The following is a 57671-nucleotide window of genomic DNA, read 5'->3' on the forward strand; positions in this document are numbered from 1 at the left end:
TATTATTGATAGAATTTTGAATATCCCCGAACACGGTAGTCGCGCCGATCAAAAGAGTCACCACACTGATGATAAGCGCCATATTCGACTTTCCCGAAAGAGAGAGGTTTTTGATAATATCCTGCACCTGCAATGCTACACTGCTCCCGATCAAACCTCTTAACTCGGTAAATACTTTCCCCTGGATAGCCTCTTCACCCAGAAACATTCCTGCTAACGATATCATCAAAACAAGAATAGGTCCTACCGAAAAAACCGTATAATAAGCCAGTGAGGCGCTGTATTTTAAAGCCGATTCGTTCATAAATCCCAACACTGTATTCTTTAATATCGTAAAATGTGTTTTAAATATCTGTTTTCTTTTGCTCATAGTTTTCACAGTTGTCGTATCTCCATAACCATTCATACGGCCAAATAGTTCATACCAATAACCAAAATATCATCTATTGCATAGTGACAGGAGAACTTTTCCCGCGCTGAGCTGTTAAAAGTTGTGAAAACAATAAAAAGAGATAATACCATCGATGTTTACATCGTTATATTATAAACAATAAATAAACTTAAACTCATAACATTTGGATACTACGACAATAGGAAATACACCGCTACAACTATGCCCTTACCTCTCCGAAAAATATGCCTGTAGTATATTTATAAAGAAAGAATTTTATAACGCTAATAAGACTTCGAAGGACCGTCCTGCCTGGCATATGATACAAGAGGCTATTAGGCTTGGTCTGCTTCGCAAAGGTGATACGATCGTCGAAGCCAGCAGTGGCAATACAGGAATCGGACTTGCACAATTTGCACTTCAACTTGGTTACGGATGCCGCATCTATCTAACCAAGGATTGTGCTCGCGAAAAGCTTAGCCTACTACGTCAGCTGGGGGCTACTGTTGTCGCCTGTGCCAATTCAAATGGCATATCCGACAAGGAGTCAACGCAATACCAAGCCGCAGTATATGCCCAGAATACCCCTAACTGTTTTTTTACAGATCAGTACAACAATCCGCAGAACCCCTTATCCCATTACCAGACTACGGGTCCCGAAATATGGGAACAGACGAGCGGTAGGATTACCCATTTTTTCGCCGGCATAGGTACAGGCGGTACTATATCCGGAGCAGGCAAGTATCTAAAATTCAAAAATAACAACATACAGATCTGTGGAGTAGAACCTAACGGTTCAATTCTATCCCATTTAAAAAAGCATGGTACCCTACCCGACGAGCTACCTGCAATGGACAAAATAGATGGCATAGGTCGAAAATTTGCCCCGGCCGTATTTGACCCCGAGGTAATTGATGATATCCTTCAGGTGAGTCGAATCGATACCATGAACTGGGCTAACACGTATTATCAGGAAGAAGAAGAATTACTTGGCTTTTCCAGTGCAGCCGTGCTGGCGGGACTAGAAAAATATGCAGATACACGCCCCGTACGAGCAGACGACCATATGGTCTTATTATTTGCAGACTATGGCGATCGCTATCTAAATAGTTTATATCCAACATTGAAAAAAGAAATAGCACAATACGATGAGAAGTTTTAACGACTTTGCTATACCATTGGCATGGCCAGACCAGACGGCTTTTGGAGACGAACGCTGGATGGCCTTCTTAAAAAAATGCGGCATTGTCAAAAACTTAAATTTTAAAGTCGGGCACGCTGCTATCCTTCTCGTCTCCCACGGTACCGGAACCGTTGATTATTATGATTTTGGTCGCTATGTCAGCCTACGTGGCGATGGTCGTGCGCGTTCCAGTTACTTCGATCCGAGACTTCACATAGAGACTGCTGCATTATTTGATCGGGCACACCAAACGATCACAAATTTAGAGGAGATATTGGCAGAGTTAAGCGATATGGAAGAGGCCACGCATGGAGGCGGTCGACTCTTTTATTCTCTGGTACAAGACATCTGTTATGCTAGCGCCAAGAAATTTGCTGACCAGCTGGTTAGCAATGGTCCAATTCCCTATGGCGCCATCGCCAAGGGTAACAACAGTTGTTCACGCTTTGTCGCCCAGGTCCTCATCGCTGGCATGCATCCCAAAGATAGGCGCGTCAGAAAGATTAAATTCCCAGAAACAGTAAAACCAAGCCCCATGAGCAACATCATCAATACCAGAGACAACGGCATCATTTACTGTTACCACGAAGGCGTGATCAACCCACAAAGAGTGAGCAGAGTCGGTTCTTTAAACTTCCATTGGCAATTGCTCAAAGAAAATTTATCCAACAAGCATGCATCAGCACTGGGCTGCGACACCAGCAATGGGCAATTAGATCGTCCCACCATCCCTGTTAACCTCATTGAAAATGCCCAATGGCTCGGTGGTATAGGCGAAGGGATGTGGTTTCAGATCCTTAACGATGAGACACGAGAGTCCCATTACTGGGTCGAAAGCTATACCTCTTCCGGTTTATTGATCAACCGGGTACCGACTCTATGCCCGCAACAAAGCTTCGACATCCAGAAACCTTTTGAAATCACCACACAGATGGATGGTCAACACTTCACCATCGTCCAGGGCGATATTAAGTATTTATTAAAAAAGACAGAAAACACACAAAACAAAACTTCATTAAAAGTAATATAACATGGAACTGACCCTATTAAAAGCTAAAATCCACACCGTCAAAGTAACCGAGGCCAATGTAGCCTATAACGGTTCGATCACGATCGATGCAGATCTGCTGGACGCCGCTGGCATAAAAAAATACGAACAGGTATATATCAATAATGCGGTAAATGGCAGCCGGATTATGACCTATGTGCTACCTGGCCAAAGAGGCAGCGGAGAGGTCTGTATGAATGGAGGGGCAGCGCTACATGCCAAGGTGGGAGACACTGTCCACATCCTATCATTTATCAATATGTCGCCCCAGGAAGCCGAAAACTACCAGCCTACGCTGGTATTTACAGAAGGGAATAATCAAATTAAATCCATAGAAAAGTACGAGTACTAGCTAAACATAAAGCGAGGTGGCATTTCACTAAGAAATACCACCTCGCTGTATTCTACTCACCAATACTAGCGATCGATTATTTTAATTTTATAATAATCGTATTCATTACCATCTTCCTTGTACTGCGTCACCAATCCAAGATAGAGTGTAACATCATCTGTCCAGAATTCCTTGCCTGTCACACAAAGCCATTTATTCGTTTTCTTTTCAAATGCCTCGCTCAAATCAAGTACTTTCCGAAATTTGTTCCGTTCTTTTTTTTGAATGAAATGAAAAAAGCATTCCTGTCCTTCAAAAACTTTATTCAATCTATACTTCCCATTTGGAGATATTGTGGCTAGGTCCGGGTTTCCTACTTCATAAGTCTCTTGACCTGTACCTAGATCAAAGCTGATATCTGTAGTATGCCCCCCCTCACACAACAGGATGTCCTCATCAGGAAAATACGCTACGAAGGCATACTCCTCAAACTCCTCCTTATCCCCACTGTTGGTTCCATTCCTGAAATTGATACGTTTAATTCCTAAATAACCATCTTCGACCCTAAAATCAACAATTCCTGATAATTTCTTCTGTACAACTTCAAAGTCCGTAATCTTTACAATAGGTTGCTTCGGCTTGGCATATGCCATGGCCGAGTCAAGCTGTGCCGCCGTTATTTTTTCGATTTCTACCTTGAACGAGTGGGAATCTGATTGCACTAAATCTTTAATTTCTGCCGTAACTGTTGTCCCTGTCGTATCAGGTATAGTCGATGGAAGCGATTTCTTAGAAGTTCCTTGGCATGAAAACAGTAAGATGGCAATAGAAAAGGCTACTAGTTTTGACATATATTCCGTGTTAAGATATCTACCACCTCCTAAAGGTGACATCCAAGTCTATACTAAAGGTATGCCAAAATTATGGTACTTGAATCAAATACCCTACAGAAATATAGCACACCCCTTCCGAACCAATCCTAAACGTATTTTTTTCACACCTATAGGATACATTCTCCTAAAAACCTTATATTTAAGCATGTATTATAACCTAACCACTATAATCCGATTCACGCTATTCATTTTACTCGGATATTGTCATATGTCGACTCCAGTCTTAGCACAGCAGTCTACCACCAGCAAAAAGATCTATATTTCCCTATCGGGTAGTGACCGTAACCCCGGCACCAGGACAAAACCCTATGCCAGTCCCCAAGCCGGTCTAGATGCAGCATCAAAGCTAAACAAAGAGGGCTTCAAGGGACAAATCGAACTTATCCTTATGCCTGGGAAATACTATCTGGATAAACCTATTCAAATAGATCCCAGCTTATCGGGAACAGCGGCTTCACCCTTTACTATCCGCGCTCACATAGCGCAAGATGTTACGTTAAGTGGTGCCAAACTATTAAAGCTACACTGGGAGAAGACCGAGAATGGTCTCTGGAAAGCGACGGTCCCGAAGCAACTTAGTTTTCAGGAACTATTTGCAGATGGCAATAGACTCGTACGTGCTCGGTACCCTAATTTTGACGCGCATACAGCACCCTTCAACGGCTATGCCGCCGATGCAATCTCACCCGAACGAACTTCGGCATGGAAAGATCCCAAGGGAGCCATCGTGCACGCGCTACACGTGGGCAGATGGGGCGGTTTTCACTATCGTGTCCTTTCCAAAGATGCCAATGGGAAATTAACCTTGGAAGGTGGATCCCAAAATAATAGACCCAGCAAGATGCATGATACCTATCGTTATGTCGAAAACGTATTTGAAGAACTAGATAGCGACCTTGAGTGGTACCTAGACGAGTCTGCAGCCACCCTCTACTACCGCCCAAAAGCCGGTAAGGATCCCAATCAACAAATATTCGAAGCACCTATATTGGAAAATATAATCACAATTACGGGCACAGAATCCAAACCTGTACATGACATAAACATCGAAGGCATACGTTATATCCATACTGCTCCCACCTTTATGAAAACAGCAGAACCACTACTCCGCAGTGACTGGACTATATATCGTCAAGGGGCTATCAAACTGGAAGGTGCGGTTAGGTGTACTATTTCCAATTCAGACTTTTCTGATTTGGGAGGCAATGCGGTATTCATTAGTAATTATAATCGAGCTGTTGTCATCCGGGACAATCTTATCGAACGGATAGGTGCTGGAGCCATCAACTTTGTTGGCGGAGCAGACGCTGTACGTTCCCCCTCTTTCCGGTATGAAAATTTTGTTGCAGAGCAAGATATGGACACCATAAGAGGCCCTAAAACAAACAATTACCCTACCCAATGTGAAGCCAGCGGAAATCTGATCCGTCACATTGGTCTCATCGAAAAGCAGGTAGCTGGCGTCCAGATCGCTATGGCCTCAGCGATACGCGTCTACCACAATACGATCTACCAGGTACCTAGAGCAGGAATAAACATCGGCGATGGCACTTGGGGCGGCCATGATATCGCCTTTAACGATGTCTTCCATACCGTATTGGAGACCAGTGACCATGGCGCATTTAATTCCTGGGGCAGAGATCGCTTTTGGCATCCCAATAGAGGCCAGATGGATGCATTGGTCGCTAAGCATCCTGAATGGATCTTACTCGATGCAGTAGAGACCACCTTGATCCATGATAATAGATTTCAATGCGATCACGGTTGGGACATCGATCTAGACGACGGATCGTCCAACTACCGCATCTTCAACAACCTCTGCCTTAGTGGAGGGTTAAAACTCAGAGAAGGTTTTTACCGAACGGTGTACAATAATATCATGATCAATAATGGTTTTCACCCACATGTGTGGTTTAAGGATAGTCACGATACATTTCGCCATAATATCGTGATGCAACCCCATCAAGATATACAGGTTAAATACTGGGGAGATACCGTAGATTACAATTTCTATACACTACAGAAAGATCTAGAGAAGGATCAGGCTAAAGGAATAGAAAAACATGCCGTAGTTGTAGAAGATATACAATTCAAGAATGCTTCCGTCGGCGACTTTAGTCTTGATGGCACCAAATTAAATGGATATACTGACTTTGATATGTCCCATTTTGGCGTTAATGCCCAACGACTCCGTGTGCTAGCCGACCAACCTGAAATACCAAAAATAACTTTAGGCAAAAAAAATAAAGAAAGTGAACAATTTGATTGGAAAGAAGGCCGGTTCAAATCCGTTGAAACCTTAGGTGAGCAGTCTGCAGCCGGCTTACCGACTATAGCCGGTGTACTCGTGGTAAAACTAGCAGAGAGCTCCATTTTATACAAAGGCGGTTTGCGAATCGGCGATGTTATCGTGGGCTGTCAAGACGAAGCAATACAGGCGATCAAAGATTTTCAGACCATTACAAAACGGGATGAATATCATGCGCAGATAACCATAGATTTCTATCGCAATCAAGTCAAACAAACCTTAGTGATCAAGAAATGATTAGATTGACTAAGGAATTCTTTAAGATAGATCGTATTGATGTTATTTCGTTGTTTTATTCATCCAGATAATAAACCCTGTAATAGGTAGCGAAGCGCAGATTAGAGAAACCACAAAAGCCAAAATTTTAGTCCAGAGTCCGCCGATACTCCCCACATGGAGGTCGTAATTCATACTGGCTAGTTTATCCCCTGCTTTTACATTTTCTGAGGTTAATGCTTTTGTGATCTGACCGTCCGATCGTGCAAAATAATACCAGACAAAGTTGCTTGTTTTATCTTTGCTCAGTCGAATCTGTACATCATCCATCTCAGCGTCTACGCCACGAAGTCGTATAGACATCATATCTGCTTCTGGGTGTTGCCCTAGACTATACAGTAGTGCATTATCAATATTATTGTTGTATACCTGAGGTACAGGTCGGGGCTTAACAGTCAACGCCTCAGCGCTGGAGTCGCTAATAGACATACCATTAAAGAAAGAAATGTAGGCTGTCTTGAACCCTGGATATGCAAACAAAAGTCCTGTAATACATAAAATCAAAGCCAGCAGAGATGTATGAAAGCCTAAAACATTGTGCAGATCGTAGTTGAACCTCTTCTTCTTTGCTTTAAGGCTTAAAAACAAACTCCGCTTAAGCGCCTTTCCTTTCCACTTTTTAGGCCACCATAACGGTATGCCGCTAATGATCAAAACGATGAAAATTATGGTCGACCAGGCAACAAGAGGCTTTCCTATTGCTTTTCCAAGGAGAAGATTCATGTGGGTCTGTAGCACCAATTGAAAGAATTCATTTTTTGAGTCTTCAATTTCCTGCACCTTTCCCGTATAAGGGTTTATAAATACCCGGTCATAATAGGTATAGTAATTCCAGAAAACATTTTTGGATTCGTCAACCTCCATAGCCCTAAATACCCAAGTTCTATCAGCAGCAGGGTACAGATCCACACGAGACACCTTTTTTCCCTCCCCTAAAGCTTCTTCAGCCTTAGCCACCAACATACTGAGCGGCAGTGGTTTCACTGCGTCATCTTTACTTACATCCGTAAGATAATATTTTACCGGGTAGATCCAGGTCTTCAGATCATCGTGAAATACATAGATACAGCCTGTTATACTCACGATGACGATAACGATACCGCTGAGTAGACCTAACCACTTATGGAGCCACAGAATCCAGCTCTTGACCATGACTAAAATTTATACGACAGATTCAAACTCGTCTGCATTCCAGGACCACGTACGTAGTCTTCGTTAAGCCCTCTATACTGACTTACCGTAGGATGATAAGTTTTATTCAATAGATTCTCTACCCCGAAACCTATATTCCACTGTTTATTAACCCTGTACGACGATGAAAGATTAAACAAATCCACAGATTTCACAGGTCCTTCACTGTTATTATACTTGGACGTCTTCGGATTCACTTCAAAGCGATCACGTGACCCGGTGTGTACCCAGAATAGCTGTACATTAAGCTTGCTATTGGGTCTATAATACAAATATCCTGTTGCTTTAGGCGGTGCTATGCGTGATCCATTGAGATACACTTTACTCCCATCGTCAAATTTAGCTTCACCTTCTACATAAGCATAGCTTCCCCCTACAGTCCATTGCGGAGATAGGCGCGCATCCAGAGCAACTTCATACCCACGCACATCTTCAGGCTCACGCTGTGGCGTCAGATAGCCACCTACATCGACCAGATTGACACCTAGTTTCGACGTACTGATATAGTAGGCCGCAGAAAGGTTAAAGATCCCGATACTGCTAGAAAACCCCGCTTCATAATTATTTGTAATAATAGGATCTGTCTCTAGATTATCGATTGTATTTTCGGTAGCCCGTCTCAGAATCCTTCCCAATTCATTGATTGCAAATCCCTGTGAAAAGCTAACAAAGGGATTGAAGAAATTATACTTATTGTACCTTAGCCCAGCATTAAACATCGTCGCATTATAAGGTATCTTTCCACCTGCTACAAAGATACTGCCACTCCCATCCGCGCCAGTGGCTATCGTATTAAAATCTTTAACACGAACTGTCGCATTTTCATAACGCAGCCCACCTTTAAAGATTAAATTCTCCAATAGATCAGCCTTTACCTGCACATAAGGAGCGATGTTTGACATATTCATCTTCGGTATATACACCCTGCCATCTGTCAGGTCCTGATAGGTGACATCATTCAATAGATCTATTCCATAGGTGATCGCTGTAGAGATACCTCCCAACTGTACAGGTGTATTCATGTTTAGACGCAAACCTTTCTTTCTCGAATTGATCATCGTCTGTCCCGGACCATACCACGAACTTGATTTGGCGACATATCTATTCATCGATTGGAAGGAGTTTATATAGGCTGTCACGTCCAGCTGAGAGTTTCCAAACACATTGTCTTTAGAATAACTCAACATTGCGTTGTGATTGAATGGCGTTCCCGCTGGTTCCCCCGGTTCTTCACCACGAACTCCTATCGTCGGAGATTCGCCATACACTCCAGTCTCGCTCACATATTTGGCATGTTGTGTACTATTGAAATAATTGTAGAATCCGCTAAGAGAAGAATGCGAATCCAGTTGGTAGCCCACCTTTGTAAAAGCATTATACTGATACGAATTAGATAACCCATCGGTCTGTCCTAGCGGCAGCCCCTCACCATCCCGCTGTAATCCTGTATAATCAATAGTACCGCCGACATTAAAACTCAATTTTCGGCTTGCATTACCCGAAAAATACTGGGATACACGATAGCCCATGGTGCCATCGCTATGTATAGGATTTAATGTAGTACCAATATTCGTCTGTCCAGCTATTTTTTGATTTACGCTAGCGTTTTTAGTAATGTAATTTATAATACCTCCACCCGATCCATTGCCATAGATCGAGGTAGCCCCTTTGATCACTTCAATACGCTCCACCACGTTAGGATCGATTGTCCTCAAGTCCCGCACCCCGTTCATCAACGGAGTAGACTGAGGTATACCATCAATCAAAACCAATATTGCCCGTCCACGCAGCGTCTGCCCAGCATTGGTAGCCTTATTGGTCGCAGTTCCTAGTCCAGGTATTGTATTACCCAAAATACTGGATAGATTGGTATTAATGTTCATTTGAGATTCAATATCCTGTCGGTTCAGGATACTCACAGACGACGGCACCTGCGATATGAACTCAGGCCGTCTCCCTGCTGTCACGACAACCTCCTCCAATTGCTGATCGCCCTGCTCCAATACGATCTGAAGCGGTGATCTTACGGTATCTAGATTTACTTTTTTCTCAAAGGGTTTAAAACCTATTCCCCGTACGCCGATACGTTGCACCGTGTTACCTGTTACCGTTACTGCAATCTGACCATTTTTATCCGTACTTCCCACTGCTTCTTTACCTAGATATAGGGTAGCATCCTGAACCGGCTGTTGCTTACTACTATCCACATAAACCTGTACTACCTGCGCATAACCTTGTCCCGATGTCAGTACCAACAGCAAAGCACAGCTAAAAATATACCGATTAGCCCTTCGTTTCGTCACACTATTGAGGTATAAACCCTTAAGCATTTTATTTAGATTTAGTTTAAATAATGCGCAAATATAAAAACTTATTTTTTACCACAAACTAAGTGTAGAAAAAAACCATAGGATTGGATTTAGGTATTATACGAATTCGTTCAAGACGATGTTAAGAAAGCAGCCCTGATGGCAGCATTTGACAAGTATCTGGGTACTCGATAAAATTATTAAAGGTAGCCTCCGAGAATATCACGGAGGCTACCTTTAAATATATTTCCACTACTCCTCTTTCAAGCTGTTGACGGGATTAAGCCGGCTCACCCGTATAGCATGGTAGAATACTGTAAGAAATGCAATCAACAAGCTTACTGTCCCCGCTAGAATGAATACCCACACCTCCATATTAATTCTATAATTAAAATCCTGAAGCCAGTTATTCATTCCCCACCATCCTATGGGTACAGCGATAAGGATAGCAATCAAAATCAGCTTCATAAAGCCCAAAGACAACAGCTGAATAATGCTGGGCAAGCTTGCCCCCAACACCTTACGTATCCCGATTTCCTTGGTGCGTTGCTGGGTCACAAAAGATGCTAAGCCGAATAATCCCAAACAAGCAATAAAAACGGCTACACCAGCAAAGGAAGAGACAATAACCTGAGTCCGTTCCACATCTTGGTATACCTGCGCAAATCCCTCGTCCAAGAAGGTATAGTCTATCTTTTGGTTCGGCGAAAAACGGTTCCAGATCGTAGTGATATCTGCTATGCTCTGCTCCATATTTGTCGAGTTCAGCTTAATCGAGATCATATTAGGACTCCCCCCAATAATCATGGCCAGTGGTTTTACACCTTCACTACGCATGTTGTCAAATATAAAGTCTTCAACAACCCCTATTATCGTGTACGTCATAGAATTAGTGATTTTTGCACCGATAGGATTTGCAAGATGAAGATCCTTTACCATTTTTTGGTTGACCACGACAGCAGCCGAATCTGATGGTATGTTCATATTAAAATTACGTCCCTCCACCAGTTCAATACCAAATGTGGCCAGGTAGTCGTTATCGACAATCCAATGTTGCCCACTGAGCCCAGTCTCTTCCTTCTCTTTTCCATCGATCCAGTAGGAATTTCCATTCCTCTTTGCACCATCCATCATTACCGGCAAGTAGTCTCCGATCGAGACAGAAGTCACATTCGCCAGTTCTTTTAGTTCATTCTTCAATGTCCGCTGCCTACCGTCCAAAGTACCCGTGCCTCGCAATACCAACACCTGCTCCTTATTAAAACCAAGGTCCTTTTTCAAAATATATCGTACCTGCTGGTTAATCACCAAAGTACCTATGATGAGCGTTATTGAGGTAGCAAATTGGAATATGACCAATCCATTCCGAAACCAGTTATTACCAGTTTTCGCGCTATGGATACCTTTTAACACCGATATAGGTTTAAATTGAGAAAGATACATGGCAGGATATACCCCCGCTATCAACCCCACCAACAAACTAAAAGCCAATATCCCCGGAATAAAATACCATTCCAACCATGGAACTGTCAAATTCTTTCCGGATACCTCATTGAAAGCAGGCATTAATGCCGCGGCGACAACCAATGCCAGCAATACAGAGATCCCACTATACAATACCGCTTCGGTAATAAATTGGACGATCAATGTCCTTCGGTCCGAGCCTATCGTCTTTCTGATACCGACTTCCTTCGCACGGGTTGCTGCATTTGCTGTCGAAAGATTAATAAAATTGATAATGGCTATAACCAGAATAAAAAGGGCTATACCACCAAAAATATAGACCAGCCGAATATCTCCTCCATACTGGCCCTCGAACTTATTGGTACGAATATCTTTAGAATATAAGTGGATATCCTTGATCGGTTGCAGCGTCATTTTCGCTGTCTTCCACATGTCGTCATTCACGACCATACCAGCTTGCACCATCGCCGGTTTATAATGGTCTTGAATGTACGACTGCGTTATTTTCTCTCCGAGAGCTGCTACATCACTACCTTTTCGAACTTTGAAATACGTCGTATAGTTAGATGCTAGCCAATTGAGCTTTTCTCCCGGATAGGGTTCATGCCCACTTAACGTCATAAAAAAGTCTAGACCATAAAGACTTGAATTGCTCGGGATATCATCGATCACCGCTTTGATTGTATAGCTATTTGCTTTATCGTTGTTCAGATAGATACTCTTACCAATAGGATCACCGTCAAAGAGTTTCTCTGCTTTACGCTTGGTGATGACCATGGTCTTAGGCTCGTCCAATGCATGTGGCAATGCACCATAGATCGTCCGGGTAGGAAAGAGTTCTAAAAGAGCCTGATCGGCATAACAAAAGCCCTCCTCTCTATACAGTTCGGGACTATTAGCTACGGTCAATTGATTGCTGCCTGCGCCAAATAAAGGATTGGCCAGCAGTCTTGCCGAAAGCTCTATTTCGGGAAACTCTTCTTTAAGCACAGGTCCTACCGGTGCTGGCATAGACAATCCTCGCAAAACGGTATTATCCTTAGTAATCGTACCCACTACCCTAAAAATCTGATCCGCGTTCGGGTAGAAACGATCGTAACTGACCTCATGATGGATGTATAACATGATCATAAGAAATATAGACATACTAAAAGCGAAGCCGCCTATCTTTATGAAGGAAAAGAAACGTTGTTTCTTTAGGCTTCTCCATGCGTTTTTTATATTATTTCTTAACATGCGTTTTTCCAGTTATTGATCAGCAAAATGTACGACCAAACAGTGAACAAACAATTGTCTTGCCAACAAAACAAACACCTCATTTACAATCGATTAAAAACAAAACACCAAACAACATCCTGTCCGCATACGAACAAAAAAGTGTTCATATACGGACAGTAGTTAGAATAGGCTAAAACAGACACAGGCCCCGATTATCTCGAGGCCTGTGATTTTCTGTGCCTATTAGCTTAGCAGATCCGTTATTTAGAAGGCATACGATAGTCCCAGTTTTCCCAGAAACCAATCCTTCCCAGGTTGGTATGCCGACGACAGTTCCAGACTCGGTAGATCACCACGTCTCAGATAATCCGCCTGTACAGTAACCGACCAGTTTCGACGATTATCAGACATCACCCATCGCGTATTCCACTCGTGCAGGCTAGCTGATTGATACCGGTAATCGTGATGAATTATCCGTTTAGCCACGTCCCCCTCATTAATGACTGGCATGAGTAGGTTATGATTCAACGTATACTGAAATCCATAGTTTAGTTCGGCACGTAAAGCCAATGTCTGGGCTAGCGCAAAATTATAACCGTACCCTAGACCAGAGGCCAGCTGCGTATAGCTCAACTTGTTACCTTTTTTTCCATCTTCGCGATTCAAATCATTGAACCCAACATGTGCCATCAAAAGATTCTTCCCAAAGCTATAGTAACCTTTGGTCGATATCCTATCACGTTGACACACATAGTTATTTTGTCCAGTACTTGTACCGAGCGAATAAAGCTCATCGGCTCCACGTTCCATTTTTCCGGAAAGTGACATCGTTAGTCTACGTCCGTTTTGTAGCGGTCTAGACCATAATAGCTCCCCCTCTACAACGTCTTTGTTGTAGTCAAGCAAAATTTTGTAACCAGTCACCGAAACATCGGTCTCTTTGAAGGACTGATTTTCTCGAATATACTTTGCATTGAAGTAAATATACTGTTCCGGTTCTATCTCGTACCGGAGATTCATGCCTGCACCTCTTCTGTTTATGAAATCTTCATAACGAATATTGGTCGCCTTGCTATCCATGGTTCCATAGCCTTGCATCACCCAATTCGTATATATCACATTTTCTGATCCGGCAGCATTCTTATCATTTTTATAGCCCACCCCGACCCTTTCGGATCCATAGCCCATGATACCATTCACATGGTAGGTCCACTTCGCAATGCTATAGCCTATCCCCAAGTCAAATTGCAGGTTCATATCAGCGATATTACCTCGAGGATCATTATTCGAATAATGGGAGCCTATCCTATAATCGACTCCAAGTGTGACTGGAAGCCGTCCGTCCATAAACTGTTGCTGTACGGCCGCGTCTAGCTTATAAGTCTCCCGGTTATATTTATTCTTACGAATAGAAGCGTAATAAAAAGGTGCATCCTCGTTCCATCTAGTCTGATGTCTTAGCGCCGTACTATCCTCACTCGTGCGTTCATAAGCAAACTTGCCCCAGAAATCCGTTTTGTTCCATCGGGTCTTACCCTCTGTATCAAAACGGAACTGTTTGATACCATCGGCTCCCTGTGAGGGCTGCAACTGTCCCTGCCCCCATGATTGGGATACAGCCAATAACGATGCGCCATTTTTAAACCCATCCCGTATCCATACCCTATTTTTCAGGGTCATCTCGTGTAAAGGCTGATAAGCCCTATCCTGCCAATAGGCTATCGGCGTGACCGAGTCTAACTTGTTATTATTGTCGTACTGAGCCTGTGCTGGCAACAGAAAAAAAACTAACAATACAACTAACACAAAAGGCTTTAAAGGCAACATTTATAGACAATTAAAAATTAATTAGAAAATCCCCAAGGATTAGCTTTTATGACTACAAAGTCCTCTGTAGAATTGTTAGAGTCCTTCAGCTTTACAACACCATTTTCCGTTTTTTCAGTCTTACGTATAATCGATTGTGAAGAATACCTACCCGCCGTCGCAAAGCTGAAACCCGCATCCACACTAGCATGTAGCTTCTTTGGTATACGATCGGCTGCCAAGGTAGGCTGCACCTCTACACCATCCGTAATCCAACTAATTGGCAATTGCTTATAGACAACAGCACCAGTACCTGGAGCTACCGACTGCGGCGCATAATAACCTTTAAGCGCATCTACCTCAGTTCTACTACTTCTCCGGAATACCACATAGCTATCTCGTCCGTTATTATCCAATACCCAATCGCTACCCTCATAAGCCAGAATCTCCAGATTAGGTACGTCTAAGTTGTCAATATCGGAAGCCAACAGCTTCTTCCCTGGTATTTCGCCATAGTGCACCTCAAAATTCGCCTTGCTCAGATCTACCGTTAGATCGGGGTTACGCACGCTAACCTCTTTTCCATTGTTTCCGACAAAAGGCACCTTATGATTCAAAGCATTCTGTGCGATCACAATACTTTTTCCAGGCTGCACTGGATGTGACTTCCCTGTACCAGGCACCATAAGCAAGTCGCTAAGGTATACATAATCCGTGTTAGCCGCTTCGCCTATGCTATTACTAACAGACCTAGACCAATCCATCTGTCCGTTGCTTTGATAATAATATTTTTCTGTATCAGTGGTACTTTGTTTCCCCCAAGCGCGTGCGATGTAGAGACTATCGGCATACAATACACGATCCGTATTATTGTGAATCTCTATAAACTGATCTCTGAATACAGCACCTTCCTTTGTATCTGATCCGGCGTAATAGATCTGCTTGATCACAAAATCACCAATCAGCCCGGTCACCAGCTCCATATCGATAGTCGCTGAAAAATCCAGGTTATAGTTTTTCAACGAAGCATTAAATACCACGTCATCCGCTTTCTCAATCCCGGTCAGATTCTTATAATTTTCTTTCGTGATGGTCACCGAGGCATCGATATCATATTTCCCAGGAGCCAATCCATCCATGGTCACTATACCATCCGAAGGCTTGAACAGGGCGCTGTTTCCGGTAGAGAGATTGGTCAATTTAAGTTCCACCTTAGTAAGGTCCAATTTTGTATTCAGCTGCTCATCCGCATAGCTCAATTTGACCTGCACATCTATCGGTTGAATAGTAGGCCCATCCTTTTTACAAGCCGCAAAAGGTAATAATAAGAAAGGTATTAAATAACGTGTTTTCATTATAATAACGTGTTTTTATATGCTTTAGTAATTGTTTGTTATCGATATTAAAAAGTTAAAACTTATAGGTCATCTGTGCTCCATAATTAGGCGTTCCGTTTGGTGCTCGCACAGTTCCAGCGGCCTCTTTATAAATTCTTGGCTGATAATCAAGAAAATTATAGACGTTAAAAGACAGGTACAGATTCTTACCGATTTCCTTAGCCATACTCAGGCTAAAATTCCAGTATGTCAGATTATCCATCGCTCTTCGTTTCATAACGTCTTCTTTTCGCTTATTGAACAGCTCCTCATGATGTGCGTTGTTGGGATCAAACTGATCGACAACGTAGTGGGTGAGATCTTTGGTGTAATACTCTCTTGGATAAAAATCCTTAAGACTAGACTTGGTATAATTCAAGAGTTCGACGTCGGCACTCAACTCGATAATAAGCCGCAACCTCGGCACATGCGTCGAACTACGTATAGACCCGCGACTGAGATAGTTGCGTCTTTGGGTCGATGGGAATAAACCGATATGTACAATATTATCCGCTGTCTCCTTATCATTGAATGATGCGGACTCCAGATTAGGATCTTTATTGACCGAAGAAGTCAATGCCGCTGTGGCCGAGAATGAGGTCATAATCGCGCTAATCCGTGGGGTACTATACATGACCTCAACCCCAAGGTTATCATTAGATCGATCGTTAGTAAAATAATTATCACTGATCAAGTACCGCCTATAACCTGTGATGTCGAGCATCGGCTTCTGTCCTGGAACAGGAGTTGCTTTATATTCAGGTAGCAGCAATGTCTGCCGTTGCCCTACAGTGGATACCACACGATCATTCCGTTTATAGAATAGGTTGGCCCGTAGCGAATGTCCTACCTTATTCCATGTTAATGAAGTTTCGAGTGTCTGCCCTACACTACTTTTAAGCCCCTTGCTATCTACATCATTACGATGTACATAAAATATTACCATGCTCTCCGCTACCTTTCCATTGTATGCATTCAGCAATAAGATATCCTCGAATGACGGTCCAGGGTAAAGGTGCGCCAATCCTGGAGATTTGAAAGAAATACCATAAGCCACCCCCAGCCTAAGATTGTCGCTAAGCTTATAATTAATATTCGTCCTCGGTGAAAGAGAGGAATATCCATTCATGATATCCCATCGTACACCTGCCTGCATGTTAAGTTCACGTCCCATCAGCTCCATTCTAACGGCGTCATCTAGGTAAATCCCTATATTCTGTAGGTTATGCGCCAGTGAAAAATCGTAGTACCTATCCGATGCATTACCGCCCAGATCTTTTTTAGGACGAGATGGGTCCACAATACGTCCTCTGCCTAGATTCGTGTCAAAGCTATAGTTGGCACCAAGACTAAACCGGTGCTGCACTTCCCCTGTATAGTACCTTCCATTCATCTCTAGACGACCATTTAGATTGAACGGTCTATTCTCCACATGATCTACAGCATCATATTGCCCCGGAGCATATTCGGCTTCTACTATCCCAGAGTACAACGTGTCTGTATAAAATACGGGATCTCCGTTATAGTAATATTCCCGATAAGTTGTTTGTAAAGAAGAGCTCGCCCCTAGATTAAAACCGATACGATCGATAATACTATTCTTTACCGTAATCGATGTACGACTAGATGCATTCCAGTTGGATCCCCCGAACGACACCGCATTAGACAAAGGATCGTCTGGATCTTTATTAACCCCATCAAGTACCCTGTTGTATGTTGCCGACAGGGTCTGTTTCACCTGCCCATAAGTATTGGTCCATATCGCGCTACCATTGATTCTTCGGTACTGTTTCAGTTTATCCCTATTATCCGCATATGAGTTGACATAACCTGCATCGAGGTTCATCATTCCCCATTTTTTGCCCAGCGCAAAACCCTTTGAAAGACCATATGAAGTTGCATTGCTACGAACTTGTAACCTGAAAAAAGCTGGAGTCCGACCAGCCTGCCTCTCGACGATGACCGCTCCATTAGAAATATCACCATAGCGCACGGGAGCTACACCTGATATCACCTCCACACTTTCAATATTCTCCACTGGGATCTGTCTTAAATCGATACCACCAAACACATTTTCACCCGAATAAGAAGTACTAGAAATGGGTCTTCCTTTGGTACCATAGTCCGATGGACGGATCGCATTAGTCGCATTAGACATGCCGGTGATACCGGGATTACGTCCTCCCATATTTCCATTATTGCTCATCGCTATATCATCAACGATAATCGCCACACCAAAAGCATTTCCCAGTTCATGTACATCTCGAGCACGTCCTGTAGTCTGTGAAAAAGCCCCACGCAAAGTCAAATTCTGCATCTCCTGTACCGAAGGACCTGTATTCATTCGATTAGGCAAGCGGTTCAATAAATCATTAAGACTTAATGCCGGAAACCGCTCGATCATCTCCCTATCAAATACCAGCGATGAGTTACTCCGCTGCCCCTGCGAAGCCACGACCGGCACTTCTTCCAGGGCTAAGCTATTGTCCAGCAGCGTAACCGTAGACACCTCGCCCTCAGTATTTAATACCAGTGAAATATTCTTGGTCTTCTTCCCTATAAAACCGATCTGAAGGGTGTTCTTCGCATTTGCCGTTTGCTTGGGTATATGCAAGTGATACATTCCATTTGCATCTGTAGAGACGGTCTGCTCTAATTCGACCAAGGTTACTTTAGCCCCCACCAATGGTTTGTTATCTACACCTACAACCTTTCCTTTGATAGATCTGTCCTGAGCGAGCAATGTCGTACAGATCAACAATTGCATCACTACAACAACAGAAAACCGAACAAAACAGGCAAAATAATGCATCCTAAAGCGCGTTAATAATTTTAAATAAGTCTAAATAACACCGCAAATGTAACAAACCTATTGCTTTATTCGAAACAATTTTTAATCAATCTAAATAATAATGTTATTTTTGCAGGATAGAGACGAGAAATGAAGAAGATTTTAATTCTATCGGTACTAGGCGCTGTGATTGTTTTTGCGTCATTCACAGACAATATTGGAAGACAAGGCACACTACTCTTGGATAGTAGTATTACAGCGCTATACAAGCGCCCACTGAACCTATGGCCATCACCCACTATCGATAGTGGGGTACAGTGGACCGAATTCAGTTCGCTGCCCCGGGTAGACAGCAGTTACTTTACCTTGATGGAACAGCCCGATGTGGTACTGGGCAAAAACCTCTTCTTCGACCCTATCCTTTCGGGTTCCAACCAGATTTCGTGCAGCAGCTGCCACAACCCACAGACTTCCTGGGCTGACAAGCTTACGGTGCCGATAGGGCACGACCACCGCGAAGGTAGTCGCAATACCCCTTCTCTATTGAATGTATATGCCCGTAAAACCTTTTTCTGGGATGGTCGCGCGAGTTCGCTCGAATCACAGGCATTAGGGCCTATCGAAGCTCATCACGAGATGAATATGGATCTCACCAAGCTGATCCCCAAACTGAAAGCCATTACAGCCTACAATGAACTTTTCATGGCAGCTTATAACGACGAGGACTATTCGATGCCCGAGGTACTCCGTGCGCTGGCTGCTTTTCAGCGCACCTTGACCAGCCGTCGCAGCCGGTTTGATGAATTTATCGACGGAAATTATAAAGCGCTGAATGAACAGGAGATACGTGGGTTACATCTATTCCGTAATAAGGCGAGATGCATGAATTGCCACAGTGGCAAATTCTTTACCGACGAGTCCTTTCACAACATAGGGTTAACTTATTACAAGCGCAAGTACCAGGATCTCGGCCGCTATGATGTCACTAAAAATCCGGACGACGTCGGTAAGTTTCGCACCCCCTCACTGCGGGATGTCATGAATACCGATCCTTGGATGCACAATGGACTATTTTGGGATATGACAGGCTTATTGAATATGTACAACAGTGGCATGCAGATGAACTCGCCCAAACCCGGTCAAAAAGAAAATGACCCGATGTACCCGGTCACCGACCCTTTGATGAAAAAACTAGAGCTCAGCAAGGATGAGATCCAAGATATCAAAGCGTTCTTAGAGTCGATCACAGCAACGAAGTACCGGATGCACCGACCTGAGAAACTACCGCGCTAAAGATCTATTTCAAAGAGCAACTATTAGACCCAGAAGAGGTTCTTCTAAAACGGATGAGCGTACAGTCAAACAGTAAAGAGATTAAGATACAATAAGACACGAATTATAAATATAGCCGATAATAGGGATTGCCTTTGTCTTCAATTGTTCTTAATATTGAAATCTATTTGGACAACTATGTACGTAAAATATTTACCGATCTGCTTATCTGTACTTTTGATAAGCGCATGCAATCAAAAAAGCAACGATTCAGATCGAAAAACAGCCGCTTCTGCAAATGTAGCAGCTCAGAACGATGTATCCGACTCTACAGCTACTCAAACAGAAACCACGAAACAGTCTAGTGATCAGGGAGAAGAATGGCTAAAAAATATCTTTAAAAATAACAACTCTGACAAATATTTCCCGGAATACAACGTGGAAGAAAAGCTGTGCACCAAGCAGTTTCAGGAATTCATAACCGAATCGGGTGAATTGTACGGCCCTTCAAACCTTACTGATGAAGAATATCCTGCAGCCGAAAAAAAGTATAAAGAAAAATGGTCCAAAATATATCCCATCGAAGAGCGTGAGATGTGGCTATTTGGAAGAGGCAACGGCGACATCGGAGAGCTGAAGCAATTAGACATCAACAAGATCAAAGATGGGCTGTACCGTGTATTTATTGATTATGGCGGTGGCTTTAAAACAGAAAATGAGGTAACCCTAGTCCGCGATAATGGCAATTACAAAATTGATTACTGCAAGACAGTATTTGTTGATTAATTACAGTGCGGTGCTATACTTTAGATTGCTTCATTCTTCGCAATGACGTATTACGGTGAACTCGCAAGCTCGGTTGGGGAACCATCTCGTCATCCCGATTGAAGCGTAGCGGAATAGAGGGATCTAGAAGCTATAATATTAATCCTATACAGTTTGTAGACCTTCCGATACTCGGAACAAGTACTCCACAAGGTTCCCGAGGTACACTCGGGACTCCGCGAGAGCCTGTCCCGATTTATCGGGATGACGTTAGTTTTACTGTCATTAAAACTCCTCTGTGTTTGTTAAAAAACTTATCTCTCGCAATGACGTGTGTTATGGATCGTCGCTCCTACTAAAACCAATTTTCCTTCACTTGGATTTTTAAGAAAGCCATCTTTTGTACTTTTCCCTTTGCCGGGGCCGAATTGAGCGGATACACTGCTGCATAGAAAGTATTCTTATCTGCCCAGAACGCTTTTTTATCATCGGCTATTTTGAAGTTGGTAAAGTTTACGTACAAGAGGCCTTCCTGGCCTTTTTCCTGCGGCACGTATTTGCTGATCACAAAATCACTTCCTACGCTAGAATTGGATGTAACCCAGGATATGCAGTTTCTGACAGGAAGAACCTGAGGATAACCTACGGCATACATATTAAATTTGACTGCAGAGATCGGCTCGAAAAAAGTGTAATAATCCTCATTAGCGGCGTCCGAGCTTTCGTGAAACACCTCCAAGTTTAAAAACTTCGATTGGCCGATATACGCACTGTAAAATGTCCCATCCTCCTCGGAGGTATTTTCATATGGGGTAATATTGTACTCTTTATCCTTATCGACCAAGGTCCAATTGTTATTCTTTAATTTAACGTCTGGATTCTTCAGCAATACTTCATCGATTCTATTTTTTGAAGCTTTCAAAAATTCCTGTTCCGATACTTCGGCAATCGTTCCATATTTATCGAAAGACTTATTATCGAAATCATCTACCGCTTTATACGTGCTGCTTCTGATCTCATCGAGCTTCGCCCCTTTTAGGGTCAAATCAAATGAAGCTGTAAATTCAGATTTCAACACATAAGCTTCAATGCTATTCGAAATATTGTTTTCAATACTAAAATGTATCGCATAAAAATCACCAGACTCCTCAAAACCATAGTAATTATCCAGCTTATGGCGCTGCACTTTGAGGTAAGCCGAGTCATTGCTAGGCGCTACAAAAAAATGCACAGAGTCTAGCTTCGTAAATAAATGAAAGGGCACTTCTTGCACATTATCTACACCTTTTATCTTCTTAAAGTCGGCAAAGGTAATTGCTTTTCGTGTAGCCTGCGCTTCGACTTTGTCCGCTTCCGATTTTTTATCCTGTGAATTACAAGCCGTCGTCATACCTATGACTGCAGCGACGATGACCATCTTATTTAGAACCCTCATGTATAAATACACTATTTTCCGCGAAGATACCAGTAATCATACAATCCAACAACCAAACGGCCCAATATACCCGATAATTGGCTGAAAACAGGGATACATAAAAGATAAAATCTTAATCAACTTGGATTCCATTTATTAATGATAAAAAAAAGAAGAGATTCACCAGGCGGGAATCTCTTACATAACCAATTATAAACCTATTGCTATTTTGAGAATAGTAAAATTAATAAAAACTGAAATAAAATCAGTATTTATAATCAAATATACTATTTAAATTCATAAAACATAAAAATAAAACAACAAAACAAACTATTTATAGATAAAACAACAAAATAAATACCATAAAATTATCAAAACAACAACAAACAAAGACAAAACACCAATAAAAAACAAAGACTAATAAACAAAAAAAATGCATTATTCTTAAAAACACCAAAAACAAACGAAAAATCAAAGCAACTATATAGCATATTTTCAAATCACCCCTTTTCCAACAAAAGCAAGAAAGGATGATCACCCATCAATAGCTACATTATCGAAGTTAATAGTACTACATTGCTCGTACAGTTATTCCTTTTGCCGAAAAAAGCACCCACCTTTATTATCGCAACGACAATTACAGTAACCAAGGTCGCGATAATTATAAAGCCCCGATCACCTCGAGGCCCATTTGTTATGCTATTATCACCTAGCTAGCGCAATGACTTTAGCACCTGTTGACATCCAACTATTTAATCAAACAGCACATCCCTAGAAGTGGTATACACCATTCCGTGTAGCTCATCCTCTTTCATATTGTCTAGCGCATATTGTATGCGTACGATCACAGGATGGCCCAATGCTAGTTTATAGCCCCTATCATTGAGGTTATAGCGATATTTCGCTATACTGATGATCTGCTCGGGGTACCAGTAGATTTCGGGATCTGTAAGTCGGTTATTTGATGTCAGTACGTTATAGCCCTTATCCTTTAGGACACGTAATATCTCGTGCGTAATCTTTTCAAACTGTATCATAAGATCCCATACTATTTTTTCTTTTTATCAAAGAAATTAAATGTCGTTTCTTTAGAATTGGAATCCTTTTCCTTTTGGTAAGATGATTGCTTTTTCTCGGTTGTACTCTTTGGCTTTTTCTGATCTTTACTCATGATATTATGGATTAATTATTTTATTAAAAAAAATTGTAATAATACAGAGGGTAGTCGACGTTTCTAGACGATAATTCACTGTTTGGGGACCAGGCGTATAAAACGATTCGTCTGACATAAGGAACAAATCTGCTCGTGGGGGGTTAAGTTTATGCGCAGTTTGCTATTGGTAAATATACCATTAAATATTTGGTAATCAAAACAAAATGCGACAGACTTTCGCCTGCCGCATCGAAGGTAAAAAAAATGAAATGAACAAATTATCTTGCTACGCGAACATTCGTTGCGTTGATTCCTTTTTTCCCGTTTTCTACATCAAATGTTACGGTATCATTTTCACGTATATGACTTACTAAACCTGTCGAGTGTACGAAAACATCAGCACCACCGTTTGATGGTGTAATAAAACCGAAACCTTTTGTCTCGTTAAAGAACTTTACTATTCCTTCTTGCATTGTATTAACTATTATTGATAAAAAATTATTTGACTATTTACTTATCGGCATTTAAAAACCGATTTAAAATCTATTATTTCTTGTTTCAGCAATCTTAACCCCAGGCTGGTATGCCCTCGACTAAGCTTGAATAAACGGAAGTACACGGCTATACCAAAAAATTGCTGGTATACACAATGTGTCACATGTTAGCAGAAATATATGGGGGAATTAAAAATATTGATTCAATACCACTCAGCAAATGCTGTACATATCATTGATAACCTTAAAATGGCATCTGAGAAAGCTGGACTGAAAGAAGTGAAGAGTTAACTTAACGAAGTCAGAAAGAGCGTAGGCAGGGCCTTATAATAACACAAAGGTAGGATTAACTTTTTGTAAAAACAAGTAAATCAATATATTTCGTACAACCGCAGCAAAGCCACCATCGGTATTTTATACAAATAGATCCGTAGCATTTCCGATTCTCCGTGATAATGCGGGGTAAACTGGGACGGGGTTTAGGATTAAAAATAATATTCATTTTGAAAAATGGGATTCAAACAGAATAAAGTCTATATTTGCAGTATACTATTTCTAACCTTATGGCTATCTCTCCCCTTTCTAATGAGAGCGAATTACTAACACAGATTGCAACCGGAAGCCCGAAGGCGTTCAGGGATATATTTGACCATTATCACGGCTATGTATATACGTTTGCCAAAAAGATAACCCGTTCGGAGACAGAAGCAGAAGAGATCGTACAGGATATATTTCTCAAAATATGGTTTACCCGCAATAATCTTCTAGAGATAAATAATTTCGGAGCTTACCTCAGCCGTTTGGTTCGCAATAAAGCGTTAAATCAACTACGATCCGAATCTATACGGCACAAAGGTAAAGACGAGGTCCTTTCCAATAGTGCCCCCTACGATCTTAGCACCCAGCAAGTATTGGACTACAAGGAAGTCAGAAATATCCTCGATCAGGCTTTAGCACTACTTCCCGAAAAGCAACGGGAAATATACCTCATGTGTCACGAACAGGGGCTCAAATACGACGAAGTAGCCGCGCAGCTAGACATTTCCAGTCACACCGTACATTACCATATGAAACAGGCTTTGCAGTTTATCAGAGAGCACTTCAATAAGTATTCTTTAGTCTATCCTGCCCTTCTGATTTTATTTTTTTAAACTATTTTCACTTTTCGACTACCTGATTATTTCGCTGAGGTGTCATAAGATTACAAAGGCCATAAAAGCCTTAAACTAACTGGAATTTTATGCATACAGAAAATAAGAGGTTAACCACGCTCTTCACCCAATATATAGATAATACACTCAACGAAGAGGAGTACCGGGAATTTACGAGCTATCTTGACAATCCTCTTTTTCAGGATCAATTAGGGCAACTCATCTCTCATACCTATGAGAATCCCACTACGCTATCTCAGATGACGCCGCCACAGCGAGAGGCTATAGTACAACGTATTACACAGGCCGACACCTCCAGATCGGTTTCCATTTTCAGAACCCGAAAAATATGGACCGTAGCGGCAGCTATCCTATTCATCCTGGGGCTGGGCTATATCTTCTTCCCGTATCAGAATACCACGCATACCGTAGACATGATGGCGCTAGACACGGTCATCAGTCCTGGTCGCTCGGGAGGCCGCCTAGTTTATGCTGACGGTACGACCTTAAATCTTGACGAAAGCAAGGCCGGATTACAGATTACAGATCAGTCTGTCCGTTATGCTGATGGCACTCCCCTAAATGCAGGGACCTCAAAGTCCAAGGCCATCGAAGCCATGGTATCCACCGATTATGGACAGACCTACCGCATCGCACTACCGGATGGTTCTCAGGTATGGCTCAATGCGGGCTCTCAACTACATTTCAGAACCGACCTGCACGAAGCCCCGATACGTCGGGTAAAACTTATAGGTGAAGGTTATTTCAAGGTATCGAAAGACCTACAAAGACCATTTGTAGTCGAGGCAGATAACCAAAAGATCGAAGTCTTAGGCACCGAGTTCAATATCAGCAACTACCCACAGGAGCACACCGCAACAACCCTTCTCGGAGGGTCCATCAAGCTATCGCTGCGTTCTTCGGATGGGCGGGTATCCAGGATCTTAAAGCCCAACGAGCAAGCCACCGATCAGGGGCAGCAGTTGTTGGTACAAACTGTAGATGCCCGTACGTCTATCTCCTGGATGAATGGAGATTTCAACTTTAATGACGAGACCGTGCAACAGATTATGAACAAAGTCGCACGTTGGTATAATGTAGAAATTATTTACCAACCGGGATTTAAAGACCAAAAACTAATGGGTACGATCTCCAAATTTGAAAATATAGACAAGGTACTGAAGATGCTGGAATACACCGGCACTGTCAAGTTTAAAATAGAAGGAAGGAGGATATTTGTGATGAATTAAAGCTATACTTAACCGAGGTAATCACAAAAAATAACCAAAGGTGTTGGAAGCACCCTTGGTCGAAATAAGGATTTACCTCTTAACATACGAATTGACCTTAATTAATACATTAAAACTAACCCCTAATTAAACAAAGATATGATAATTTATGATTTCTTTGGGAGTATTAACACGCTTATTCCTAATCAAATAAACAGAATCGTGAAACTAACCACCTTCCTTCTGACGGCTTTTATTATCCAGGTCAGTGCGCATGTAAACGCACAAAAGGTCAGCCTGAATGTCAAAAATAAAACACTGGGCACTGTATTAGAGTCCATAAAAAAACAGACGAATTATAACGTACTGTACCCCAGCAAGATCAACCAGACAGGCAAATTGGTCAGCATACAGGCTGATCAGCGCGAACTGGTAGAGGTGCTGAATAACTGCTTCACCGGCCAGCCCTTCTCTTATATCATCGAGGAGAAGACGATCATTGTTAAAGAAGTACCGCTGCGTTTACAGACGGACAACAAGCGGTCCCTCTTACATACGACCGACATCCAACAAGAACGGTCTATTCGAGGCCGTATTACCGACAGCCAAGGTAAACCTTTGGTGCGGGCGACCATCACGGTCAAAGGTACTAACCTCAAGACCAGCACCGATGAAAAAGGAGAGTTTGAATTCAAGGATGCTTCTATAGGCGCCAAGCTCAGTGTCCAATACTTAGGCTATCAGACCAAAGAACTTACAGCAACTAAAAGCTACGTCGACATCCAACTTCAGGAGCTCATTGCCGAGATCGAAGAGATCGACGTTGTCAATACCGGTTATCAGACACTGCACAAAGAGCGCAGTGCCGGAGCTATTGCAAAAGTCAATATGGACGTGGTTGCTAACCGTACGACTTCGATGAATATCCTCCAAAGCTTGGATGGACAAGTACCTGGTCTGGTGGTCAATAACGTACCTAACCGCAACCAGCTATTAATTCGAGGGCTTTCTACCACAGGAGGCTCTACCGGGACGGGCACCACAGCCCAACCGCTATACGTAGTGGATGGACTAGTCCTGCCCCCTACGAGCAACGACAATTTGCCAGATATTATCTTAAACCTGAATCCACAAGACGTTCAGAATATTGAAGTGCTCAAGGATGCTACCGCAGCATCGATCTGGGGAGCCCGTGCAGCCAACGGTGTGATCGTCATCACCACCAAATCCGGTCAGTTCAACAGTAAGACCCGAATTAACTACAATGCATTTGTCAACTTTCAGGGCAAACCACAGCTGGACTATGTCCCTATGCTCAATTCCCAACAATTCGTACAGACCGGCATCGAACAATTCAATGTAGGTCACAACAGTTGGAACACGGTATCCGCGCTTAATGGTGGTGGGATCCAACCCTTGCAAATGATCCTATATAACCTCGAGCGCGGTATTATCAGCCAAGAGCAGGCCAATGTCAGCTTAGACAGTTTATCGCGTATTGACAATAGCAAGCAGATCAAAGACCTGTTTTACCGGAATGCTATGCTGAGCAATCAGACCGTATCTATTTCCGGTGGTGGCGACAAGTATTCTTACTATGGATCGGCCAGTTATACCAACACCGTAGACAACGTACCTGGCAATAAAAACAAAAATTACAAGGTCAATTTACGTCAGGATTACCAGGTAAATAACTTCCTACGTTTTCATTTGATAACCGACCTGACGACCGGCAAAGGAAGCTCAAAGCGCAATCTAAATGTAACCAGCGATTTCACCCCTTACCAACTCTTTAGGGATATGGATGGCAACAACCTATCCATTCCATTCCTGACTTATCAATCCGATTCTGTATTACGTTCCTCCGAAGCGAGAAGCAGGATCAGCCTGGACTACAATCCGCTGGATGAATTTGAAAGAGGAAATACCCAAACCGACAATCTCCTGGCTAGAATCAACGGGGGATTCAAATTAAATCTTTTCAAAGGTTTAAAATTTGAAGGAACCTATGGTTATATCAAAGGAAAAAACAAAATCCGTGATTTTGAAAGCCTTCAGAGCTATACTGTCCGCAAAGAGATCGTACAGTTTACCGTTGCGGCCAATCCGACCGTAGCCCCAAAATATTACCTTCCTACCAATGGCGGACGGCTCACCACGATCAATGGAGATCAGCACAAATGGGATATCCGTAATCAGTTGTTGTACGACAACCGCTTTGGCAAACATGAGGTGATGGCACTCTTAGGGCAAGAGGCGCAGGAAAATTTCAATACGACCACGCAGAGCCGTGTACGTGGATTTGACGAAACCTTACTCACCTCCGGTTCGGTTGACTTTGCCACCATAGCTGCCCCTGTAATGAATACCGTATTGCCTACTATCAGTACATTGGCAAGTTCTATGATCAATGATAGCTTTTTAACCAATGAAACCACAACCCGGTTTACGTCCTATTATGCCAATGGTTCTTATACGTATGACCGCCGCTATACGATCAATGCCAGCTGGAGAAACGACCAGAGCAATCTTTTTGGAAAAGATAAATCTGCCCAGAACAAACCGATATGGAGTGTAGGTGGTAAATGGAATATCAGCAATGAATCCTTTATGCGCTCCGTACCTAGCGTACAACAACTATCCTTGAGACTTACATACGGTATTACCGGCAATTCGCCTAATGTCGGCGTAGCCTCATCGCGGGATATCACAGGACCTACCGGAAGTGCATTCTTTCCCGGAAGTATAGGTATGCGTGTCATCACACCTGGCAATCCCAATCTTTCCTGGGAGCGTACGGCTACTACCAATATAGGTATAGACTTCAGTATATTGAACAATAGGCTTTCGGCCAATATCGATATGTACCAAAAGAAAACAACCGATCTTCTGGGCTTGGTATACCCCAATTCGCTAACCGGATTTACTTCCGTCGTGGGCAATCAGGGCGATATCACCAATAAAGGAATCGAAGCCAATATTTTATCACAAAACATTGTGGGCCGAGAGTTTAGCTGGTCTACCAATTGGATCTTTGCATACAATAAAAATACGGTAGACAAGATCTCCATGACCACTCCTATCACCACGGGAGCACAGCGCTTGCTTTCTTCGGTGGCAGAGGGCTTTCCTGCCTACACCCTATTCGCTTATAAATACGGCGGGCTAGACAATACAGGAGCCCCTTTGGTTACATTAGCCGATGGTAGTACGACCAGCGCCCGTAACATCACCAAACCCGAAGATATCGTCTATACAGGTACGATGCAGCCTGTCTGGAATGGTGGATTGACCAACAACTTTCAATACAAAGATTTCCGACTTTCAGCCAATATGGTGTACAATATGGGCCATAAGATGCGCCGTCAGCGTTTTCTCAACTATGGGCAGCTATTGACTACAAATGTGCATGTCGATTATATGAATAGGTGGAAGCAAGCCGGTGATGAAGCGTATACCGACATTCCGGGACAGATCAATTCGTCGGCCAATGAGGTAAACTATTTTATCTATGGAGACAATAATGTGCTATCCTCTTCCTTCTTAAAATTGCGGGATATCACCCTATTCTACAATTTGCCAAAAGAAGTAGCCAGCAAGATCAGGGCACAAGGTATAACACTACGTGCGCAGGTATCCAATGTACTCTTATGGGCTGATAACAAATACGGCATCGATCCCGAATTTCAGGATCTGATAGCTCCGGCCAATCAGAACACCATTTCATTCGGCATCAATCTATCACTTTAAACAAGGTATAACCATGATAAAGAAACAGTATAAAACATATATAGGTGGATTATTGATCTTAGCAAGTACTGCCTTTACAGTCAGTTCCTGCAAAAAATCCTTTTTAGAAATCCTGCCAAAAGGACGTGTCATCGCTACCAAGACTACCGATTACGATCTTTTGCTCAACAATTTGGATCTGATCAACTCGACGTCCAACAACCAGGTATTGATGGGAGACGAAGTCGTGGCCTTTGAGCCCCAGTGGAACCTGATAACCTACAAAGACAAACAGGTATTCAAATGGGAGGGCGATCTTTACAATGCAGATGAAGACGCTAATGAGACCCTCTCGCCGGTAAAGGCCCTCTATATTTATAACAAGGTGATCAATGAAGTTTTAAATTCTACCGAAGGTACTGATGCCGCCAAGAAGTCACTACAGGCCGAAGCCCTTACTGGGAGAGCTTGGACAAACTTTCTGTTGATCAATTATTATGGTAAGCCCTACCAAGCAAGTACGGCTGCAACCGACCTCGGCTTTCCCCTTATCCTAGAGGCCGATATCAACGGTCAGAACTATACCAGAGCCACCGTGCAGCAGGTATACGACCAGATTGTACAGGATCTTAATACCGCCATCCCTAACCTCACGCACGAGGGGGTGCAGCACCGTATCCGTGTGTCCAAAGCCACTGCTCAAGCCATTCTGGCCAAAGTATATGTATTTATGGGGCGCTACGAAGAGGCCAAACCACTCTTGATCGAGTCTATCGGTAATTTGAGCAAATCTCTTATTACCACCGCTTTGCTGGATTATAACACGGCCAATCTAACGAGTCTTCCGACGATAGTCAACGATACGGAAAATGTTTATGCCAAGAACATGACCAACATCCACATCTCCCTTAATCAAAAGCTATTATGGCTTACGGAAGAGGCGGCAGCGCTATTCCAGCCTAATGATGCCCGCTTTAAGAAGTTGTATGTGTCTCAGGTAATCGACGGCAAGACCTGGTATAAACGTACCGGCACCACCACCAATAATATCGGTATGCGTGTACCGGAGCTATATCTTTTGCTGGCCGAGACAAAAGCACAATTAGGTGATTTCGGCGGTGCAAAAGAAGACCTACTATACCTACGCAAGCACCGAATGCCGGCGGCAGAAGCCCCTGTACCGACAAGTGTGGCCGATGACAAACTACAGCTCCTGCAATTTATCATGCAAGAGCGTATCCGGGAGTTTGCCATGTGCGGTTACCGTTGGTTCGATATGCGTCGTACATCTATAGACCCTATCTACCCTGCGGTACCGTACACCCATAGGGTATACGGTGCAGACGGTTTGGAAAAAGAAACGTATCAACTTCGTCCTGAGCGCATGGTATTCAAGTTTTCACCCAAAGTACGCAGCGAAAATCCCACTATTCAAGACAATCCTTAATCAGTAATGCTATGAACAAGATAATAACACTATTACTCCTATGCCCGGTATTGGTATTGGGACAAGAAAAATACCAAATTCAGGGACGCATAAATGATATTCCTGACGGATCAAAAATATACTTAGCTACCGTTGTCGATGGCAAATATCAAAATACAGATTCTGCCTTGGTAAAAGGTGGAAAGTTCCAACTGAATGGAAAGGTGGAGCACCCACAGTCTGCTTTGCTGGTACTGAACCGTCAGGATGCACCCTCCGCAAATAACCGAGACAGCTACACTTTTTATTTAGAAAACAGTAAAATGAAGTTAGAAGCCAACGGTTCGATTAAAAATGCGAGTTTAACAGGTTCAGCTTCTGATGCTGCGATGCGTCAATTGGAGCGTGAGCTTCGACCTTTAACCAACAATATTATTGCCATACAAAATAGGTACACCAAAGATGATCCTTTAGAAATCCGCCAACGGGCTGGCGACACCGTTCGTCAGACCGTTGCCCAAATCAAACAACTACGCTGGGACTTTGCCGAGCAGCATCTTAATGATTACATCGGGCTAGAAACCTATTATCTCCACGTATTGGACAGCAAATTTGATCCAGTAGTAGCCGAGCCTTTATACCATAGGTTTTCGAAATCATTAAAAGAATCGGCTTTGGGACAACAGGCATATGCCAAAATAGAAGCTGCAAAACGCAGACAGACGGGGGTAGCAGCGACAGACTTTACGCAGACCAAACTCGAAGGCGGAACATTTAAACTCAGTGATTTAAAGGGCAAATATGTACTGGTCGATTTTTGGGCTTCCTGGTGTGGTCCTTGCCGTGCCGAAAACCCACATCTCGTACAAGCCTATGCTACCCTCAAAGACAAGAACTTTGAAATCGTGGGCGTTTCTTTGGATCAGAACAAAGAAGCCTGGGCTCATGCTGTAGAAACGGACAAGCTTCCCTGGATCCATGTGAGCGATCTCAAAGGCTGGAAAAGCGATCTGGTCTCTCTGTATGACATACAGTCCGTACCGCAGAATTTTTTAGTTAATCCACAAGGCGTTATCGTAGCCAAAAATCTTCGGGGCGAACAGCTCACCGAACTTATTTCTTCCCACTTAAAATAGCAACAGTATGTTACCCATCACAAAACACATAAGCGCAGCGACGCTAGCCCTGACCTTACTCGGTGTAGGTCAGCAGAGTCTCGCACAAGATAAATTTATCCTTCAGGGCCAATGGGACAAAAAAGTGAACAATAAGGCCGTTGTACTCCGTTATAAAGATCAAAATGGGAAAGAACGCCAAGACACGCTAGCCCTAAAGAAAGGCCGGTTAAACTATCAAGGCACCACGGCGTATGGCAATAGAGCTTATATCTCTTTTATACCCACCGCTAAAGGGCAGCCCGCAATCAATGACTACCAGCAGTTTTACCTGGAGAAAGGAAAGTACACGATCCAAGGTGATACCAGCATGGCCACCGCCCAGATAAAGGGTACGCAGGCACAATCGGACCATCTTCAATATGAGGAAATGGTAGGCAAGCCCCACAAAGTATACCAAAAGCTGGCCCGTGAATTTATGGATGCCCGGTCAAAAAAAGACAGTACGGGCATGGCCGATATACAGAAAAAAATTGCACCTGTATACCAGGAGATCGAAAGCCAGCTGGATGCTTTTATCTTCGGCCACCCCGACTCCTGGGTAGCTTTAGATGCAGTCAATGACAATAAGACCATGGTTATCGATCCTGTTGTGTTTGATCCGTACTATAAGGCACTCAGTCCACGCGTTCTTGCCAGCTACACCGGGCAGCTCCTGACCCAAAAGTACGACAAAGCCAAGCAACTGTCCATTGGAAAAAGCATGGACTTTACCCTGCCCGATCAGCATGGCAACCCATTCAGCCTTTCTTCCTTAAAAGGAAAATATGTATTGGTCGATTTTTGGGCATCTTGGTGTGTGCCTTGTCGTGCCGAGAATCCGCATTTATTAAAAGCTTATAATAAACTAAAGGATCGGGGATTCGATATTGTCGGCATCTCCCTGGACGACACGAAAGAAAACTGGCTCCATGCAGTCAAAGCAGACGGCATGCCTTGGATTCAGGTAGGCGATCTTAAAGGATTCAAGAGCGAAATTGCTGTCCGTTACGGCATTACGGCCATTCCTCAAAATGTGCTGGTCGATCGTCAAGGCGTCATCATTGCCAAAAACCTTAGAGGAGAGAAGGTCGATGAAGAAATCGAAAAACTAATAAAATAGATAATTACTTTACGAACCAAAACAGCCCTGATTCTCTCGGGGCTGTTTTTATTTTAAAGAATAGCGCAATCCGCATTACTGTAACCACGGTTGCGATAAAATAAAAGTAAAGCCCAACATACCCCGAGTTCGCCAAAGTATGCTACCTCTTCCGCCAGCACTGCCTGTATATTAACAATGCTAGAGGAATGATTATCAATAGCCATACGCTCCGCGGAAATGGCGTACTGGAAGTCTTGCTGCTCGTCATACTCTCTGTCTTGTTATTTTCCATACCGATACTGTCGTAGCTATGATCTACTGTTGAAGCTTGTCGCTTTAACGCGCGCTGTTCGCCATAGGCTATCTGGCCCGAGCGGCTCCAAAGACCGAGATCGGGATGAAAGAAGAAGCTGCTATCTCCCTTGTAGTGCCAATAGCGGTAGCTGCTGTCCTGACTATTGAGCTGCCCCCATGAGGTACTGGTCTCCAGTCTGCTTTGAGACTGACGAGCAGTATGCCGCAGTTCGCTTTTTTCCTTGTTTACTTTGCATCCGAACTGTATTATGAGGAGCAAAAAGCTTATCATCTTGTTCATTTTCAAATTCTTTTAGTGTGTATTTTTGTATAGTACATAGACCCGTTCGACTTCGATGCGCTACGCTACCAATGACAGATTACCTAAGGTGAGCTCGCAAGCTCGGTTTACAAACTACGTCGTCCTCTCGACCGAAGTGGAGAGATCTAGAAGCTATATATTAACCCTATACAGTTTGTAGATTATCTACGATGAGCCCTTCGGGGTTCCTCTGTTCCGCTACGCTTCAATCGGAATGACGTTAACTTCTATCCACCCACTCCGCATAGCTATACACCGTCCGCTGATGTCTTCTGCGGGATTCTACCCTATCATTGCTATTGCCTTCGATAGTCCGTATGTACGATCCCTGCTTTTCTTTGATCAGCCCGACGTGATGGATCCGCTTTAGCTTGGCGCTGTAGATGCCGAAGAGATCGGCTGGCTTTATCTTATCGGTATCGTTGTAGCTCCTCGCCTTAGGGAATAGAGCCGGGCTCCAAGGGTTACGGGGTTGTAAAAGGCCGGCCTGTCCATAGCACCACGAGAGAAATGCAGCACACCATTCATAGCCAGGGCCTAGGTTTGTATAGCGGAGGTATTGTTCAACGCGAGCACCGTCGTTATGGCCAGTGGCTTCTTTTACGCCTAACTCATTTGAAGCAATAGCTATAACTAAGCTTCTTTTGTCTTCCATGCCAGACGGGCGTGACACTTGGTATCGGCCAAGTGTCCAAGCCTTGTCGCTCGAACATTCTGACTGTACGTTAGTGCCTCCCATTGCTATTGTCAGAATCTTCACAGGCGACATTAATCCCGATTGTAAGGGGCTACTAGGATTATCTAAATACGCTGACCTACTAGCACTATCCCGATAAAACGACCTAGGGCCATACAGCGTTAAGAATACTTCTTGCAGGTCGTTAAAAACAGATCGATGAAGTGTAGCGAAGCGTAACGGCTCCGAGATGTTTAGATCTGTCAAAAAGTATTTAGCGTCGTATTGCCCAAGTCTTGATTTTTTTTGCTTCGTTTTTTTCATCAAGGAAAAAAATGAAGTCCTCGTCATGGAAAATGACGGATGGGTATTGGAAGAGATAAAAACATCTTGAAAAACAGGCTTTACAACACTATCCCCATTACCCAAAGGCAGGCATATAACATTAAAAAGAAAACCGAGAAATAAAGAATACATTGTTGCCATGATGTTAATTGATTAAAATGTGAAAGAAATCCCTTGCGGAATGTTTTAAAAGGCTGCCACAGGAGCTCCTGCAACCAGAGACTGCACAGTATCGCGGCGACACCAACCAGTAAGCCAAATAGCGCTACTGTGAGGATGCCGATATCGAGTGTACCCGCTGCGGGATCTACGAAGATTAAGACTTTACCTATTAAAGTAAATAATAAGGTTATCAAAACTAATCGTTTGAATAAGTAAAATTTAATATTTGAAAAGATAATATTATATCCTCGCTTCCATCCTGGATATGAAGCAGGTAATTGATTTGAAAGTGTTGTCATTTTTTTAGTATTGAGATTTGAGTATTGAGATATGAGTGACGAGTGATGAGTGACGAGTAAGCTTTGTTACTTCGTCACTCTTTCACTTCATCTACACCCTACCCTTGATATTCAGCGAAGCTTCTGGTCACCGTGACTACTTTGTTCGGTTTGTCAACCATCGTGACGCGGTACTTAGCATCCATAAAATCCAGGTTCTGCATAGTCGTTGTATAAATCCATTCGCTATCCGATCTATCTTTCAGCACTGCCGCACCGGATTCAATGACAGCATCCTCGCTATCCAAAATCTCTACGCTTAGCGATCGGAGCACCATGACATCCTTAACATGGAAGCTGATCTTGTCACCAACCTCCCCCTCATAAGCTCTATCGTCTACGCGACGTACTTCAGGATCGGTAAAATAATCTTTGAACGCTACGTTGTAAGCCGATTGATTGACGTTAGCTTTGGCTTTGTACTCTGCTTTCAGATCTTCGTCCAGCATGACACTCTTTGCGTACTGGGTAGCATCGTAAAACTTGTGCTGCACAGCAATCTGCTTTGCTGTCATTACCCTATCCGTAGTTATACGCGGTGTCTTCGCGATAATTGTTTGATCGCCTCGTTGACGAAACACGAGGTTTCTTCCGATCCTTCCTGATGCACCCTGCATCACGACGTTGTCTTTTGATTTTGCCATTTTTTTAAATTTTAATTGACGTTTAAAAATCTATTTGTTGTCAAGCTATCCGGGGCGCCTTCCGTCGAGCATAACGAAACAAAGATTCACCCTATTTCTCATAAAACAATGGCTTACAAGCAGCTGCGAATGATTATGAAGGATTACGAATGATTATGAAGGAATATGAACAGTTGGTAGTTCATTCTTAGTTGTTTGCTAGTTGTTTCTTGTGCTTAGGCTAGTTATAGGCTAGTTCAACCTTAGTTCAGGAGGGGATTTATAAAGGGTAAAAAGCAGTTCCTAACAAGACGTAGGAACTGCCTAGTGCCTATTAAGAATTAGTGTTGTTGATATTTGAAATAACTTCATAGCGTCTTATAGTTTCCAAGACTTCGTGCTTCAGGTAGTACGGTTTTTTATCGACCTCGTATGTTTTGAATAGTTTTTTCATTGTAGCGAATTTAGTATCCCCTACCTTAAGTAAACATTTAAGTTCTAAGGCATCGATAAGTTGTTCATTCAGTTCAATAGGTGGATCTATCCTCCCCTCCAACAATTCCAGCATTTGCAACGCCGTATCCAGCAACTGGTCAAAGCGATCGTATAGGGGAGCTGCCATGCCTTGCAGTACCGATGTGAGGCAGTCGTACTCCCGGCTGCATCGTAATTGATTACTAGTATGTGTGGTATGCGTACAATCTATCACCTGTACACAAGCGCATTGGTTGTTATTCTGTTGTTTTTCATTTTTTGTTTCCATGTCGATGATTTGTTTCGCATCTGCAGCATGCGGAGCTCATCGCTCTAAGACACAGGGATTATTAGGTTTGAATTACGGATTTTAGCTGGATACTATTACTCAACAATACCTTATCCAACTGTTGTTTATTTTCAATCTGCTGTTTTATTCTGTCGACGTATACCGGGCTTGGCGCCAAAAAGCCATGAAGCTCTATAGCCGATTTTGTCCATATCTCACGAAATACCTTTAGATCGTGCTTATTCAAATCGAGTATACCATCTTCATTGAGTGCCGATACCAGGTGCGCCAAAGACACCCTAGCTCCTTTTCGATACTCCGAAAACCAAGTTAACTGCTCCTCTTTAAAAAGCATAGCCAATTTGGCTTCCGTAAAGAGACACTGTCCTGAACGCAAGTAGATGTATACCCCCTCCCGTTGGGAAATTATGAATAAAATTTCCATAAGTAGAACAGAAACCTCTTCTATAAAGAGCTGTGTTCGTTCCGTACTTTCTTCAATTTCAGCTTCTACTTCATCCTCTGTAATAGTCATTTCATCCTCTGCGACGGCTTGCTCCAGGTACGTAGCGGATGATGGCGCTACCTTCTGTTCTATCCCATGAACCACTTTGGTGACCCAGCGCTCCATCACCCAAAATCCCCATGTCGTCCTTGGTTTATACCAGACCCAAGCTTCATAGGCAATAAACAGGAGGAGAAAAAAGACAAATCCACTACGCCAATACCTGGCTGAAATAAAACTATGCTCTGCTGTAGAAAAAATGAAGTATAAGAATATCAAATTGATAGTTGTGACTATGGTAATCCCTGTCAAGAAAAATACAATTTTTCTTTTGCAACGCGGTATCCCGCCTGTTCTTTTACTATGATTCAATACCAACACACAATATACGGCCTCTATGATTATCATATAAATCCCTACCGCTACACAAGTCGCCCAGTATAAAGGCCAAAATTTTGGTGCAGTGAGGTAGTCCATGATATCCAGAAATCTCCAATTGGTCGTAACCAAATAAGCTACAATAAAAACTCGTACAACATATTTTAAAACAAAAGCAAGGGCATTCATCATCGTTAAAGGTTAAGTAGGTAATGTTGGTTAGTTTCTTGTTAAAAAACAAATTAACCTCTAATATAAAAAACAAAAGGTGAGAAGCCAAATACAATCGATTAAATATCAATAAATATCTTTATCCTGCAACCAAATCCCCGAGTTTTCCACAATTTGGTGAAACGGTCAAAAAATCGAGATTTTCTCTCTATTTCCTATCTCATAAGGCTTTTATTTGTGATTCATTTAAATTATAAATAATTATGAAACAAGCATTAAATGCATCAGGTAGCGCCTTCGTACAGGCGAATGAATTAGCTCAAAGTCCAGCAGAACTTGCAGGGTCTATGTTATTATTGGAAACCAACTTTGACCAATGGATGGAGGAGCGCTTTGACCTCAGTTCCAGTCAGCGTACGCAGATTGCTCATATGGAGCCCAACTTCAAAGCCAAGCTGGCCGAGGCCATTGCCCGGGAATTATCTGCCGGACGGAGTATAGCCTTTTCCAAAACCAACAACGAAGAGAAAGAAGAACTTCGGGACAAGGACGTTTACATCTTCAGTTCAAAACGACAGTCGTACAGCTTTGGTTCGGCCGAAACGCGTGAAGAAGAAGGATTACAAATTCTAGTCGGTTACCGATAAGTATCACCATCTGCTGTAAAACCTGTGGTAGTGCTTAGCAGCATGGGCATTGCCGCAGGTTTTGTAAGTATGACCAAATCATCAGCGCATGACAAAAAAAGAACGAATGGCCATTGCTCAATTTTCAGCCCACTGGGGCCGCTATACCGAGATCCAGCCTTATCAACAAAAATGGCTCGCCAAGTATAGCAACTTTGCTACTTATGGTCGAGGCAAATGTATCTATGATCCGGAATGGCAAGAAGAGCGGGTATTCTATGTATGCAGTGGCTTGGTAGGCCGTATCGTCCAAAAAACAGTTTTGGTAAAGGTTCCTAAAAAAAATAAGCCTTCCGCGGAGCAGGAAGATGAAATTGAAAATGAAGACAAAACATACCCTCAACTAAGGCGACGTATTCTTTCGGTCGGGATTCCGGGTATGGCCCTGATGTCTACCGACCATCTTTACAGCAGTACCCAATCCATTGGCGAAATTGTGGCGCTACGCCCCTGCGAGGTGCTGACTATCGACTACGAGGCCATCAGGCGCTTTATGATCGATGACCCGAGTCTCAATGGCATGCTCTATGCTCTAGCCAACAAGAAGAAACGGCAATTGGCCCGATTGCGGCAGCTGAATTCCCTCATGGATCCACAATCGGCCTATCTCAAATTTGCCGACACACTCCCCGAGCTATACAGCTTACTAAGCCAGACCGAACAACAAGATCTATTGGGGATATCACGAAGGACTATCAGCCGTGCCTCCTACCTATATGCCACAGGCAAGCCAAAGCGTTAATTAAAACTCGATATTTCATTTGCACTCCCTGCTGAGATCCCACAGTTACCGCCTCTATTTTTTAGCAGACAACATACTTTGCCCACCAATAAATCCTCGTTTCACTTCCCTCCATCAAAAAAAGAGAATTTTGCGCCCCTTAGGGGCACAGAAACTCAAAAAACGAGTGCAGAACTTTGGATTATACCATATGTGTAATTCAAAGATGAAAAGAGAACCTACATATCTAGAAAGCGAAATCCTGTATCAGGTGCTGGAGCTCCTCTATCGGGAGATCGACGAACTGATCCACGAGCTGGCACCCGAGGGCTGGAACAACAGCCCCTACCACTTCCCCTTTGAGCTGATCGAGGGTGAGCGCGAGGCGCTGTACAAAACCTATGATACGGTAGCCTGTGCGTACGAGCGTAGGTTCGGCCCGATCATGCGTCAATACATCAGCAAGAGCCGCTACGAAATAGACTACATGACACGGACAGGTAGCAATCATAACTATTCTGCCGAGCTGGTCTATCTGATCGAGCATGGCGTAATCCAACTGAGCGGTAGCGGACTCTTCTTTAAACCCAATGAAGCGACAATGCAGTATATCATCGACCCCTTTGATGTGGAGGAGCAAAGCTATATACTCGGTATGGATATCGACCTCGCTAACACTGTAGACCCCTGTGTGTTAAGGATCACAGCTGCACGAAGTGATGTATTGCTCTATATCGATCTCAGTGCTATATACGCCCGCATACTCCAAGCCTTCGGTGCGCTGGGATACGACTGGCGCTACCGCGATGTCGAGCTGGAAGACCTGTGGGTCGAAAGCGAGCTGATAGCTCGATTTAGCAATCTCAAGAGCCGCCATAGTCATGACAGCTACCTCGATATATTATCAGAAGTACTAACCGAAAGGCAAAATGAGCTACCTCCCGATGAGGTAATCGGTTACTTAAGTGTATACGAAAAACTTCCAGTAGGCTATCCACCGACATTAGAGGATCTACAGCGTATTTCGTTAGGTCTGGATGGCTCGACATAACTTCTTAACCTCATAACTATATAACTATACAGACTTGATAATCCCCGATGAAAAATCGGGATTCCGATAAACCGGAAGACGCCAGGCTCGCATAACTACATAGCTGCTTAACTACGTAACAAAAAGAAAATGAAAACAAACACCTACATACTAAATACCCTAGTGGTACTGCTACTGACGCTGTGGATACCGAGCAGTCTATACAAGCTCATTTATTATGAAGCTTTTAAATCGGGGATCCTGCAGCAACCATTAAGCTACACCGTCGCCTGGACATTGATCTATAGCCTGCCCGCTCTAGGGATGGTCACAGCAATCCTATTGGTAACCGAGCGCTTTCGCAAGGTGGGGCTGCTTCTATCCAGCATACAGCTCATACTCTTCACGGGGTATATCGCACTGGTACTACTCAAGGTATGGGGCAAGCCCCCCTGCAGTTGCGGACTGGCGATACCTCAGATGGGCTGGACAAATCACCTCTGGTTCAATCTATTTTTCTTAGCCATCAGTATTACAGGTTATGTGCTATATGTAAAAACGAGTAATAGTAAAAAAGATATACATGCGGATCCTGTTGCAGCCCAGCGTGTTTTTTAAAGAATCCATAGCAACAAACCTTACAGCGAATCCCGGTGGCTAGGCCACTGTGTGCAGGGCGTGTCGGCCAAAAGACCTTTCCGACTATCCATCCGATACTGATTGAGGCACCGTACTAAAAGATCAACAGATCCGGATAGCAAATCCCTCTTAATCTTTCCAGAGGAAAAAAAGGAAAGAAACACAAACAACAAACTATAGCATCATGCTAAAAAACATCAAAAATTATGCAATGGCCTTGGCAGCCATCGTCATTGCATCAACTAGTGCGACATTAATGTCGTTTAACACTTCGAAGAACATTGAGGCTGTAGCCAAACAGTCCACTGTACGATTTCAGTTCAACGGTAGTTCGAGCCCGGGGGCCGAGGCTAATCCTGCCAATTGGGATTACGCTCCTTCAGCTTCTTGTGGTTACCAAAGTAACAACGCGTGTGTGATTGAAGTCGCGTCAAATCTGGTTTCAACTATTGGTGGAGTTCTTAAGATAGATCCAGCAAAATTGAACACGCATTATTCAACAACTACATTACCTATGACTACAGATGCTAACGGCACAAGACCAACACCGGGAGCGATCTATGAAGACATAGATAATAGAGACTAATAAGTCTTGGGAAGTAAGGCTATCCTTTATGACAAGGATAGCCTCTTCTTATTATCAATACGGGTTCTGTTCTAAACCTCCCAACCGTACAGCATCAACGGGTAAAGGTTGTGCATACCGAGCATCATTAGGTAACAAACTATATTGTATGCCCCCAACAAACCTTGACAACTTAATCTCTGCTCCTTCCACATTTAATCGTTTCAGATCACTGTAACGTATCCCCCGCATCAACAATTCCTTTCTGCGTTCCTGTAGTACCCAAGATAAGACATTGTCTTGATTCAGGCCTTGAGTCAAGTTATAAACTCCGTTCTTATATCTTTTTTGCAAAATCAACTTTATCGCATCTGTAGTAGCTTTGATATCCTTGTCTCTTGCTCGACACTCCGCTTTTATAAATAACAATTCAGCTGTAGTGATACCCGTAAAGCAAAAATTCGTATTTTCGCTGTACATCCCTTTGAAGCGATATCCATCCGCCAAGGGCAAAAAATAAGCTTGCTTACGGAGATCGTTTGCTTCATAACTTTCATACAGTTCCTTCTCTATACGCGCATACATAGGATGTGCCGTAGATATAGAATAAGTACCAACGGCACTATAAAAGACCACTTCGGGATTATACTTGTTAGCAAAAGGTAGATTTGACCCTAACTTTAAATTCGGGTCGTTAAAATCCATTACTTCACTATGAAGCATTAATGCAGAATCCGCATACAACTCTGCTCGGTGATAGTTTCGCATAGATAGGTATGTACGTGCCAATGCGGCATAAGCTGCTGCCTTTGAAGGTCTCAAAGGGATTTCCACCCGATTACTGAGATAAGCCACCGCAATATTAAGATCGTCTATAATCTTTTTGTATGAAGCTTTCAAATTTGACCTTGAAGTATTCACATTAAAATCCGATATCTCACGTAATACGATTCCCAAATCATTAGACGCTTCTTCTTCCCGATATGCTTTACAGAATGTCGTTACTAATGCAAGGTATGCATAGCCACGATAAAAGTGAGCAGATCCATAAATACGGTTGCGTATACCTATGTCTGTCTTTTTATCTACAATCTTATCCAAACCTTCCAAACACAAATTGGCATTATACACCTGCAGATAGAGGTTAGCCCAGTCATTAGGAAACGTATAATTCCGTAATTCCCATCGATAAGCTTCTTTTCCCACCTGAGTAAGTTTACTATAATTATTTTCTGGGAGAAAGTAATCATCTGATGCAGCCTCGGGCAACGAAGCACTTCTTTTATTCATATATTCAGCATCGTCCAATATAGCTTGAAGGTCTGACAACTGAGTACCATCCGATTGGGAATAGTTCTGTTTTGCGTCCAAAAAGTCACTGCAAGATAGCATCAGGAATATTCCTACAATACAACTACAGATTAGACTAATATTCTTTATTATTGAGTTCATAATTCTATTATCTTATAGGGTTTATAATGATGCTCTAAATCCCATGGAAAAGGTTCTGACAGGCTTTAAACTAGACGGATAATCAGGATCTAGATTATATTTTGTTTTTTTCCACAAAATCCCGAGGTCAGACGCGTTAATATACAACTGTAGTCCTTTAATCTTTGTGCTGCCTAAATTAAGATGCGGCACCTCATAAGCAATACGTACAAACTGAAGTCGGATATGATCAGCTCTATCCGCCGTAGCTTCTGAAGAATTGTAGAACGCGTCTCGCAAAGGGTTGTTCGGATAGATCATCGATGGTATACTGGTCTGTAACTCATCCCCTGGTTGTTGCCAACGATTAGCAAAGTCTCCATGACCGATACCCTGCGAAAACAGGAGGTCATAACTAATGGATGACCTTCTGTAATAGTAATTTAATTTGTACGCTACATTAATATCTAATGACCAACCTCTATATCTTATGCCATTTGAAAAATTACCAAACACTGATGGAGAGGCCTGCCCTGAGTATACCAATGAATCTACATCTGTAGGAGATATATTCATTATCCTGTTGTAATCTGTACTTTCGCGACCATCTAAGTAACCCAGTGGATTGCCCTCCTTATCTAAACCTCCAAACTTGTAACTCAATATCGAAAATGCGGGTTTACCTACCATTGGAGCTATAACCACACCACCTGTGGGCCTAAACACCATCCCTTCTGGCGAATAGTAGTCGGTCACTTGATCACGATAGTGACTCAACAAAAGCCCCGTCTCCCATCTAAGTTCACCGAAGCTCCTTCTGTATTTGATATCCATATCAATTCCGCCCCCCTCTAATCCAGCCACATTTCTTTCTACGGTGGCTAACAGGCCCCAATTTGTGTAGTTGTATGGACTAAGACCGTAGAGATCGGTAGATTTTTTACGGTAATAATCTATTGCGCCTGAGATCGCTCCCTCTAACAGTCCAAAATCTGCTCCTATATTCATTGTAGCCACTTGCTCCCATTTTAGTGATGGATTGTTTAGAGTAGTCACACGACCAGCCCTGTAATGATTGGATCGGGGATTAGGATTGTAAAAGCTGATGACAGGCCGAGCACTTTTAAAAGGATTGATGTTTCCACTATGTCCATAAGTAGCTCTCAATTTGAGCTGATTGATGACTGTGGCGTTAAAAAACTTTTCTTTAGATACATCCCAGGAAAGACCAGTAGACCATAAGGGCTTCCATCGATCGTTTGTACTTAGCCCAAAAATATTTGCTGCATCCCTTCTTGCGCTAGCAGAGAGTGTATAACGACCGTGTAAAGTATAAGCAGCATTAGCATATACCGATACATACCTATTTACGTTACGAGTCTCGCCATTATTAGCAGGTATAAATCCTTCTCCACCAGACATTAGTGGATATAGATTAAGATAGTCCAAATTAACAGCAGATATAGGGTCGTCTTGATAACCATATTTTGTAGCACTTGATGCATTAAAAGCACTATGTTGTACATCCCAGCCAGCCAATGCTGATACCGAATGTATATGTCTCTGTCGGTTATAAGTAGCAACAGTTCTTAAATTATATGAATTTCGAATTTGTGCATCCGTGTTAAGTATACCCCCTATTGGAATAATATACTTTAGGTTACCTTCCTTAGAAATCTGTGAATATTGATTAATCAAATTACGGGTATAAAATGCATCAACATTCTGAACATGTCTTGTATCCTCAACCTGCCTCTGCTGTTGATAGATGACGTTAAAACTTAAACCTTTAATAGGAGAATATCCCAGATCTACGCTACCTAACATTTCGCTACGTGTTGATTTGACTAAATTATCGTTCCAATCGGTCAGTGGAAAGAATCTCCAATCCAACAACCGCCCACCTCCGATGGTATCTACATATCCAGCGCGTAAAGATGTATATACAGGCAAAGGTGCTCCATTTTCATCTGCCAACTGCAGGTAAGGCACGCTACGACCAGACACCCTCAGACTTTCACCTGTATATCTACCTGAAACCGAAGTTGCTTTAATATAGTGACCATTCAACGCTAACCTCAAATTGTCTGTAAGCTTCCATGAATGGTTTAACCGAAGATTTAGTCGATCAGCCTTACTTGATAATTCCGTCAAGTCGCGATCATACTTCACACCAAATAGATAGGCATCATTCGAACTACCACCTTTAATAAACAAACCATACTGCTGCGACACAGCCTTGCGATAGTTATATTTATCTAAATCATATCGAGAGTCAATAGCTTTAAGTCGTTCTATCCGATCTATGGAATCTTGTTCGGTGATCAAACCATCCTTCTTTAACAAGAAGATATCCAATGCAGGTGAAAACGCACTATGTGTATATTGATTAAGAAAGATATCATAATCGTAATAACCATTTCTATAAAGCATCTGCTCTACATCTATATAATCTCTCGATGATATTTTTGGGAGATAAAACAGATCTGGCTTATCCTTGATCAAGACATTGGCCGTAGTATTGACTGTTATCGGACTATCGTACTTCCCTTTTTTAGATGTTAATACGATCACTCCATTACCAGCCCTCGCGCCCCAGATCGATGCTGCTGCTGCATCTTTTAAGATGGTTACCGATTCGATGTCGTTGGGATTGATATTTTCTATCTTACCTTCATACGGAAAATTATCCAAGATAATTAATACATCTTGAGAGCCATTGATTGTGCTATTTCCTCGTATTTTAATTGGATTGAGCATCCCGATCTTGTTGGTTTCAAAGAGTAAACCACTACTCATCCCCTTGATCCTCTCTAAGATATTACCACTCGTTTGTAGGTTAAGTTTATCTTCTCCCACTACCGAAAAAGAACCTGTCGCACGTTCCTTTGGCAAGGATTGATATCCTGTATGGACAGTTACTTCTTCAAGGACTGTTTGAATCTGGGTAAGTGTAATGATCTCCTTGCCTTTACCAAACTTGGATACTGCCATAGCATACGGTGTGAACCCCATATGGGTAAATCGAAGGGTATCATCAGTATGTAAAGATACTATCCTAAAATCCCCTTTGCTATCTGTACGCACCACATCGCCCTGCTTCGATAATGTGACCGTAACAGATGAGAGTATTCTCCCATCGGCGTCAAATACCCCACCTTTTAATTCCTTCTGTGCATAAGTCACTAACGGAAAAAAGAGCAATAGAGCTAATATCCTTATGTTAATTACTTGCATGCTCCCCTCCTTTCTTCGTGGTATAGATCACGGCGACATCTATTTCCATAGTATCTAGCATCACGCCCAAACCAATATTTTTCAAACTACTAATCAATGCCTTCTCGTCATTCATATCCTCTGGGAGCTCAAGGTCTACAAGGGGATCTTTGCCTGTTTCATTGATAATAGGCGTTTTAAAAAAATGATCGAGCTTCGCAAGAGCGAAAGACAAAGGCACTCGCTTCATCAGATTCTTATGCTCTCCAATCTGTACGATAGGTATATCAGAAGTAGAGGGCTTTACCGATCCATCGGCTACTATCCGATAACATGGCATCATTCTCTTAGCTTCATTAACCCTTAAACCAAAGAACCTTGCCATGTCCTCCATAAGGTAATTTTCAATACGCTCTGGCATAGTATTGGGTACGATCAGCTCATAACAAAAACTGTTCTTTAAACTGCGATCCTCTAATTTAGCCTCAACATCAAGGCTATCCACACTTTCAATAATCACTCTATTACGAGGTTTTGGCAGAATACTAGGGTAAGCCATCTGCAACAATCGATACATTGACTGGTTCAAAGCAAATATGCGCTTACGATTTCCAGCCATATTTCTACGCCCAACTGTTGTCCCGATCCCATCTAAATAAGGAGTCAATAAAGAGCGGAAAGCAAAAAGACTATCAGCGCCTCCATTATCATGGACTAATAAAGGCATATTGACATCGAAGAACAGATCGTCCCTCTTGGTGGGTAGTGAGCTGATAAAACCTGATGTCAACATTTGTAAATTATCTTCATTTACCTGCTCAGAAGTAGTAATCGCCACAATCTTTCCCGTGGGATCTATCCATACACAGTGAGGGATAAACCGATGTGGAAAGTAGGACTTGACTTCCTCCTGGCCCAAAGCGTAAGGAAGACTCAATTTCGTTTCTGTCTTTTTTAGAAACCTAGCAAGACTAGGCTCTGTATCTCCCTTATGGGTATTTAATAAAATCACCTGAATTTTGTCGTGAAAATCGGATTGTAACTGATGTAGTTTTGGAAACGAAGCGATACATGAGCCACATGTCGTATTCCAAAAATCAAGAATAGTCCATTTGCCTTTTAAATCAGGGGCAGTAATAGTCTCTGTTTTAAAATTACTTACATTTAAAATTTTGAAACTATCAGGTATCGTATCCCCTATCTTCAATGGCTTGATCTTGTTAAGGCCTTTGGCCTCCTGCCCGAAGGCAGGAGAAGCCAAAGTGCCACTAAACAACACACAGAATATTATATATATACCTCTCATTATATCCCCCTCCCTTGTATACCTACCAATCGGGTTAATAGTCCGCGCCTCACTCCTTCTTTTGTACTACGCAGTTCTTCCTCTACGTAGCAGAAGCCTAGTATATCATAGTCGTAATTGATATAATAGATCGTATACTGCGCTATAATGAAGTACTCAAAGTCGTCTAAGAATGCATCTGCGTCATCAGATTTCGCTATAGTGCCTTTAGCAGCGAGTATCAAATCAAATAGATTGAACGTCTCCTTGTTCCAGTTATATTTTGTCCAGAAATTTTCAATGACCCTACTCGGGCAATAGCTATCGAAGTCGATACGATCTATCTTCCGTGCCATCGATGAGAGTATCTGAGAGTACGCCTCGTCTCTTGTTCGTTGTGGCTCATTATTCGCATTTTCCTTGATGCGTTGGGCATCTTGGCCCATCTTAAGGTTATTGGTGGCTGTGGTATGCTGCTTCAAAACGGGCAGTCCTCTCCCAGCCTTTAAAAGAATGTTCATTTTTTAAGGGATTATGCAATGAATAGTACATTGCAGATTCAAAAATCAAATTGATTTTTGAATGCCACCTATCGAGATCATAATTGGTTTAAACGCTAGCAACGTGGCATTTCAAAAGAAAAATTACAATTACCGACCCTAAATATTGTACTATATTTACAATGTTGAATACAAAGAAATTTGTAGCAAAGAAAACTTATGGCTATCTTTAAAATGTCTAGTTTCAGAGTATGCTGATAAGCCTTTCTTTTTTTATTGTAATGCACAGTAAAAGGATCGGTAAGCAGAAAGCAGGTAATGGCGTTTTTTAATTATAACGTCATTGCACCTCGTCCCGAGTATCGGAACGGAGTATTCTACAAACAGTAGAAAATACTACATGGTGCCCCTTTTCCTGTTTACTTTAATATCAAGCTTACTCTGGCGCACGGATTACGTTCTTTAAAAGCAGTTTGCGGGAAAACCGATGACTGCGATGTTGGATCGTGTCTGGGTGGTTTTGTTTAGTGGTTTCTAATCGTCTCATAATCATTTAAAGTTTATAAAAACGATGTCAACTCAACTAGCTAAATGAGGTAGATCTAAAGTAAAAAACAATAGGTCGAACATTGCAGCTAAATCGGTTGAGGGAAACCGCCAAGTAACCCTCGCAGCATAATCTTCACGAGATTTACCTGCTTTGCCTCCGAAAAAGACTTACGCAAAGTTCGCCCTATTGAATATATTTTATCTGCAAAGATATAAATAATCCAATAGACTATGGCGAACTCACGCTCATCTCGCAGGCAAATTTGGCGGTTTTTTCAAACGAGAGAGACATCGTATAGGTAGAAGATTTACTTTCCCCTACAACAGTCGCTTAACTAATTGACACAAATATACACAACTTATTCGATGTATGCAAATATTACATATCGAGTAAAATAAAATCTTAATTATGGATGAAACCGAGGTATTTATTGAAAATATAACAGAGATAATCTCTAAACTCAATCTTAGTAAATCCAGCCTAAATAAAAAGTTTGGATGGCCTTTAAATAAACTTACGTTTCTACTGAATAGAGAACAGTCGCTTTTACTAGAAGATGTTACCACCGTGAGAAAAGCACTGGGACTGACAACTTCAGATCTATTAGTAAATATTTTAAACAAATCTGAAATTGAGAAACTACTTGTAACATTAAATGATTGTGTTAAGAAGAAAAATACAGGTCAAGCAAATAGTAAAGATAGCCCCATAGATTATTTAATTATTATACTCAGTAAGAAATATATTAAAGATTCTACTTTCACAAAAAAAGGACTTCTTAAGGACATGCCTGCAAAATACGATAATTATAAAATCGAATGGGACAAAAATCGGCTAAAGAACTATATAGAAAGAGTTGAAAAAACCGGAAAGACAGAGCTCACTTTTAAGCTGTCTAGCTCACTCCCTGATGATATAATTGAAACATCAGTAAGTGCTGTGGATTCAGATTGGCTAAAAGAATTCGAAGAAAAAGTAAAAAAATCCAATGGATAAGAAGCGTAATCCTAAATGGCAACGTGATGAGCTTATTCTTGCTTTGGATCTATATTTTCAGTTGGAGCCCGGTCAAATACATGCTAGAAATCCGTTGATTATTGATTTATCGGACACTTTAAACAAGTTGCCTATTCATGGTGATAAAGAGGAGTATGAGAAATTCAGAAATCCTAATGGTGTGGGTCTCAAACTCAGCAACTTTTTAGCTTTAGATGATTCTTACACAGGTAAGGGTATGTCATCTACCAGCAGATTAGACAAGGAAGTATTTCAAGAATTTAAGAATCAAAAGGATTTACTGCGAAAACTAGCCACTGCCATCAAAGCCACGCTCGAATATCCAGACATCAACGCAGAGATACTCAACGCCAGAGAAGATATTGAAGATTCCGATTTTGAACGTTCAGAGGGTACCGTATTATATAGGTATCACCTCGCAAGGGAAAGAAATGCAACGCTCGTAAAAAAGAAGAAACAACAAGCTTTAAAGCTACATGGCAAACTTGAATGTGAACTATGCTCCTTCGACTTCTTCAAGACATACGGAGAGATCGGCTATGGTTTTATAGAATGCCACCATCGCACACCACTTTACGAACTAACTGAAAGCACCGTAACAAAGTTGGATGATCTAATGCTAGTATGTGCTAATTGTCATAGGATGCTGCATAGAGGGTGGATAATGAGCCAGCGCATAAAATACTAAAGGATATTATAAGAATGAAATTGAAATGCTGAACATTAAGAATAATATTATTTTTTTTGAATATGTGAGCACTTTTTATAGTGACACTATTATTGAGGAATTAGAAACGAAACTAAAAAGGTTAAAAGAGACGTTTGAAGAGCTGCTTGAAAGAGAAGCTGACAATCACCATTTGAAAAATTCCAGTTCCGTGCAAGATGTATTTTATTTTTCAGTAAAAGGGCGCGTAAAAGATAAAAAGAGCTTCTATGAGAAATTGATAAGGAAGAACCTAGGTCTACATTTGATTAAAGAGCTTCAATTTGAAGGTGATATATCGAAAGTAAAAAAAGAAAAAAGTGGCGAATTAAGTAATCTCATAAAGAAGATTGATGACATAATTGGCATAAGAATAGTAACTGAGTTGAAAAAAGACTGTAAAAAAGTCTATGAATTAATAAACAATAACATTAGTTTTTTTGAGAAAAAAAATATTTCCCTTTCTAATTTAAGTATTCAGCCAGAGCCAATGAAAAACGGATTGGATATCTATAAGATCAAAGGAAGTCTAGATAACATTTTTAGTTTTGAACTACAGATAAAAAGTAAAATCGATGAGGCTTGGGGTGATTTAGATCATACTCTATTTTATAAGGACTACTCTGTAAGCCCTATCAAAGATACTGTTCAATTAACAATGAACAACGTAGGATTTCTTTTAGAAAAGTTAGAGACTTTGCTATACGATTTGAGGGAATCAAGTAAAAAATATAATCAAGTTGCCGAAAATGTAAAATTTCAGACTGAAGTAAATAAAAAATATGGTCCTCAACTCCTTAAACTCTTCAGGGCCGATGTTAACCTAATCGAAATATCGGATTTTATATTAAAAATTAAAGAAAGACTCAAGCTAAAAGGTCTAGGAAAAGGGATAAATATATCTTTTGATCATTTAAGTTTTAATTGTACAAGCAGTCGGTTACAGCAATTTCAAACCTTAAGATCATTAAGTCATAAATTATTATTAATTGAAGCTTTTTATTATCATCTAAAAAAAGTCAAAGTTTCAAAATGGAATATTACAGCAGAGACATATGAGTCTGCGTTGACAGAGTTTTTAGATTTTCTTACAAGTTATAATCTAGAAGGCATCTTTACAGAGCTAGAAGTGAATAAGATAATAGATGACACATCCATGTATATCTCAAATCCAGCACTCTATATTGACAAAGAAAAAATAAAGAACACGATTGATTTTTTGAAACTTGCTGAAAACACATTAAATGATCAATTTTTTTTAGAACATAAAAAACTCGTTATCAACCTCTTATTTATCGCATCATACGAAGGTGATTGTTCGTCATTTATTGATGAAATTTTTAATGATTTAGAACCATTCTCTTTATCTAGTATCTTGACGGAGATTAAGGAAGATAATTTGACAGATAATATGATTGTTGAAATAATCAATGATTTGCTGGAGAACATAGCGAATAAACTTTAAAAGCCATGAAAATACAAGTTACCCAATATACACAGAATAATCAGGATTTTTTATCCGCAGTATTTCCTGTAGAAACAATACTAAGCACCTCAGAAATATTAATTTATGGCGACGTCGAGGGAGGATATCAAAGGAAGCCAAATCCACTACATATAAAACGAATAACAAAATATATACTTGATAATAAACACACGTTTATTTTTCCATCATCTATAATATTAGGAGCTGACGAATCTATTAAAAACAATATCGTAACTGATAGCAGTGGCTGTTGGCTAAAAATTGACGAAAACAATAAAATTTTCCGTGTGGTCGATGGTCAACATAGAACCGAGGGGTTGAGAGAGGCAATAAATAAAGACAAATCGTTAGCTAAATTCCCTTTACAGGTAATAATAGCCTTATCGAAAGAAAGCAATAGATCGGTGGAGTTGCAGATTTTTACCGATATAAATTCTAAAGCCAAAAGGATTAATACTGACCTAGCTGAACTGGCCAGATTCGATTACGAAATCTTAGAAAATCACATTGATAAGAATAACATAAATAGGCATATAGGCATAAAAACAGCTTATTATCTAAAAGACAAAAAAGAAAGTGTATGGCACAATGCTATTAAGTTTGATATCCATGCTGAGGTAACAATAGGGATTATTGGGATTAAAATGTTCTCTGAATCGATATCTAAACTTATCGAAAAATATAGAAAAGATAACCCAGTCGACCTTAATACTGTCTCATCATCCCATCTTATTCTATATTGTAATGAAGCATCTGAGTACTTAGGAGCTTTTTTGTCTAAGATCTGGGATAACGTAATTAAACAAAAATGGGAGGCTACATTCAAAAGAGATTTTGTCACAAATGATGAAGGTGATATAGTACCTATTTACTATTCAAAGGAATATTATATTCAGAAAGGAATAGGAATTCACGCAATTAATCCGATTATCGGGGATATATGTAATGAATATGGTTTTAATGATGCTGAGAGAAATATTAGTAAAGCCATCAATGAAAGTAAAATTACTACGGATGATTGGCGTATGAAAGGCCCTTTTGCTGGTTTCAACTCCGGGTCAGGCTTTGGTAAAGTGAGAAGGGCAATTTTAAATGAGGAAACAGTCTAAAAAAGCTAGCAAAATAGCTAGATAAGACTTCTTAAATAACAAGATATGCTTAACAAAATCAACTTTCCCAAAAGCCGTAGCTATAGAACAGGATCTGATCATGAACCTTTTGAGTTCTATTTAAACTGTTTGTTTCATAGCAAGCAGTTTGACTTGCTGTTGGGATATTTCAGCTCCGCAGCAATAAGCGTATTATCATTGGGTTTTGCCAAGTTCATTTACGATGGAGGGAAGTTAAGAATTGTGGCTAATCAGATACTTTCTGAAGAGGATCGGAATGCAATTTTATTAGCCAAAGAAGCGGATATCGAACCACCTCTGGATTTGAAGGATATAAAAACTTTAAAGAATAGTCTTGATGAATACGGTGAACACTTTTTCAAATGTCTGGCATACCTTATTTCCACGAACAGCATTGAGATTAAAATAGTCAAAACCAAAACAAAAGGCATTCCCCATTATAAATCAGGAATATTTAAAGATGGACCGAACAAAGTATCTTTTCAGGCATCTTGCAATTTCACAGCCTACGGTCTATTAGAGAATGCGGAAAGCTTAAGTTGCTATCTATCAATGGATGAACAATCGTCTATTTTTAAGATCAAAGAAGATGAGGAGTACTTTGAGCAAATATTCAACGAAGAGGTCGACCACTTGGAATATATAGGTCCGGAAAGTATCGAAGTAGCCATCAAAACCGAATTTGGAGGTAAAGACCTTAATGAACTACTCATTGAGGAAAATGAACTCATAAAGAAGAAAAACATAAAAGCTAAAGACAGTAAATTAGCTGAATTATTAGATGATCTGGATTGGGAGGTTGAAAAAATAGCAGGAGAACCCCGCTTCCCCTACTCATCCAGCCCTCGTCCTTACCAGATAGATGCCTATAATAATTGGAAAAACAATCACTACAGTGGTGTGTTTGCCATGGCTACCGGAACAGGAAAAACCATCACCTCTTTGAATTGTCTACTCAACGAATATAAACTAACTAATGAGTACAAAGCAATTATTTTAGTTCCGTCCATAGCACTGCTTAATCAATGGGAACTAGAAGTAAAGCAATTTAACTTTAAAAGGGTAGTAAAGATAGGTGGAGGACATAACTGGGAGCCCACGCTAGGCTCTATAGTCAGCAACAAACTTTGGAAAAAGAAAGAAAACTTTATACTAATAGTAACCTATGGAAGCTTTACTACAGATCGATTCCAAAAGTATTTTTCTAAAATACAAGACGATCTTATTCTGATTGCGGATGAGGCTCATAATATTGGTGCGCCAACTGTCAAAAAACTTCTCCCGACCATACGTGTACCGAAAAGAATCGGTTTGTCTGCTACGCCCAAAAGAATATACGACCCTGAAGGAACAGATGCTCTAAATAAATTCTTTAACGATCAGCCACCGTATTGTTATGAATTTGGTATGGAGAAAGCACTGAATGAAGGATTTCTTACGGAGTATAAATACACTCCTTTTATCGTTGAATTGACAGAAGAGGAAACAGATGAATATATAGATATTTCAAAGAAATTATTACGGTTTTTCGATACTGAAAAAGGGGAGTTTAAAAAAGATACGATTGTTGAAACGCTGCTCTTAAGAAGAAAGAGTATTATCCATAAGGCTCACAACAAGATTTCGACATTCACACTGATCTTAAAAGAGTTGGAGAAACGAGGTAAGTCCAGGTATGTCTTCACCTATGTTCCGGAGGGATACATACGTACCGAAGATGGAGTAGAAGAAAAACTCCTTGACCAGTTCTTATACGCCACAGCTGAGACGACTCCATACCTAACGATGAACTCGTACACGAATGAAGACAAAGATCTGAACTCGATATTAAGAGGGTTTTCTGAAGGAAAAATTGACATACTGTTTGCTATGAAGATGCTCGATGAAGGTGTGGACATTCCCCGTGCTGAAGTAGGTATATTTTGTGCAAGCACGGGGAATCCTCGGCAATTCATACAACGAAGAGGTCGTCTTTTGAGGAAGCATAAAGACAAATCGTTCGCATCGATTTATGATATGGTCGTAATTCCGCATCAAGATCTGTCAGATCCACAACTTTTTAATATGGAACGTAATATGGTAAAAAATGAACTGCAAAGGGTTGCCTACTTTGCAAGCTTATCAATGAACTACTATGATAGTAAGGACAGCCTAGAAAATGTCTGTCAAAAATATGAGCTCAATTTAAATGAAATAATTAACGAACTATGAGTAAACGAGACGATATGTTGAGGGAAATCCTCTCAGATCCGGAAATAATGCAAAAATATGATTTACGACCAGTTGATATAGAAAAGGTGCTTTGTAAACCTCCTTATTCGAAGAAAGTCATTGAAGTAATGGCTACAATGATTATTGAAATGGATAACAATAGAACACCTAGGCAAATCTATCCAATTATCAAGAACATCTACAAAATATAGGTATGGCTGCTATAGTTAACAGTATCTCATTTAATAACTTCTTCAATTACTACGGCGAGTTTGAAGAGAACAGATATGAACTAAAGGAAGGCGTCAACATTATCATTGCTGATAATGGTGCCGGTAAATCAAAGTTTTTCAATGCTTTCCTTTGGCTCTTTGGGGATCAATTTCTTGATTCTGATGATAAAACGCTAAAAAGTATCAAAAGTGCATTCGTAAAGATTATCTCGGACAAAGCGAAGTTTGAAACACCTGTTCAAGGTAAGTTGACTTGCGGAGTACAGGTAGAGTATACACAAGCAGATCGTCTAAAATTTCAAATCACCAAATCATTCACAGCAGTCAAACTCAACGAGAATTTCACCAATATAAATAGTTGGCAATTTACTCTCAATGATTTAGAGGTAAATAGAACAGATCTGGTTCTGCCAAAATACAAACCCGTGTACGACGAGGATGAAAAACTCAGAATTATAGATGCGCTAATTCTACCTGCTTTTAGAAAATACTCATTTTTCCAAGGAGAGGAAGTTGACAATATCATTGACTTTAGCGAAAAAGAGAGTATCGAAGAAGCGGTAAAAAACTTAACCGACATATCAAAGTATGAATCCTTAGAAAAGTTGGTACAGTATGTCAACGGCAAAGCATACGATGATCTAAAGGACCAAACTAAATCTAACGATAGCCAATCAAAGCGCCTCAATGATGCGATAGAAGAAAAAGAGCGAATAGAAACCCTATTGAAACAGGAAGAAGATAAACTCCATGAACTGGAGGAGACATTTAGCAGGGCTGAAAAGGAAAAAAACGAGTTAGATAAGATCTACGCAAATGCAGACAAAAGAAGAGAACTAGACGAAAAGATCAAGCCTAAACAACGTAGCTTAAAAGAAAAAAAAGAAGAGTTTGAATCCTTTTTAGACAAAGTCAATAACAGAATGTTTGACGGACAATTCGCTTGGATTGCTATGGGATTTGAAAACACGGTAGATAAATTCAGAAAGATAAAAGAGGACTATACGACAAAACACTTCGAATTAAAAGCGTTAAAAAATATTGATGCAAATCCAAACAATTATTTCCATTTCCTACCAGTTAATTCCCCTGATGCAGTGAGCTTACAGAACATGGTAGACCATGAGCATTGCTATGTATGCGATCGCCCAGCAAAAAAAGGAAGCAAGGAACATGAATACATAAAAGCACTTAAGAATCGCCCCAACACAGGTAATAAGGAAATTGAATATGTAAAGAATAATCTAAGCAGCTTCTTTGGTGACATACAAATAAATGCGCAGCCATTTTATAATCGCATATCTACTATCCCTAATAGCATATCAAATTTTAAGGAGAAGGAGTCCGAATATATACGAGATATAGACCGGCTATCCGCACAGTTAAAATCGTTAAAGGATCGAAGAAAAGACCTACTCGTAGCAGGAGAAGATTCTGAAGTAAACGATAGAGATATAGTGAATAACTATACTGGTGCAATTCGCCAAATGGAGAATGCCAGAAACAAAATAGATGATATCATACTGCCCAAAATAAACGCCTTTAAAAAGCAAATTAAAAACACGGAAACAGAAATTGAAAATTTAAGCGCTGTGCAAGATATCCCTCAGGGCTTCCAAGAAAACTTCACTATTGCAAAAGATTTAGCGGAAGCCACTACGAAAGCACGCGAAAGGGTTTATGACAGAATGATCAAAAAACTGGAAGAACATGCCAACCTACACTTCCAAGCATTAATAAAGAACAACGATCTAGCCGGAGGAATACTCAAATTTGAAAAGACACCAAGCGGTGCAATAAATTTCAACTATCTAGATCAAGATCAAAACATAATATCCGGAGCTTCAGAAGGCTTTCAGAGAATGAAAAAATTCTCTGTGGTAATGGCAATAATTACGGCTAACAATTCTGAATATAACTATCCTCTATTAGCAGATGCGCCATTATCCGCCTTCGGCGAAGGGTTCACGGAAGGTTTTTTTGAAGCAACGTGCAAAGTTTTTCCACAAAGCATCATCCTCGTCAAAGAGCTATACGACCGACATGATGAGCAAAAACTAACTTCTTTAGGAAAAAAACTATATCGTGAAGATTTTGTAAAAACAATGTATTTAAACATTGTTCCCGAAGGTGCCGAACAAAAAGAATTAATAACAACAAAAATTCCGTTAAAGAAATGAATTCACAAGATTTCAGAACGCAAATATTAAT

At 41.4% G+C, this 57671-nt stretch carries 46 protein-coding genes (2 of these 46 cut by a window edge); 25 read left to right on the forward strand and 21 right to left on the reverse strand.

The annotated features are described in order from the left end of the window. Nucleotides 1–370 carry the 5' end (the start) of a YihY/virulence factor BrkB family protein gene (locus B5X76_RS01470; protein WP_079640820.1) on the reverse strand. 608 nt of this gene lie to the left of the window's left edge, so only the first 370 of its 978 coding nucleotides appear in the window; the start codon lies at nt 368–370; the stop codon falls past the left edge of the window. 205 nt (nt 371–575) lie between these two features. On the opposite strand from B5X76_RS01470, the gene B5X76_RS01475 reads away from it, so the two are divergent. The 3 genes from B5X76_RS01475 to panD are packed head-to-tail and all read left to right on the forward strand — an operon-like array spanning nt 576 to nt 2974. Beyond that, a complete protein-coding gene (locus B5X76_RS01475) occupies nt 576–1553 on the forward strand; it encodes a PLP-dependent cysteine synthase family protein (protein WP_079640654.1) in 978 nt (325 codons plus the stop codon). Next, the gene (locus B5X76_RS01480) at nt 1540–2604 is read left to right on the forward strand and encodes a DUF6695 family protein (protein ID WP_079640655.1); all 1065 of its coding nucleotides are present in this window, start codon (nt 1540–1542) and stop codon (nt 2602–2604) included. Before B5X76_RS01475 ends, B5X76_RS01480 begins: the two co-directional genes overlap by 14 nt. 1 nt (nt 2605) lies before the next feature. After that, on the forward strand, nt 2606–2974 hold the full coding sequence (panD, locus tag B5X76_RS01485) for an aspartate 1-decarboxylase (protein ID WP_079640656.1): 369 nt from the start codon (nt 2606–2608) through the stop codon (nt 2972–2974). A 65-nt stretch (nt 2975–3039) separates the two neighbouring features. Here the strand turns inward: panD and B5X76_RS01490 are convergent, their stop codons facing one another. Next, nucleotides 3040–3804: a hypothetical protein gene (locus tag B5X76_RS01490; protein ID WP_139375168.1), complete on the reverse strand. Its 765-nt coding sequence runs from the start codon at nt 3802–3804 to the stop codon at nt 3040–3042. Between the two features lie 250 nt (nt 3805–4054). Here B5X76_RS01490 and B5X76_RS01495 point away from each other — a divergent pair, with 250 nt between their 5' ends. After that, a complete protein-coding gene (locus tag B5X76_RS01495; protein ID WP_245800893.1) occupies nt 4055–6391 on the forward strand; it encodes a PDZ domain-containing protein in 2337 nt (778 codons plus the stop codon). Nucleotides 6392–6433: 42 nt separating this feature from the next. On the opposite strand, the gene B5X76_RS01500 is transcribed toward B5X76_RS01495, so the two are convergent. The 6 genes from B5X76_RS01500 to B5X76_RS01525 form a co-directional block, all read right to left on the reverse strand. Then, complete coding sequence (locus B5X76_RS01500) at nt 6434–7582, reverse strand: PepSY-associated TM helix domain-containing protein (protein ID WP_079640659.1); 1149 nt, start codon at nt 7580–7582, stop codon at nt 6434–6436. A gap of 2 nt (nt 7583–7584) precedes the next feature. Further along, on the reverse strand, nt 7585–9951 hold the full coding sequence (locus B5X76_RS01505; RefSeq protein ID WP_079640660.1) for a TonB-dependent receptor: 2367 nt from the start codon (nt 9949–9951) through the stop codon (nt 7585–7587). 231 nt (nt 9952–10182) lie between these two features. After that, nucleotides 10183–12630, reverse strand: coding sequence for an ABC transporter permease (locus B5X76_RS01510; protein ID WP_079640661.1), 2448 nt, complete (start codon nt 12628–12630; stop codon nt 10183–10185). A gap of 246 nt (nt 12631–12876) precedes the next feature. Next, on the reverse strand, nt 12877–14439 hold the full coding sequence (locus B5X76_RS01515; protein ID WP_079640662.1) for a DUF6850 family outer membrane beta-barrel protein: 1563 nt from the start codon (nt 14437–14439) through the stop codon (nt 12877–12879). A 17-nt stretch (nt 14440–14456) separates the two neighbouring features. Then, nucleotides 14457–15773: a DUF4876 domain-containing protein gene (locus B5X76_RS01520; protein ID WP_079640663.1), complete on the reverse strand. Its 1317-nt coding sequence runs from the start codon at nt 15771–15773 to the stop codon at nt 14457–14459. Nucleotides 15774–15828: 55 nt separating this feature from the next. Further along, the gene (locus tag B5X76_RS01525) at nt 15829–18606 is read right to left on the reverse strand and encodes a TonB-dependent receptor (protein ID WP_079640664.1); all 2778 of its coding nucleotides are present in this window, start codon (nt 18604–18606) and stop codon (nt 15829–15831) included. A gap of 129 nt (nt 18607–18735) precedes the next feature. Here B5X76_RS01525 and B5X76_RS01530 point away from each other — a divergent pair, with 129 nt between their 5' ends. After that, nucleotides 18736–19878 carry a cytochrome-c peroxidase gene (locus B5X76_RS01530; protein ID WP_079640665.1) on the forward strand — a complete coding sequence of 381 codons (1143 nt, stop codon included), beginning with the start codon at nt 18736–18738 and terminating at the stop codon, nt 19876–19878. A gap of 177 nt (nt 19879–20055) precedes the next feature. After that, a complete protein-coding gene (locus B5X76_RS01535; RefSeq protein ID WP_079640666.1) occupies nt 20056–20643 on the forward strand; it encodes a hypothetical protein in 588 nt (195 codons plus the stop codon). A gap of 334 nt (nt 20644–20977) precedes the next feature. Here the strand turns inward: B5X76_RS01535 and B5X76_RS01540 are convergent, their stop codons facing one another. From B5X76_RS01540 to B5X76_RS01550, 3 genes are all read right to left on the reverse strand, one after another. Continuing rightward, nucleotides 20978–22057: a resolvase gene (locus tag B5X76_RS01540; RefSeq protein WP_079640667.1), complete on the reverse strand. Its 1080-nt coding sequence runs from the start codon at nt 22055–22057 to the stop codon at nt 20978–20980. Nucleotides 22058–22788: 731 nt separating this feature from the next. Then, nucleotides 22789–23073: a hypothetical protein gene (locus B5X76_RS01545; protein WP_079640668.1), complete on the reverse strand. Its 285-nt coding sequence runs from the start codon at nt 23071–23073 to the stop codon at nt 22789–22791. A 394-nt stretch (nt 23074–23467) separates the two neighbouring features. Next, entirely contained in the window at nt 23468–23662 is a 195-nt protein-coding gene (locus B5X76_RS01550) for a cold-shock protein (protein ID WP_079640669.1), read from the reverse strand. Nucleotides 23663–24222: 560 nt separating this feature from the next. Between B5X76_RS01550 and B5X76_RS01555 the strand changes: the two genes are divergently transcribed. The 6 genes from B5X76_RS01555 (at nt 24223) to B5X76_RS01580 (ending at nt 33495) form a co-directional block, all read left to right on the forward strand. Next, nucleotides 24223–24834 carry an RNA polymerase sigma factor gene (locus tag B5X76_RS01555; protein ID WP_245800897.1) on the forward strand — a complete coding sequence of 204 codons (612 nt, stop codon included), beginning with the start codon at nt 24223–24225 and terminating at the stop codon, nt 24832–24834. 89 nt (nt 24835–24923) lie between these two features. Continuing rightward, entirely contained in the window at nt 24924–26084 is a 1161-nt protein-coding gene (locus B5X76_RS01560; protein WP_079640671.1) for a FecR family protein, read from the forward strand. Nucleotides 26085–26222: 138 nt separating this feature from the next. Continuing rightward, nucleotides 26223–29813, forward strand: a complete 3591-nt coding sequence (locus tag B5X76_RS01565) for a SusC/RagA family TonB-linked outer membrane protein (RefSeq protein WP_079640672.1) — start codon at nt 26223–26225, stop codon at nt 29811–29813. A gap of 13 nt (nt 29814–29826) precedes the next feature. Beyond that, entirely contained in the window at nt 29827–31239 is a 1413-nt protein-coding gene (locus tag B5X76_RS01570; RefSeq protein WP_079640673.1) for a RagB/SusD family nutrient uptake outer membrane protein, read from the forward strand. An 11-nt stretch (nt 31240–31250) separates the two neighbouring features. Further along, nucleotides 31251–32354, forward strand: coding sequence for a TlpA disulfide reductase family protein (locus tag B5X76_RS01575; protein ID WP_079640674.1), 1104 nt, complete (start codon nt 31251–31253; stop codon nt 32352–32354). Nucleotides 32355–32361: 7 nt separating this feature from the next. Then, entirely contained in the window at nt 32362–33495 is a 1134-nt protein-coding gene (locus tag B5X76_RS01580) for a TlpA disulfide reductase family protein (protein WP_079640675.1), read from the forward strand. A gap of 142 nt (nt 33496–33637) precedes the next feature. Here B5X76_RS01580 and B5X76_RS01585 read toward each other — a convergent pair whose 3' ends face one another. The 6 genes from B5X76_RS01585 to B5X76_RS01605 all read right to left on the reverse strand — a co-directional run bounded on the left by B5X76_RS01585 (nt 33638) and on the right by B5X76_RS01605 (nt 38075). Beyond that, nucleotides 33638–34072 carry a hypothetical protein gene (locus tag B5X76_RS01585; protein WP_079640676.1) on the reverse strand — a complete coding sequence of 145 codons (435 nt, stop codon included), beginning with the start codon at nt 34070–34072 and terminating at the stop codon, nt 33638–33640. 241 nt (nt 34073–34313) lie between these two features. Continuing rightward, complete coding sequence (locus tag B5X76_RS22210) at nt 34314–35093, reverse strand: C40 family peptidase (protein WP_245800899.1); 780 nt, start codon at nt 35091–35093, stop codon at nt 34314–34316. An 80-nt stretch (nt 35094–35173) separates the two neighbouring features. After that, a complete protein-coding gene (locus tag B5X76_RS21590) occupies nt 35174–35575 on the reverse strand; it encodes a hypothetical protein (protein WP_139375169.1) in 402 nt (133 codons plus the stop codon). A 98-nt stretch (nt 35576–35673) separates the two neighbouring features. Continuing rightward, entirely contained in the window at nt 35674–36258 is a 585-nt protein-coding gene (locus B5X76_RS01595; RefSeq protein ID WP_079640677.1) for a hypothetical protein, read from the reverse strand. A 313-nt stretch (nt 36259–36571) separates the two neighbouring features. After that, nucleotides 36572–37000, reverse strand: coding sequence for a hypothetical protein (locus tag B5X76_RS21595; RefSeq protein WP_139375170.1), 429 nt, complete (start codon nt 36998–37000; stop codon nt 36572–36574). A gap of 61 nt (nt 37001–37061) precedes the next feature. Next, a complete protein-coding gene (locus B5X76_RS01605) occupies nt 37062–38075 on the reverse strand; it encodes a hypothetical protein (RefSeq protein WP_079640679.1) in 1014 nt (337 codons plus the stop codon). A 242-nt stretch (nt 38076–38317) separates the two neighbouring features. On the opposite strand from B5X76_RS01605, the gene B5X76_RS01610 reads away from it, so the two are divergent. The 5 genes from B5X76_RS01610 to B5X76_RS01630 all read left to right on the forward strand — a co-directional run bounded on the left by B5X76_RS01610 (nt 38318) and on the right by B5X76_RS01630 (nt 41716). Continuing rightward, entirely contained in the window at nt 38318–38701 is a 384-nt protein-coding gene (locus tag B5X76_RS01610) for a hypothetical protein (protein ID WP_079640680.1), read from the forward strand. A gap of 88 nt (nt 38702–38789) precedes the next feature. After that, nucleotides 38790–39482, forward strand: coding sequence for a Crp/Fnr family transcriptional regulator (locus B5X76_RS01615; protein WP_079640681.1), 693 nt, complete (start codon nt 38790–38792; stop codon nt 39480–39482). Nucleotides 39483–39687: 205 nt separating this feature from the next. Further along, nucleotides 39688–40512, forward strand: a complete 825-nt coding sequence (locus tag B5X76_RS01620) for a hypothetical protein (RefSeq protein WP_079640682.1) — start codon at nt 39688–39690, stop codon at nt 40510–40512. Nucleotides 40513–40641: 129 nt separating this feature from the next. Then, the gene (locus B5X76_RS01625; RefSeq protein WP_079640683.1) at nt 40642–41109 is read left to right on the forward strand and encodes a MauE/DoxX family redox-associated membrane protein; all 468 of its coding nucleotides are present in this window, start codon (nt 40642–40644) and stop codon (nt 41107–41109) included. A gap of 205 nt (nt 41110–41314) precedes the next feature. After that, nucleotides 41315–41716, forward strand: coding sequence for a hypothetical protein (locus B5X76_RS01630; RefSeq protein ID WP_079640684.1), 402 nt, complete (start codon nt 41315–41317; stop codon nt 41714–41716). Between the two features lie 54 nt (nt 41717–41770). Here B5X76_RS01630 and B5X76_RS01635 read toward each other — a convergent pair whose 3' ends face one another. The 4 genes from B5X76_RS01635 to B5X76_RS01650 are packed head-to-tail and all read right to left on the reverse strand — an operon-like array spanning nt 41771 to nt 48148. Further along, entirely contained in the window at nt 41771–43147 is a 1377-nt protein-coding gene (locus B5X76_RS01635) for a RagB/SusD family nutrient uptake outer membrane protein (RefSeq protein ID WP_079640685.1), read from the reverse strand. 21 nt (nt 43148–43168) lie between these two features. Further along, nucleotides 43169–46363: a SusC/RagA family TonB-linked outer membrane protein gene (locus tag B5X76_RS01640; RefSeq protein WP_079640686.1), complete on the reverse strand. Its 3195-nt coding sequence runs from the start codon at nt 46361–46363 to the stop codon at nt 43169–43171. Beyond that, the gene (locus B5X76_RS01645) at nt 46350–47648 is read right to left on the reverse strand and encodes a TlpA family protein disulfide reductase (RefSeq protein ID WP_079640687.1); all 1299 of its coding nucleotides are present in this window, start codon (nt 47646–47648) and stop codon (nt 46350–46352) included. Before B5X76_RS01645 ends, B5X76_RS01640 begins: the two co-directional genes overlap by 14 nt. Continuing rightward, nucleotides 47648–48148, reverse strand: a complete 501-nt coding sequence (locus B5X76_RS01650) for a hypothetical protein (protein ID WP_079640688.1) — start codon at nt 48146–48148, stop codon at nt 47648–47650. Before B5X76_RS01650 ends, B5X76_RS01645 begins: the two co-directional genes overlap by 1 nt. 937 nt (nt 48149–49085) lie before the next feature. Here B5X76_RS01650 and B5X76_RS01655 point away from each other — a divergent pair. The 8 genes in view from B5X76_RS01655 to B5X76_RS01690 are tightly spaced (at most 45 nt apart) and all read left to right on the forward strand, a layout consistent with a single transcriptional unit that may run on beyond the window. Next, nucleotides 49086–49673, forward strand: a complete 588-nt coding sequence (locus B5X76_RS01655) for a hypothetical protein (RefSeq protein ID WP_079640689.1) — start codon at nt 49086–49088, stop codon at nt 49671–49673. Further along, the gene (locus B5X76_RS01660; RefSeq protein WP_079640690.1) at nt 49666–50382 is read left to right on the forward strand and encodes an HNH endonuclease; all 717 of its coding nucleotides are present in this window, start codon (nt 49666–49668) and stop codon (nt 50380–50382) included. Before B5X76_RS01655 ends, B5X76_RS01660 begins: the two co-directional genes overlap by 8 nt. 25 nt (nt 50383–50407) lie before the next feature. Then, nucleotides 50408–51865 carry a nucleotidyltransferase family protein gene (locus B5X76_RS01665; protein ID WP_079640691.1) on the forward strand — a complete coding sequence of 486 codons (1458 nt, stop codon included), beginning with the start codon at nt 50408–50410 and terminating at the stop codon, nt 51863–51865. Between the two features lie 5 nt (nt 51866–51870). Then, nucleotides 51871–52995, forward strand: coding sequence for a DGQHR domain-containing protein (locus B5X76_RS01670; protein ID WP_079640692.1), 1125 nt, complete (start codon nt 51871–51873; stop codon nt 52993–52995). 45 nt (nt 52996–53040) lie between these two features. Then, on the forward strand, nt 53041–55227 hold the full coding sequence (locus B5X76_RS01675; protein WP_079640693.1) for a DEAD/DEAH box helicase family protein: 2187 nt from the start codon (nt 53041–53043) through the stop codon (nt 55225–55227). Continuing rightward, nucleotides 55224–55439 (forward strand): hypothetical protein, encoded by a 216-nt coding sequence (locus B5X76_RS01680; RefSeq protein WP_079640694.1) that lies wholly within the window; start codon nt 55224–55226, stop codon nt 55437–55439. Before B5X76_RS01675 ends, B5X76_RS01680 begins: the two co-directional genes overlap by 4 nt. A gap of 2 nt (nt 55440–55441) precedes the next feature. After that, nucleotides 55442–57640 (forward strand): hypothetical protein, encoded by a 2199-nt coding sequence (locus B5X76_RS01685; protein WP_079640695.1) that lies wholly within the window; start codon nt 55442–55444, stop codon nt 57638–57640. After that, nucleotides 57637–57671 carry the start of an AlbA family DNA-binding domain-containing protein gene (locus B5X76_RS01690; RefSeq protein ID WP_079640696.1) on the forward strand. The gene runs 1015 nt beyond the window's last position, so only the first 35 of its 1050 coding nucleotides appear in the window; it begins with the start codon at nt 57637–57639; its stop codon lies off the right edge, out of view. Before B5X76_RS01685 ends, B5X76_RS01690 begins: the two co-directional genes overlap by 4 nt.

This window comes from Sphingobacterium nematocida (genome assembly GCF_900168125.1).
GTDB lineage: Bacteria > Bacteroidota > Bacteroidia > Sphingobacteriales > Sphingobacteriaceae > Sphingobacterium > Sphingobacterium nematocida.

What these genes read in the sequence shown, in the direction of transcription:
- B5X76_RS01480 (WP_079640655.1), top strand. Translation starts at nt 1,540, where the DNA reads ATGAGAAGTTTTAACGACTTTGCTATACCATTGGCATGGCCAGACCAG.
- panD (WP_079640656.1), top strand. Translation starts at nt 2,606, where the DNA reads ATGGAACTGACCCTATTAAAAGCTAAAATCCACACCGTCAAAGTAACC.
- B5X76_RS01490 (WP_139375168.1), bottom strand. Translation starts at nt 3,804, where the DNA reads ATGTCAAAACTAGTAGCCTTTTCTATTGCCATCTTACTGTTTTCATGC.
- B5X76_RS01495 (WP_245800893.1), top strand. Translation starts at nt 4,055, where the DNA reads ATGTCGACTCCAGTCTTAGCACAGCAGTCTACCACCAGCAAAAAGATC.
- B5X76_RS01500 (WP_079640659.1), bottom strand. Translation starts at nt 7,582, where the DNA reads ATGGTCAAGAGCTGGATTCTGTGGCTCCATAAGTGGTTAGGTCTACTC.
- B5X76_RS01505 (WP_079640660.1), bottom strand. Translation starts at nt 9,951, where the DNA reads ATGCTTAAGGGTTTATACCTCAATAGTGTGACGAAACGAAGGGCTAAT.
- B5X76_RS01510 (WP_079640661.1), bottom strand. Translation starts at nt 12,630, where the DNA reads ATGTTAAGAAATAATATAAAAAACGCATGGAGAAGCCTAAAGAAACAA.
- B5X76_RS01515 (WP_079640662.1), bottom strand. Translation starts at nt 14,439, where the DNA reads ATGTTGCCTTTAAAGCCTTTTGTGTTAGTTGTATTGTTAGTTTTTTTT.
- B5X76_RS01520 (WP_079640663.1), bottom strand. Translation starts at nt 15,773, where the DNA reads ATGAAAACACGTTATTTAATACCTTTCTTATTATTACCTTTTGCGGCT.
- B5X76_RS01525 (WP_079640664.1), bottom strand. Translation starts at nt 18,606, where the DNA reads ATGCATTATTTTGCCTGTTTTGTTCGGTTTTCTGTTGTTGTAGTGATG.
- B5X76_RS01530 (WP_079640665.1), top strand. Translation starts at nt 18,736, where the DNA reads ATGAAGAAGATTTTAATTCTATCGGTACTAGGCGCTGTGATTGTTTTT.
- B5X76_RS01535 (WP_079640666.1), top strand. Translation starts at nt 20,056, where the DNA reads ATGTACGTAAAATATTTACCGATCTGCTTATCTGTACTTTTGATAAGC.
- B5X76_RS01540 (WP_079640667.1), bottom strand. Translation starts at nt 22,057, where the DNA reads ATGAGGGTTCTAAATAAGATGGTCATCGTCGCTGCAGTCATAGGTATG.
- B5X76_RS01545 (WP_079640668.1), bottom strand. Translation starts at nt 23,073, where the DNA reads ATGATACAGTTTGAAAAGATTACGCACGAGATATTACGTGTCCTAAAG.
- B5X76_RS01550 (WP_079640669.1), bottom strand. Translation starts at nt 23,662, where the DNA reads ATGCAAGAAGGAATAGTAAAGTTCTTTAACGAGACAAAAGGTTTCGGT.
- B5X76_RS01560 (WP_079640671.1), top strand. Translation starts at nt 24,924, where the DNA reads ATGCATACAGAAAATAAGAGGTTAACCACGCTCTTCACCCAATATATA.
- B5X76_RS01565 (WP_079640672.1), top strand. Translation starts at nt 26,223, where the DNA reads ATGATAATTTATGATTTCTTTGGGAGTATTAACACGCTTATTCCTAAT.
- B5X76_RS01570 (WP_079640673.1), top strand. Translation starts at nt 29,827, where the DNA reads ATGATAAAGAAACAGTATAAAACATATATAGGTGGATTATTGATCTTA.
- B5X76_RS01575 (WP_079640674.1), top strand. Translation starts at nt 31,251, where the DNA reads ATGAACAAGATAATAACACTATTACTCCTATGCCCGGTATTGGTATTG.
- B5X76_RS01580 (WP_079640675.1), top strand. Translation starts at nt 32,362, where the DNA reads ATGTTACCCATCACAAAACACATAAGCGCAGCGACGCTAGCCCTGACC.
- B5X76_RS01585 (WP_079640676.1), bottom strand. Translation starts at nt 34,072, where the DNA reads ATGAACAAGATGATAAGCTTTTTGCTCCTCATAATACAGTTCGGATGC.
- B5X76_RS22210 (WP_245800899.1), bottom strand. Translation starts at nt 35,093, where the DNA reads ATGAAAAAAACGAAGCAAAAAAAATCAAGACTTGGGCAATACGACGCT.
- B5X76_RS21590 (WP_139375169.1), bottom strand. Translation starts at nt 35,575, where the DNA reads ATGACAACACTTTCAAATCAATTACCTGCTTCATATCCAGGATGGAAG.
- B5X76_RS01595 (WP_079640677.1), bottom strand. Translation starts at nt 36,258, where the DNA reads ATGGCAAAATCAAAAGACAACGTCGTGATGCAGGGTGCATCAGGAAGG.
- B5X76_RS21595 (WP_139375170.1), bottom strand. Translation starts at nt 37,000, where the DNA reads ATGGAAACAAAAAATGAAAAACAACAGAATAACAACCAATGCGCTTGT.
- B5X76_RS01605 (WP_079640679.1), bottom strand. Translation starts at nt 38,075, where the DNA reads ATGATGAATGCCCTTGCTTTTGTTTTAAAATATGTTGTACGAGTTTTT.
- B5X76_RS01610 (WP_079640680.1), top strand. Translation starts at nt 38,318, where the DNA reads ATGAAACAAGCATTAAATGCATCAGGTAGCGCCTTCGTACAGGCGAAT.
- B5X76_RS01615 (WP_079640681.1), top strand. Translation starts at nt 38,790, where the DNA reads ATGACAAAAAAAGAACGAATGGCCATTGCTCAATTTTCAGCCCACTGG.
- B5X76_RS01620 (WP_079640682.1), top strand. Translation starts at nt 39,688, where the DNA reads ATGAAAAGAGAACCTACATATCTAGAAAGCGAAATCCTGTATCAGGTG.
- B5X76_RS01625 (WP_079640683.1), top strand. Translation starts at nt 40,642, where the DNA reads ATGAAAACAAACACCTACATACTAAATACCCTAGTGGTACTGCTACTG.
- B5X76_RS01630 (WP_079640684.1), top strand. Translation starts at nt 41,315, where the DNA reads ATGCTAAAAAACATCAAAAATTATGCAATGGCCTTGGCAGCCATCGTC.
- B5X76_RS01635 (WP_079640685.1), bottom strand. Translation starts at nt 43,147, where the DNA reads ATGAACTCAATAATAAAGAATATTAGTCTAATCTGTAGTTGTATTGTA.
- B5X76_RS01640 (WP_079640686.1), bottom strand. Translation starts at nt 46,363, where the DNA reads ATGCAAGTAATTAACATAAGGATATTAGCTCTATTGCTCTTTTTTCCG.
- B5X76_RS01645 (WP_079640687.1), bottom strand. Translation starts at nt 47,648, where the DNA reads ATGAGAGGTATATATATAATATTCTGTGTGTTGTTTAGTGGCACTTTG.
- B5X76_RS01650 (WP_079640688.1), bottom strand. Translation starts at nt 48,148, where the DNA reads ATGAACATTCTTTTAAAGGCTGGGAGAGGACTGCCCGTTTTGAAGCAG.
- B5X76_RS01655 (WP_079640689.1), top strand. Translation starts at nt 49,086, where the DNA reads ATGGATGAAACCGAGGTATTTATTGAAAATATAACAGAGATAATCTCT.
- B5X76_RS01660 (WP_079640690.1), top strand. Translation starts at nt 49,666, where the DNA reads ATGGATAAGAAGCGTAATCCTAAATGGCAACGTGATGAGCTTATTCTT.
- B5X76_RS01665 (WP_079640691.1), top strand. Translation starts at nt 50,408, where the DNA reads ATGCTGAACATTAAGAATAATATTATTTTTTTTGAATATGTGAGCACT.
- B5X76_RS01670 (WP_079640692.1), top strand. Translation starts at nt 51,871, where the DNA reads ATGAAAATACAAGTTACCCAATATACACAGAATAATCAGGATTTTTTA.
- B5X76_RS01675 (WP_079640693.1), top strand. Translation starts at nt 53,041, where the DNA reads ATGCTTAACAAAATCAACTTTCCCAAAAGCCGTAGCTATAGAACAGGA.
- B5X76_RS01680 (WP_079640694.1), top strand. Translation starts at nt 55,224, where the DNA reads ATGAGTAAACGAGACGATATGTTGAGGGAAATCCTCTCAGATCCGGAA.
- B5X76_RS01685 (WP_079640695.1), top strand. Translation starts at nt 55,442, where the DNA reads ATGGCTGCTATAGTTAACAGTATCTCATTTAATAACTTCTTCAATTAC.